The sequence below is a fragment of the Pontimonas sp. genome (assembly GCF_031581085.1).
Taxonomy (GTDB): domain Bacteria; phylum Actinomycetota; class Actinomycetes; order Actinomycetales; family Microbacteriaceae; genus Pontimonas.
The window spans coordinates 1-51,772 of record NZ_JAVLBO010000010.1 but is presented as its reverse complement, the minus strand read 5'-3'; the positions used below and the strand labels follow the sequence as shown (position 1 = coordinate 51,772).

Sequence of the window (51,772 nt, the reverse complement as noted above, 5' to 3'; positions counted from 1 at the left end):
AGAGCTCTCGAGGCGTCCCCTGCTCTGGACTCGGTAATCCGACAAGCACAAGGTGAAGACGTCAAGGGCCTCACAATCGACATGAAAAACGTCGAGTTCACCTACCCGGATGCCGAAGAACCGGTGGTGACCGACATCAACCTCACCGCCGAACCGGGGGGTTTCATCGCCTTTATTGGCCCCTCGGGTGCGGGAAAGACAACCCTGGCGGACTTGGTGTTGGGGCTGAACCTTCCCCAGAAAGGCACCGTGCTGGTCGATGGCCGCAACCCACTAGAAATTCGAGAAAAACACCCCGGCCTGATTAGTTACGTCCCCCAGAAACCGGGCATGGTCTCCGGCACGATCGCCCAAAACATTGCCCTGGGTATCCCGGACGAAAAAATCGACGAAGACTGGGTGTGGGAGTGTCTGCGCCTGGCCGCGCTGGACGAAGTCGTCCACGGCATGCCAGGCGGTATCCACTCCTCGCTTGGGAAACAATCCGATCAGCTAAGCGGTGGCCAGCTACAGCGCTTGGGCCTCGCCCGCGCGCTGTATCCGAAGCCACGCCTGGTGATTCTCGACGAAGCGACCAGTGCCTTAGACGCCGGATCCGAGGCGGCCGTGTCGAAAAACATCCGGGAGCTTGGCGACCGGGTCACCCTCGTGGTGATCGCCCACCGACTCTCCACCATTCAGCACGCCGACACCGTCTACGTGGTCGATGAGGGCAAAGTGATCGCCTCCGGTCCGTTTAAGAAGCTTCGCAAAACGGTGCCAATGATTGAGGAATACGTGCGCCTGATGTCCTTCGACGACACCGAATAACCCCGCACCGGAAAAGACAACGTCCCGTGTGGCCAGAACACCCCGCACCGTGTGACCTCACCGGCCTGGCCGACGAGGTCGTGTGGTTGGAGTCGACGGAGTCGACCAATAGCCACACGGCCCGACTTCCCGCATCCGCGGGCAGCAGGGTGGTAGCCAGCTGGAATCAAACAGCGGGTGTGGGGCGGATGGGCAGAACCTGGGTGAGCCCACCCGGGAGGTCCCTGGCGCTGAGCGTCGAGCTCGGTCCACAGCTCACCCCCGCGGATCTGAGCGCCGATGTGAGCGCCGGTGTGAGCGCTGGTCTGAGCAGTCAGTGGCGGGGTCTCTTGCCCCTTCTGGTGGGCACGCAGCTCGCTCACGCACTCGGAGGTGTGGTCCCTGGTGTGGGGGTGAAGTGGCCAAACGACGTCCAAATCGGCGGCGACAAAGTCGCCGGCATTCTGGGCGAAATTGTCCCTCCTGGCCGGGTGATTGTGGGGGTCGGAATCAATGTCGCGCTCACGCGCGATCAGCTTCCCACCGAGAGCGCCACCTCCCTGCTCCTGCACGGACTAGACGACCGGGGAAGTGCCGCCGAGGAGGCCTTTGCCGGAGCATTGCGGGAGTTCTTGGCCGGACTTACGGGCTCACTGGCCCAGGCGAGAGACGGTATTCCCGCCTCGCTCTGGTCGATGGTGCGAGGGGCGCTATCGACCATCGGAAAGCGGGTTCGGGTGAGTTTCCCGGATGGTCACGACATCACCGGTGTGGCAGAAGATCTCGACTCCCAGGGTCGCCTCATTGTCCGCACCGAGACCGGTGGCACAGAAGTCATCGCCGCTGCGGATATTGAACACCTGCGCCCAGCGTGAGCGGCATGTGGCGTGGAGGCCCGGGCACTGGTCCCGTGGGTTCCCCGGGTTCTCCTCAGGAGACCGCGGGGCTTACTAGGCTGTTGCTGTGACTATCCGGGTCGGTGTTGTCGGTGGCGGTCAGCTTGCCCGCATGATGATTCCGGCCGCCCAGGCACTCGGTGTCGAGATTCGAGTCTTGGCCGAATCGGATGAGGCCTCCGCGGGTTTGGCAGCCACCGTGGTCGGTGATTACACCGACTGGGAAACACTGAGCTTTTTTGCCCAAGAAGTCGATGTGCTCACCTTCGATCACGAACACGTGCCCACCCACCTCCTCGAGCGACTTGTCGCCGATGGCGTCGTTGTTCGACCAGGCCCCCACGCCCTGGTCTGCGCTCAAGACAAGTCACTGATGCGCGAGCGCCTGGCGGGCCTTGACGTTCCGCTTCCCGCCTGGGCGGTGGCAGAAGATCCCGGAGATGTTGAGCGGTTCCTCGCCCAGCATGACGGTGTGGCCGTCGCGAAAACCCCCCGCGGGGGTTACGACGGAAAAGGGGTCCGAGTCGTGTCCACGCCCAAGGATGTGGACGACTGGTTGGCTTCCGGTCCGATCTTGTTGGAGCAAAAAGTCGAGTTCGTGCGCGAGCTCGCCCAGCTGGTCGCCAGGCGACCACAGGGCGACTCGGTGAGTTTCCCGGTGGTCGAAACCCTGCAAAAGGACGGGGTGTGTGCCGAGGTGGTGGCTCCCGCGCCCGACCAGTCGAGCGAGATCATCGCTGAGGCCGCCCGGATTGGTCGGGTCATCGCCGAGGCTCTCGATGTGACCGGGGTGTTGGCCGTCGAAATGTTTGACACCCCCTCCGGGCAACTGCTGGTCAACGAATTGGCGATGCGGCCGCACAACTCCGGTCACGTGTTTACTGAAGCGGGGGTGACCAGCCAGTTTGAGGCCCACCTGCGGGCTGTGCTGGATTGGCCGCTGGGTGATACCTCCCTGCGCCAGCCGTGGGCGGTGATGGTGAACCTGTTCGGTGACGCCGGCAATGAGCGCATCCACGCGGCTCTGGACTATTCGCCACAGATCAGACCGCACGCCTACGGGAAACACCCACGCCCCGGGCGAAAAGCGGGGCACCTTGTGGCAACCGGCGATGATCTTGAACAGCTAAAAACCCTCGTGCGGGGCGCGAGCGAAGCGGGAAGGCAGCAGTAATGGACCAGACCACAGTGAGCATCATCATGGGTTCGGATTCGGATTGGCCGGTGATGAGAGAAGCCGGGGAGCTTCTCAAAGAGTTCAAAGTCGATGTGGAAGCCAAAGTGGTTTCCGCCCACCGCACACCCCACGACATGGTCGACTTCGCCGAAGGCGCCGCCGCCCGCGGGGTGAAAGTCATCATTGCGGGTGCGGGTGGCGCCGCCCACCTACCGGGCATGGTCGCGTCACTGACGACCCTGCCGGTGATCGGTGTCCCGATCGCGCTCAAATATTTCGACGGGATGGACTCCCTGCTGAGCATCGTCCAAATGCCCGCGGGGATTCCCGTTGCCACGGTCGCCGTGGGGGCGGCAAAAAATGCCGCCCTGTTGGCGGTGCGGATGCTGGCCGCCCACGACCACACCCTGCGTGATCGTCTGACGATCTACCAGGCGAGACTCCGCGACGACGTCCAAGCCAAAACCCTGGACTGGTTCTAAATAATCGAGGCCGTTTGTGACGCAGCCTCTTTCTCGCCCTCGCCTACTTCTCGCCCGAGCCTATTTCTCGGGTGTCGATAGTTGCAGTGCTCGCCCGCGCAGGAGTTTTTCCCGCAGGGTGAGGCCGAGTGCAATGATGGCCCGCACCGGGAAGTAGAAGGGGCCCGGGTAGCGCTTGGAGATAAACCGCAGCGCACTGTGGTGGTGGGCTTTTTGCATCAGCTCGACGTTACTTTTCGTGGAGTGGCCGCCCTGGTGGATTGCCGTCGCCGCAGGAACATACAGGTTGGTGTAGCCGGCGTCGGTAAGTCGCCAACCGAGGTCGACATCTTCAAAAAACATGAAGTAGCCCTCGTCGAAGCCGTCGATGTCTTGAAAGGCCACCCGTCGAATTAACAAAAATGACCCGGAGAGCCAGCCCGATTTCCTGGTGTCATCGCCGCGGTAATCGCCGCGGTAGGCCACCGTCCACGGGTTGTGCGGCCAGGCCACCCCGAGCAGGGCGTGGCCAATCCCCACACCGAGTGTGGGCAGGGCCCGGGCTGAGGGGTAGAGCGAACCGTCGTCATTGGAAATGGCGGGACCCAGCGCGCCAGCATCGGGGTGGTTGTGCGCGTTGTCGATCAGTGCCTCGATGGTGTGCGGGGTGACCACAATGTCCGGGTTACACACCACCACCCAGTCGCAGTCTTCGGGTAGGGCGGCCACACCGATATTTGCCCCACTTCCGTAGCCGGGGTTTTCTGGGCGGTGAATCACTTCGAGCGAGGACAACCACGGGGTCTTTGGTGGTGTGAGCGCCGTGGGCGAGTTATCGACCACGACCACCGCGTCGGGTAGGACAGTCGAGGCCCGAAGCGATTCCAGGAACGTGCCCAGGACATCGCTGGAGCGGTAGGTCACTACGACGAGACCGAGGCTCACGGCGCCACCCCCGTGGGGTCCGCACTGCCCGGCGCTCCCGGGCCGTCTGGGTGGGCGAAGTCGGGACACACTGTGGGAAATGCCTCCGCGAGGGCGTCCTGCCACGGCCTCGGTGTCTCGAGACCCGCCACACCCCAGGCGTCGTGGCCCAGCACCGACCAGGCGGGCCTGGGTGCGGGTCTCACAAAGGCGTCCGAGGTCGTGGGCTGGATACGCTCCGGGTCGAGCCCGGCCAGTCGAAACACTTCTTTGGCAAAATCGCACCAATTGGTGCGACCCGAGTTGGTTCCGTGGAAAACACCTGAGTGGATGTCGGAGTCGACCAGGCGCTTAATCATCCGGGCTAAATCCCGAGACCAGGTCGGCTGGCCGACCTGGTCGGTCACGACACTGAGCGTGTCGTGGGTTTTCGACAGCTCCAGCATGGTCCCCGGGAAATGTTTCCCGTGTGTGCCATACAACCAGGCGGTGCGAATGATGAGAGAGCCCTCGGGGTAAATCTCTTCTAGTGCTTCTTCACCGGCAGCTTTCGTCCTGCCATACACCGACTGGGGGTTGCGGGCAGTGTCTTCCGGGTAGGGGGTCGTGGCACTGCCGTCGAAGACGTAATCGGTGGAGACGTGAATGAGCCGCGCCTGGTGGGTGGCACAGGCGCGCGCGAGGGTCGCTGGGCCCTCAGCGTTGATGCGCAGGGCCTCTTCCGGTTCTGTTTCTGCCTGATCGACCCGGGTATACGCCGCGGCGTTGATCACCACGTCGCAGTCTGCAACCGCCCGGTCAACCGCGTCCTGATCGGTGATGTCGAGATCGGCTCGGGTCGTGGCGGTGAGGTCGTATTCGTGGAGGATGGAGTGCAGGTCGTGGCCCAACATGCCACCGGCTCCGGTGAGGAGGATGCGGGTCATCGACACTTCTTGTTTCCTGACGCCTTTAGAGGCCAGCACGGGCTTTTAAGGGCTCCCACCAGCCGCGATTGTCGCGGTACCACTGGACCACATCGGCTAAGCCCTGGCGAAACTCCACTTCGGGGCGGTAGCCAAGCTCCCGAGAAATCTTGTCAATGCTCACGCAGTAGCGGCGATCGTGGCCCAACCGATCCTCCACGTGTCGCACAAACGATTCGTCTCGTCCAGTGAGCTCCAAGAGCATCTGGGTGAGCTCGGTGTTCGTGAGCTCTGTTCCGCCACCGATGTTGTAGACCTCACCGCTGGTGCCCTTTTGCAACACCAGCGCGATACCGCGGCAGTGGTCGTCCACGTGTAACCAGTCGCGCTGGTTGCCCCCGTCGCCGTAGAGCGGAACCGGGTGGCCGTCGAGGAGGTTGGTGACAAACAGGGGAATGACTTTTTCCGGAAAGTGGTGTGGTCCGTAGTTGTTGCTACACCGGGTCATCACGGTGTCTAGCCCGTGGGTGCGGTGGTAGGCGCGGACCATCAAATCCGATGCGGCCTTACTGGCCGCATAGGGAGAATTGGGCAGGAGGGGTTCTTCTTCATCCCACTCGCCCTCGTCGATTGAGCCGTAGACCTCATCGGTCGAGACGTGCAAAAACCTGTCTGTCCCGAGCTGGCGGGCGGCTTCGAGGAGTTTCTGGGTGCCCGACACGTTGGTGTCGACGAAGATTCCCGCGTCCGACACACTTCGATCGACGTGGCTTTCGGCCGCAAAGTGCACGATCGCGTCGTGCTGTGGCACGTGCTCCAGCAGTGCCGGCATGTCACGAATATCCCCGCGAATAAAACGAAAACGCGGGTGATCGGCGACCGACTCGAGGTTGGTGAGCGTTCCCGAGTAGGTCAGTGCATCAAACACCGTGATTTCTGCCTGCTCGAGGCCTGGAAGCCTGCCATCCAGGGCCATTCGTACAAAGTTCGAGCCGATGAACCCGGCCCCACCGGTGACGAAAAGTTTCACGGTGGCACTCCTTGTTTTTCGATCGGGTGGTTGTGGTAACGGGTGGGTTCACTATGGGGCTGGCGGGGCACTGAGGCAGTGCGAAAACAGTCTAGTTGTCCCTTTTTTTCCCGCGGCCTTCGCCCCATTCTGGCCCATTGCCGGGTGTGGCTGGGCGAGTGCCCCACGCCGGGTGGGGCCTGGGCGTTGGTAGAGTTCGGGGGTGGAATTCGTTGCTCTGGGAATCGCCGGCGCGTTTGAGGTGCGAAACGTGGTCCACGCCGACGACCGCGGCGAATTTGCCGAATGGTTTCGCTTTGACCACATCGAAGCCAATACCGGCTACCGCTTTCCGGTGAGGCAAGCAAATGTCTCTCGCTCCTCGAAGGGTGTGGTGCGGGGTATTCACTTTGCCGAGGTGCCCCCGGGGCAAGCAAAACTGGTGACCTGCATGACCGGGCGCATTCGAGATGTCGTGGTCGATATCCGCGTCGAGTCGCCCACTTTTGGCCAGTGGGAGGCGATCGATGTCTCTGCCGCGGCGAGAAACGCCATGCTGTTGCCCTACGGCGTCGGTCACGCCTTTGTGGCCCTGGAGGATGACACCACCGTGTGTTACTTGGTCTCCGATGTCTACACCCCGGATAAGGAACACGGAATTTTCCCCCTCGATCCAGAAATCGGTATCGACTTTGGGATGCCGGCTGATCAACTCCTGCTCTCCCCGAAAGACCAGGATGCCCCTACGTTGAGTGACGCTCGCGCAGCGGGGCTGTTGCCCCACGTGAGCGCGAAGGAGCCGGTGAAATGAAAGGCATTATTCTCGCGGGGGGCTCTGGCACCAGACTGTGGCCGATCACCCGGGGCATTTCGAAACAGCTGATGCCCATTTACGACAAACCGATGGTCTACTACCCGCTGTCCACCCTGATGATGGCGGGAATTCGTGATGTCTTAGTCATCACCACCCCCGAATACAACCAGTCGTTTCAGGACCTCCTGGGCGATGGCAGCCAGTTGGGCATGGCCATTTCCTACGCCGTGCAGGATGAGCCGCGCGGCCTCGCCGATGCGTTCATCATCGGCGAGGATTTCATCGGCTCAGATTCGGTGGCGCTGGTCTTGGGCGACAACATTTTTCACGGCACCGGCCTTGGCTCCTCGCTTCGAGAAAACACGGAGATCGACGGTGGGCTCATTTTCGCCTCGCACGTGTCACACCCGGAGCGCTACGGTGTGGTCGATTTTGACGACCAGATGACGGCACTGTCGATCGAGGAAAAACCGGAGAAGCCGAAAAGTAATTTCGCCGTTCCCGGTCTGTATTTTTACGACAACGACGTGGTCGACATCGCCAAGGCCATCACCCCCAGCGCCCGGGGGGAGCTCGAAATCACCACCATCAACGAGCACTACCTACACGGCGGGCGACTGCGGGTTCAAGTACTCGACCGCGGTATCGCCTGGTTGGACACCGGCACGTTCGAATCGATGATGCAAGCCAGCGAATATGTGCGGGTGATTGAAGAGCGCCAAGGTCTAAAAATTGGCTGCATCGAAGAAATTGCCTGGCGGGCGGGTTGGATTACTACCGAGCAGCTTCGCGAACTGGCCGTCCCGCTTCGAAAGTCAGGTTACGGCCACTACCTCGAAGGCTTGGTGGATGGCTAAGTCAGACAGCCCGCAACCGGTCAGTTGGACCAGGACGTACTTTCGGGACGTGTTCAACTCGGGTGAGCTGTTGTGGAATCTCACCCAGCGCGAAGTGCGCGGAAAATATAAGCGCACCGCGCTGGGTCAACTCTGGAGCCTGGCGAACCCCATCGCCGCGATCATCGTCTACACGTTTATCTTCTCCGTGGTCTTCCAAGTGCCGGCCCAGGTGGGCGACCCCAGCGGGTTAGACAACTACGCCCTGTGGTTGGTCTGTGGGCTGTTGCCGTGGTTATTTTTCCAATCGACCATCACCCAAGGGGTGCGCTCCATTGTCGACAATTCGAGCCTCGTCCAAAAGGTGTATTTCCCCAGGCTCGTGCTCCCGCTGTCTCTCACCGGTGCGGGGGTTGTGAACTGGAGTTTTGAAATGGTGGTGCTGGTCATCGCACTGTCCCTGTTGGGGGCTTTCGTGTTGCCGTGGCTGCCGATGGTGGCGCTGTTTATGTTGGTCCTCGCCGTGTTCGCGGCCGGGCTCGCCATGATTTTGGCCATCGCGAACGTGTTCTTTCGAGACTTGGCCTACCTCCTCACCGTCATCCTGCAGTTTTGGTTCTACCTCACCCCGATCCTCTACCCCATTTCGCTGGTCGACACCCAGTCGGATCGCTGGGGCGGATTACTGGGTACGCCGGTGACCCTGGGCGATATTTACCGGCTAAACCCCATGGAGCCCTACGTGTCGATCTTTCGCGACCTGCTCTATCACAACACCTGGCCCGACCCCGCGGCGGTAATTGCCGCGTTGCTCTGGGCGCTGGGGACATTCGCACTGGGTCTGTTCTACTTCACGAAGACCGAAAAGAGATTGGCGGAGCTGATATGAGCGACCCCGCGGTCATCGTCGACGATGTCTCGAAGAAATTCCGGCTCTACCACGAGCGAAACCAGACGCTGAAGTCTGCGGTGATGCGGGGGAAAACCTCCCGCCACGACGAATTTTGGGCGCTGGAGAACGTGAGCTTCGACGTGGCCGCCGGCCAGACCTACGGCATTATCGGCAGTAACGGCTCCGGGAAATCCACCCTGTTGAAGTGTCTGGCGAAAATCTATTGGCCCACGTCAGGATCCATCACCTACAACGGCAAAATGGCGTCCCTGCTGGAGGTGGGCTCCGGTTTTCACCTCGAACTCTCCGGCCGGGAAAACATCTACCTGAACGGTTCCATCCTGGGGATGTCGAGAAAGGAAATCGACTCGAAAATCGAGTCGATTATCGACTTTTCCGGTGTGGAGCGGTTTATCGACCAACCGGTCAAAAACTACAGTTCGGGCATGTATGTGCGACTGGGGTTCTCGGTCGCCATCCACGTCCAACCCGACATTTTGGTCGTCGACGAAGTCCTCTCCGTGGGCGATGAAGAGTTTCAACAAAAAAGCTTCGCCAAGTTTCTCGACCTCAAAAAAGAGGGCAAGACCATCATTTTGGTCAGCCACGCCCTCGACGTGGTCGCCGATATTTGCGACCGGGTCTCCTGGATCGAAAAAGGCGTCTTGCAGACCTCCGGTGTTGGTGCCGACGTGGTCGCGGCTTACCGCGCCAACGGCGAAGGCTGAGCCGTCACCTGCTCGTCTGCCACTGGGCGGTCCTGACTGTGGAGGCGGAGGGCCTGGTCGGAGGCCTTCGTGGCGTAGACCACGACAATCCACGCCACCGCGGCAAACGCGATCGAGCCGATTAACCACACCGACATGGGGGTGATGGCGGATTCTCGAAGACCAAACCACCACCATTCGCGGCCCGCGTTGAGATCAAAGCCCCGCTCGTCGAGACCCGTCGTGTAGCGACGGATGTTGTGGTGGAGTGCCACCGAGTTGGCGATCGCCAAGGCTCCGGCAATCCAGGCACGCTGGGAGAACTTCTGAATAATGCCCGGTGTGCCCTCAGAGCGCAGCACAGCAACCCCTAAGAGGACTACTAGCAGCGGTAGTCCGTAGCGCGACTGGAATCCGGCACCGACCAAGAAGCCCGCCTGCTGGAGGATAAACAGCGGATAGACCCACATCATCGCGAGAATCACAAACGTCACGGCGCGCACCCGCCAGGTGGAGCCGGTAATACCCAGGCCCAACAGGGCGATGAAGACTCCGAAGGATAAAAACGCCACGAGTTGGGGCATCGGGGTGTCTAACCAGCCGAGCGAACCCCAGGGCCAAATCCCAAAAGACCCCATCCATAGCCCGGGGACTTCGATGAAGTTGTGCCAGAGCAGTTGCCAGTCGAAGGGTTCGCCGTCGCTACCGATTCCTTCGGTGAGGACACCAATGGCTCCGCCTTGAACAAACAACCACCCCACGGCGGCGAGAGCACCCACGGCCGGAATCCACAGCCGCTTCACCAACTGCCGAAAGGGAGCGTCGGTGACAAAGATCGCCAAACCGGCCGTGGCAATCGCAAAGAGGGTGGCGTCGGTGCGGGAGGCGACCGCCAGCAACACAAAGACGAGGAACATGCTGCCCAAAATCCATTTGCGATAGTTGGTGGATTCCAAATACCCCAACAGGGCTATCCAGGCGGAGCCCACCCCGATCAGCGACCACGAACTGGGGTTGGTCGAGGGGATGATGAACATCCCCAAGGGAATCAGCGTCGCCATCCACGCCCACGCGAGGGGGCTTTTCAACCGAATCGGAAGGAGCCACCACAACAGCACGTTTAGACCCACAAACAGTGTCGCGCCCACCATGCGCATGGTGAACACGCTGGTGTCGACGTTGCTATCGGCAAACTGGTTGTAGCTGAGGAAAAAACCGGTGGGGTAGTTCGCCTTCGACTCGACGATGTTCAAGCGGTTAGTCATCGTCTCGCGGTCATCAGCGGTGGTCATCAGAGGCTGACAGGCGGCACTCGCGTCTGGGTCTTGACTAAAACACCGCGCCTCGATCAGCGCGGTGGGCACCATTTTTCGATTACGGCGTTCTTCCAAATCACAGGGGCTCCCCGGCTCCGCCGTGGTGCACCAGATTGACGCTAAATGAAAATCAGAGTCTGGTTCCGAACCAGAGGGCGAACTCATCGCCCACGCCCCGAGGCTCACCACACCCAAGACGAACACGAGGATTGCTCCCGCGAGCCGGCTGTGTCGAACAGAGCTCCACAGGGACCCCAGAGTGACACCGGCGGGGAGGGCCCTGCGCCTGGGTCGTGTAGGCGCAGTCGACTCCGGCGCCTGGTTTCCGTCGGGAGTCCCGTTGCTCTCTGGCGGCCCGCTGCCCTCTGGAGGCGTCTGGCCATCAGGGTTCGACCCATCAGGATTCGACACGGAGTCGGCGTTTGGCTCGGTCACAGAGTGGCGTCCTTCCCACGTGGCTCCTGCCACACGATATTAAGAGCCTAGCTGGCCGAGCACCGCCACAATTCGGGGCGCCACGGTGGAGGCGACGTAGTGCTCAGCGACGTGGGCGAGCGCCCGGTCGGCGACGTGTGTTCTGCCGGGAGTATCGGCGAGGGCGCCGAGGAGTGTTTCTGGCCACTGGGCGGCATCGGCGAGGTAGCCGTTGTCGCCGTGGCTGATCGTCTCGGTAAATACCGGGGCCGGTGAGGCCACAGTGGGGACACCCACGGCAGCGGCCTCAAAATATTTGAGCTCAGATTTGGAGTGGGCGAAGACGTTGTGCTGGATGGGGGAGAGATTCAGCGTCACCTCAGCGATTGCGCGTTGCAGTCCGAGGAAATCCATAAACGCGAGGCGCTCAATGCGCGTGGAAAAATCTTCCAGGGAGGCGGGGATGTCCAGATACCCGGCGATGCGAAGCCTCGCCTGGGGGTAGTACTCCAACACGGCCCGAAGGCCGTCCGCGGCGATCTGGTAGTCGCGGTTATGGGACGCACTGCCGGAGAAGTAACCGATGATGGGCGCTTCGGTCTCTGGTGTGAGCTGCTGGCCTCGAAGGGTCGCGGAATAGTCCCACTGTTCGTGGTTTAAGAAGTTCGGCACCACCCAGACCGGGACATCGAATGTCTGCTGCAACTGGCCCTGGAGGAACGCGGTGGTGGTGATGATGCCGTCGACGAGCTCGAGGCTTTCTCGAATGCGCCCGACCACACCCACCCATTTTTCGATCCTGCCGTAACGGCTGAGGCCCTGCTGCAGGCTGGAGACCAACAGCGGGGTGGATTCGACGTCGAAAATGTTGTCATCGAGGTCATAGAGCACCGGGATGCCCTTAATTCGGGCGTGGCGAACCAACCGGTCGACGTGGGAGTCGTAGCGCACCCGCACCAGGATGAGAACGTCGAGGTGGTCGACCAGGTTGTCGATCGACTGCAGGTCGTAAAGAAAGAAATAGCCTGCGGAGAACTCTTCAGAGTGGCTATTGAGTGCCTGGACCATGTTGTAACAGCGGTAGCGAAACGTTCCAGGCTCCGCCCGCTCATATACATAGCCGACGCGGGTGGTCCCCGGCTGAAGCTCCTGGAGCCGCTGTGCGAGGGTCTTCTCCCACGGCATTGTGGCCAACACCCTGTAGTGGTGGGCCGCGTCGTCGGACGGACTCACGCACGGCCTCCCATGGAAGCCACCACAGAGGCAGTCACATCATCCCAACTCGCTGCCGGTGGCGAGGGGTGGGTGGTACCCGCCAGGAGGGCAGAAACAGCATCCACGACGCCGTCAATGTCGCCCGCACTGGGGCTGGTGTGTGGGGTGGCATCGACAGTCGAGATGCCCTGTGCGTCCAATTGTCCGCGAAGGAGTGAGCCTTCTGTTCCCGCTCTGAGGGCCACCGCGTTGTCCACGCTGCCAAGCGCTGTGGCCCACTGCTGTGGGGTGGAGAGCGCTTGTTGCACCACCCGTCTGGAGCCCAGCAGGCTGACGGGGGCGACATCGAGGCCGAGGAACACCACATCCACGGTGTCGTCTAGAACACCGCGGGCGAGACATTCGTCGATCACCTGGACGCTTCTGGCCACGAGGCTCTCCGGTGAGGCCTGATCGACAATGACTCCAAGTCTGGAGCCGGTCTTTGTCTGCGAAGAGTGCGGCATCAGGGCGGGAAGCGTGTCGATTCGTGTCTGCTCGCCCGCGATATCTGAGGCGTCTACTGCCCCACCGACCACGATGGTGCGGGTGTGGGGGCTGCTGAGGGCCTGTTCGGCGAGGAGTCGACGCTCTCCCGCTGCGAGGCGCTGTGGTTCGTGGGCGGTGAGCACCCAGTGCAGGTCGCGTGGGGGAACAAGGCGAGACAGGGAGTGGTAACTGCTGATGGAACTCGCCCACCAGTGTTCACCCTCCACCGTGTCGACATCGTCGGTGTGTCCTGGTTCTCGCCGGGCGATATCCAACAGCGGCCGCTTCTCGGGCATGACAGCTTGCAGCGCCGCAGAAATTTCTGTGGTCGGGATCTCGGTGCTTCGCAGTACCACGCGAAGGCTCCAGCCGGCAGCGGAAGCCGTCTGCGCGGCGAGGGCGAGTAGCGGGGTGTAGCCAAGGCCTAAGAGCGTGGGGGTGTAATCGTCGATGACGACACTGAGCCTGGAGCCCGGTGTGCCGGGCACGGCAAAGATGGGCAGGGGGGCGAGTTCGGGGTGGAGCGATTCGCGAAAGATTGCCCCAGATTGGGTAGCCAAACGGCCCTCCTCTTTTCCGTGTAAGACGTAGTGCATCAGTGGGTTGGCCTGTGATCCCCGGACATCCCGGTAGCGCTCCAGGTAGAAGCTGGTGTCAAAATCGGGGGACGGGTCTAAGCCTTGGCGCCAACCGCGCACCAGGTAGTGCAGGAGCGGTGACGGCCAGAGTCTGGCGGCTTTGCTGTGGCGGCGATACCACCGGGCATCGAAGAGTCCGGAGTCAGTAATGGCACCGCGCAGGCGGAGAAAGTTGCCCAGCCTGGAGCCTGCCTGGCTGTTATCCATAGCGGAATCCTCCCACGGTGGGCACGCCTGAGACCGTAGGGTAAGTATGGCAGGTCCCCCACCCACGGCTGGAATGCGAGTTTCTGATGACGAACCATCCACTGGTGAGCGTCGTCTTAGTCAACTACAAGGGTGCCCCAGACACCCTGGTCGCCATTGAGGGTCTTCGCGGGTTGGACTGGCCGAAAGACCGTCTCGAAATCGTCGTGGTCGATAACGCCTCCGGCGATGATTCGCTGGACACACTCCGCCCCCTCGCTCATTCGAGCGCCGATTCGAGCGCCGATTCGGTCACCGATTCGATCACACTGGTGGAATCGTCTGAAAACCTCGGGTTTGCGGGTGGCTGCAACCTGGGGGTGAGTCGGGCACACGGCGACGTCGTCGCCTTCTTAAACAACGACGCGAAGCCCGATGCCGGTTGGTTGACCCACGGCGTCGATGCCCTTTATCGCACACCACAAGTGGGTGCGGTGGCCAGTCGCGTGCTGGACTGGGAGGGCAAGACCATCGACTACGCCGGAGCGGGCCTCACCTGGTATGGCATGGGCTACCGGCCTCTGTCCGGCCACCCGGCGTCGAGGAAAAAAGAAGCCTCCGCGGGGCCGGTGCTCTTTGGCACCGGCTCGGCCATGCTGGTGCGAAAAGACGTCTTTGACACACTCGGCGGCTTCGACGAAGACTTCTTCATGTTTTTCGAAGACGTCGATTTTGGTTGGCGGTTAAACCTCGCAGGGTGGACCTACCAGTACGCACCAGACTCGCTGGTATTTCACAAACACCACCAGTCGATGAGCGATATCGGCAGCCACAAAGAAGAGTTCCTGCTCGAGCGAAACGCTCTCGCGTGCCTTTACAAAAACCTGGGCCACGAAAAACTGCGCACCGTGTTGCCGGCGGCAATGATGATGTCGGCCCGCAGGGCCGCCACCCGCACCGGGGTGGACACCACGGCGTTTGATATTCGCCGAAGCGACCCCGAACCAGAAGCCGTGGACCCTCTCGCCTTGGTGCCGCTCTATGCCACCGACCAGTTTCTGGAAATGTTGCCGGCCCTGAAAGCCAAACGCCAACAGATTCAAGCCTCCCGGGTGGTCTCCGATCACTGGATGTGGAAGCTCTTTGGCGAGCCGGAAGCGCCCATGTCGACAGAGCCCGGGTACCTTCGTGGGTATGACACCCTGCAGGAGGCCTTCGACGTGGTGAGTGATCCGCCGGCAACGAGTGTGCTGATCATCACCGGTGATCCACTGGGCCAAAAGCTCTCCGGTCCGGGCATTCGCGCCTGGCAGATGGCCAGAGCGCTCGCCCCCAGCCACGAAGTGACCCTGATGACGCTCACCGAACTGGGCGATGTCGAACACACCGGATTCGACGTTGTCCAGGTCGCCCCCGGAGACAATAAAGCGTTTGGTCCGTGGGAGGCCTGGGCCGATGTGATCATCTTCCAAGGCCACGCCCTGGATCTCTTCGATGCGCTCCAGCGGAGCACCAAACGACTCATCATCGACATTTACGACCCGATGCACATCGAACAGCTCGAACAGGCCAGGCACCTGCCAGAAGACCAGTGGTCGGCCCACGTCGCCGACGCCACACAATCCATTACTAACCAGTTGCGCCGTGGCGACTACTTCCTGTGTGCTTCAGAGCGACAGCGACATTTTTACCTGGGTCAACTGACCACGCTTGGGCGGGTGACCCCCCAGGGCTACCGCGATGACCCACACCTTGAGCGGCTGATCGGTGTCGTGCCCTTTGGAATCCCCGACGATGACCCCACACACGACACCGAGGTATTGCGCGGTGTGGTGCCGGGAATCGGCACCGATGACCTGGTGCTCATCTGGAGTGGCGGGCTCTACAACTGGTTTGACCCGCAGACACTGATTCGTGCTGTGGCGGAACTCGCGGGGAGGCAGCCGCGAGTGAAACTGTTCTTCCAGGGCACCAAGCACCCCCACCCGGGTGTTCCGGAAATGCCCATCGTCGACGAATCGAAAAGTCTCGCCACAGAGTTGGGCGTGTTGGACCGCCACGTGTTTTTCAACGACTCCTGGGTGGATTACACCACCCGGCACAACTACCTGCTGGAGGCAGACGCGGGGGTGTCCACCCACCGGGCCCACCTCGAAACGACGTTTTCGTTTCGCACCCGAGTGCTGGATTACCTGTGGGCAAAGCGCCCGATGGTCCTCACCGAGGGCGACCATTTTGCCGAGTTGGTCCAACGCGAAGCGTTGGGCGTGGTCGTTCCCGCCGGGGACGCCTCGGCGCTCGCCGACGCACTCGAGCGGGTCCTCACCGACGAGACTTTTCGCACCCAGGCCATCGACAACATCACCCGGGTCCGCGAGTCCTACCGCTGGCACCGGGTACTCGCCCCGCTGTTGCACTACGTCGCCGGGGTGGGCCACCCCGAAGAGCCCGCGTTGGCATCGCGGGAGGGCACGAAGCGTTTCTCGCCGCTTCGACCCCGAACGACGCGTTTTCGCCCCGGCGATATCGGCCGCGGGTTACAGCGTCTGGGCCGGGGTGAGTTTCGACTCATCGTCCGGGCCATCGCCCGTCGAATCGTGCCGCGATCGAGGTAACCGACGGTGTCTGACAGCCCGAATAGTGACAGCCCGAATAGTGACCGGCACGGTTCTGACCCGCGCAGCTCTCACGGGCTCGGTTCTGACGAGCACATTCCTGGCCCACACCGCCTCGCGGTGGCCATCGCCACCTACAACGGTGAGCGGTTTATCGGCCAGCAGTTAGAGAGCATCCTTGAACAAACCCGGTTGCCCGACGAAATAGTCGTCTCTGATGACCAGTCGAGCGATGACACGGTCGCGATCGCGGAGGCGATGTTGCGGGGGCCCTGCGAGGCGGCGGGCATCACGCTGAGAATCATCGAGCACGACACCCCCGCAGGGGCGGCTGCCAATTTCGCTCACGCGCTGGCTCACACCACCGCCGAGGTGGTGGCGCTGGCCGATCAGGACGACTGGTGGCTGCCGCACAAACTAGAGACCCTCGCCGCCCATTTCGACGCGCTCCCAGAATTGGTGATGGTGCACTCGGATGCGGACCTGGTCGACTCAGAGGGTGAAAAGACCGGTCTTCGCGTGCTCCAAAGCTTGCGGATGACCACCACCGAGCGGATCAACCTGGTGACCGGTCGGGGTATTCGGGCCCTGGTGCGTCGAAACCTGGTGACCGGTCAGACGGCGCTTATGCGTCGAGAGCTCATCGAAACGGCGGGGTCGATTCCCGCCGGTTTCGTCCACGACGAATGGTGGGCGTTGGTGGCGGCAAGCCAAGACGGGTTGCTGTTGGACCCCCGGGTCTTCCAGCACTACCGCCAACACGAGGGAAACGAAATCGGGGCTGACAAGTCTGGCCTTCAGCGCCTGCGGGAGCGCTTTAGTGAACCCCAGAGCGCGTTTCGCGCTCGCCACCGGATTCGACACGAGGGCCTTGGCGCCTACCTCAACTCCCCGCAGTGGTCCGGATCCGATGAAGCGGCGCGACTCTTGCGGGGTCGAATGTCCCACTACGACTGGCAGGCCACACTTCCTTCTGCCCGCCTGGCGCGGGTGGCCCCGGTGCTGTGGCGCTACCTCACCGGTGACTATCACCGGTTTCGACGGGGGTTGTTTGACGCACTGAGGGACCTGGTCCAACCCGGTCACTGACAGCGCTCAGGGGCGAAACACCCCCTCAATACCGGGTTTTTCTCCCCACCCCGCATAGCTTTACAGACGTGAAAGCTTTTGTGCTCTCTGCTGGCGCGCTCCTGCTCGGAGTGCTGGTCGCCATCGGCGGATACCCCCTCTCGGGTCTGATGACCCCTAGCGCGTATGCCTCCGAGCCGACACCCGATCTGGAACACGCCGCGACGAACGGCAGCACCGTGGTGGGTGCCGACTCGGCGGGTCGGCTGTGGTGGTCCGACGGCGACGGCGAAGACGGCACCTGGGTCGATTCCGGTGTGGCGCTCGGCAAAAATGGGGTCACCTCGCTGATCTGGACGGGCGAGCGGTTTATCGCGACGTCGTTTTTTTCGTTTGCCCGAAGCGATGACGGTAAAGACTGGACGGTGCGAGTCTTTCCCCTGGGTGAAGCCTTCGACCCGGGCGACATCATCTCCGATGACGAGTTTTTCCAACGCGGCTCGATGAGCGCGGAGGAAATCCAAGACTTTCTCGATAGCAAAATCAGCGACTGTCGAGACGACTATGTCTGCTTAAACGAATTCGAAGAGGACACCTTCGACCGCGACAAAACGCTGCTGTGTCAGGCCTACGACGGAAAAGACGACGAATCGGCCGCCGAGATCCTCTACAACGTCTCGGAAGCCTGCGGTGTCGCTGCGGAAGTCCTCATCGTGTTGCTGCAAAAAGAAATGGGCCTGGTCACCCACACCTGGCCGTCTAGTTGGCGCTTCGATAAAGCCACCGGGTATGCCTGCCCCGACACGGCACCCTGCGACGAGCGCTACTTCGGTTTTTACAACCAGGTCTATAACGCCGCGAAACAGTTCAAGCGCTACGCCAACCCGCCAGGAACCAGTCGCTTTTTCACCTGGTATCCGGTGGGCAAGCAGTCAAACGTGCGCTGGCACCCGCGCTCCTCCTGTGGCACGTCGCCGGTGACGATCAAAAACCAAGCGACCGCCGGGCTCTACTACTACACCCCCTACGCCCCCAACGAGCCGGCCATGGCGAACCTCACCGGCACCGGGGATTCCTGCTCCAGCTACGGAAACCGCAACTTCTGGCGCCTCTACAACTACTGGTTTAACCCCACCACAGAATTTGGCACCTACATCACCACCGACGACGAGGCACTGCTCGCCGTCGACGGCGACGGCTATCTCGCCCGTTCGACCAACGGGGTGAACTGGTTGCGGGTGGGGCGAATTCCGGATGTGGGCGGGTCCAACCGCATCGCCCAGTTTGGCTACACCGACGAAGGACGCCTCGCCGTGTTGACCGCCAAAGGCGACGCCTTTCACACCGAGGACATGGAGGACTGGGATGCCCTCGAGATTGAACAAACCTCCGTCCCGCAAACTTTTGTCACCAACCACACGGTGAAATCCGGTGACACGGTGTGGGCGATTGCCAGTAGAAACGGCGTCAGCGTCAGCACAGTGGTAAAAGAAAACGACCTTCCCGGTGACGGTTCGTTCATTCGAATCGGTCAAGAACTCACCATCACTAAAACCGGTGAAGTGCCACAGTTTGAGAGCCCGATCGAGGCGCACTCGTCACACGTGTCACTGGCGTCTCTGGGCATTGACGACCAGAGCGCCACGACGGTGAGCGACGACTCCAGCGACGACTCCAGCGGTGAAGACTCTGGCGATGATTCCGGCGGGGGCGATTCGGACTCGGAGGACTCCAGTGAGGAGAGTTCCTCGAACTCTTCTCGTGTGCTGCAGCCTCTCGTCACCCAACAGGGCGACGCGGACACGGTGTATGTCGTGAAGCGCGGCGACACCCTGATTCGCATTGCCTACCGATACGACACCACCGTGTCGGCGCTTCGAGACGCCAACACCATTCGAAACGTGAACTTCATCGTGATCGGTCAGCGCCTCATCGTGGGATCAGACTCCCAGGAGCAAAAATTCCACACCGTGGAATCCGGGGACACCGTGGAATTGATTGCCGAACTGCGAGAGGTGTCGACCACCACGATCTTGGCGTTGAACTCCAGCCTGGAGACGAACTCGGAGCTCGAGGTCGGCTCCCTGGTGCGCGTCGAATAACTCGACAGACGAATTAGCGGGTGGGCGTCTTGTCGTCGAGCTCGGCGCGCAGCAGCGCAATTTCTCGCGCCAGGTCGGTGTTGGTCTTATCGATCGAGAGCATTCGTCGGTATTGGTGGACGATGTAGAACATCATGGCGACGATGAACAAATACAGCAGCAGGTCGGAGCCTTCCTTCACACCCAGCAGTGACGCGGTGCTAAAGAGCAGGTCGGGGACGATAACCAAAATGACGCCACCCACCAGCGCCAAAATCAACACCAGGCGGCGCACCGCCTGGGTCTTTGCGCTCGGTTTGGATTTCAGCAGGTAAAAACTAATCAGAATCAGGGCGATCAGCAGGAGCCACTGTGAGGGCATGAGGGGTTCCTTTCCTAGCGGACGATCAAGTCAAAGAGGATGTTGATGGAGTTCAACAGCGACTGACCTTTGCGTTTCGAATACTCGGTGTAGAGGACCTCGACCGGGTATTCCTTCCACTTCAGTTTGGTTTTGGCCAGTTGGTGCACGATTTCAGTCGCGTGGCTCATCCGGTCCTGGATGAGGTTCACGTGCTCCAAGGCGTCGGCTCGGATCACCCGGATACCGTTGTGCGCATCGGTGAGTTGGAGGCCGGTCACCACGCGGGTAATTAACACCGCGACTTTCAAGACCACTTTCTTGGCAAAACCGGGTTTGGTGCGTTTGTCGAGAAAACGCGAACCGAACACGATGGCGAGGTCTTTTCGCCGGGCAAAGGCCAACATGTCCACCACGTCTTCCACGCGGTGTTGGCCGTCGCCGTCAAAAGTGATCAGGTAATCGACGTCGCCCGCTCGGCGCGCCCAACTAATCCCGGTCTGCAGGGCTGCACCCTGCCCCAAGTTCATCGGGTGGGTAATCACCTTCGCCCCGGCCCGCCGGGCGATGTCTGGTCCGCCATCGCGGGAGCCATCGTCCACGCACAGCACCCGGCTGAAGTGCTGCTGGAGCTGCGAGACGACACCCTCGATGACGGCCGCTTCGTTAAATAGCGGGACCACAACGACACAGCGCGGCTCGGCGAGCTCGCGCTGTGGTTGGGTTTTCCCGGTCGCCACGCGTCTATTCTCCCAGAAAGCGCAGCACGGCGGGGATCGGCCAGTGGAGACGGGGCGAGAGGAGACCGCGCTGTTCGGAACGGCGTGGCACTAAATGGCGCGGCACGAGACGGCGCAGCACTAGACGGCGCGACGGAGCTTTTGCCGCGGACCCTCTTCCGATTCGTAGACGCGTTTGACGCCATCACCGAGGGCCGATTCGATCACCCGGACGTCTCGGACTAACCGGGTGAGACCCGTCGGCTCCAGCGACGCCCCGTGGTCGGTTCCCCACATCGCACGATCCAGGGTGATGTGGCGCTCGAGCGCGTTTGCTCCAAGGCCGACGGCAGCCAGGGAGACCTGAAGCCCGGTTTCGTGCCCGGAGTAGCCCACGGGAACACCGAAGCGCTCGCGCAGGGTGTGGATCATTCGAAGGTTTGCCTCCGCCGGGTCCAGCGGGTAGGTGGAGGTGGCGTGCATCAACACCAGGTTGTCTCGACCCACGGTCTCCACGGCGGTGTCGATTTCTGCCATGGTCGACATTCCCGTCGAGAGGATCAGGGGTTTTCCGGTCTCGCGCAGTGCCTCCAGCAGCGCGATGTCGGTAATTGAGGCGCTGGCGACTTTGTGGGCGATGACGCCGTGTTTTTCCAGAAACTCCACCGAGGGGACATCCCAGGGCGAGGCGAACCAGTCGAGGCCTTTTTCTGCGCTGTAGCGGGCAATTTCGGTGTATTCGTCGTCACCGAATTCGATTCGGTGCTTGTACTCCAGGTAGGTCATCGTGCCCCACGGAGTTTCTCGTTGGAGGTGCTTTTGGGCCTCCGGGGTGGAAATATCGGGGGTGCGTTTTTGAAACTTCACCGCTTGGCAGCCCGCGACGGCGGCGACGTCGATCAGCGCTTTGGCGTGTTCGAGCTCACCGTTGTGGTTGATGCCGATTTCGGCGATGACGTAGTTGGGGTGGCCGGGGCCCACCATGTGGTTCCCAATAGCTACCGGTTTTTCGCTCATGTCCACCCTTACGCTCTCTTCAGAATCAAATCGGCCAATTCTCGCACTGCCCCGCGCCCCCCGTGTGATTCGAGAATCACACGGGCTAACAGTTTGACATCGGGGTGGGCATCCCCGGTCACGACCGGCCAGCCGACAAGACCCATCGCGGCCGCGTCGTTGACGTCGTTGCCCAAATACGCCACCCGCTGCAAATCGATCTGGTGTGTCTCGGCCCAGGTCGACAACGCTTTCGCTTTATCGTCTTGACCTTGAATCACCTCGACTCCCAGTTTTTCCGCCCGGGTCGTGACAATCGGGTTTTTCTCCGTGGAGAGGATCAACAGCGGCAGCTCGGCCTTTTTCAACAGGGTGATGGCGTAGCCATCTCGGCGACTCACCCGCACACTCTCGACGCCGTCCTGGTTGACAAAGACGTGGTCGTCGGTGTGCACACCGTCAAAGTCGAACACGACCGCGTCGATGGGCCCCATCCGGGTGGTCGATTCCCCCGACATGGCCAACTCGCGGGCGAGTTGTAAATCGTCGGGGGTGTCGATCTCGAGCGATTCCCGCCGTCCCACCTCGACGGCGCCGATTCGACCGTGAAAACGTGAGCCCGACTTTTTGATGCCGGCCGCCCGGAAGAGATAGAACGCTCCGGTTTCCATCACGCGGTGGGGCAAGTCTTGGCGTCTGGGTCTCGACCCCAGGTCGTGGCCGAGGGGGATGAGTTCATCGCCGCGGGCTTCCCATCGAAACCCGTGGTCTTCGGTGGCCGAAAACACCGCGTCATATGCCCCCGAGTTCATCATTCCGACGGCCTGATCTAAGTCGCTGGGGTCGATAAACGGGCTGGTGGCTTGAATGAACACCACAAGGTCGGCGTCGGGGACCACGTCGAGTGCGTGCAGGATGGCCGATTCGCTACTGGCTTCGTCGCCGGCGAGTTCGGGAGGGCGGTTGATCACGGTGGCGCCATTGGACTGTGCCACCGAGGCGATTCTCTCCTGGTCGGTCGAGACGTAGACCCGGTCGATGCTGCGTGTCGCGAGCGCACTGCGCACCGCCCGGGCGACCAGGGAGACCCCGTGGACGGGTTGGAGGTTTTTATCCGCAATGCTTTTTGAGCCTCCGCGGGCGGGAATGATGGCGACCGTACTCACCCGGCAAGACTATCGGCCAGGCCGTGCCCGGGGGCGAAAATTGCCCGCACGGGCCTGCCCGACCCGCTGTGCCAGGCGGACTAGGCTGAACCATCATGAGCCTGACCGGTGTGGCTCCCTGGCTATCTGCCAATCTGGGGCCCGTTCTCCAGACCCGACTCCCCTTGGGTGCGCTGTTACAGGCCCAGTGGAAAGGCGGTGTGTTTGGTCGCTACGACGTCTTACTCAGAAGCGTGGTCGCCCAGCAGCTCCTGCGCGATAAACCACCCAGCCGGGCAACCACAGAAATCTCCTGGTACAACACCATGCAGTCGCTTCGGGCGAATAAGGACACCCTCGCCACGTTTACCGATTTGGCGCGGGCGGTGCGCGATGTGGGCCTCGACCCGGATTTTCCGATCGGTATTTCCCCGCGCGGCAGCCTGCTCGATGGTGCGCACCGCTTCGCCATCGCGCTCGCGCGAAACGAAGCCACCATCGCCGTGGATGTGCGCCTGTCGAAGCGTCTTCGACCCTTCGAGCGGCGCTGGTTTGTCGAGGCGGGCCTGCCCGAGGCGGCGCTGGTGGCGATGGATGCGGAGCTCGATCGCACGATGGCTCACACCGGGGTGGACACGATTCTCATCACCCCCCGCACCTCTGAGCCCGTCCGGACCTGGTTGGCACCGCTCCTTCCCGCGGGGATGAAGGTGGTGCGCGAATGGTCGGTGTCACTGTCTGAGGGCGACGCCAGCGAATTGGAGCGCATCATGCGCGAGATTCCCTGGCACGAAAAAGCGAGCAAACGCCTCCCCGCCAGCAGGGAATTGCCGGGCGGTGCGCTGGAGGTGGTCCGCCTGCGACTGGCCCACCACCAACTCGAGCGGATCAAAAAGACCGCCACAGCCAGAGACCTGGTCGCGGCCGAGTTTGAGGGCTCCCTTCGGGAGGCGATCGGCCGGGTCGCGCTCGTGGGCCAGACCTACCAGCACAACCGCGGCGGCCTGAACTTTCTCGCCGGACACGGCTGGCACCACCAGGCGGGCACGACGTGGCAATAGCGAAACTGAGCAAAACCCTGGCCCACTACCCGTGGGGGGGCAGGGGCGCCATTTCTGAACTCTTTGGCTGGAGTGAGTCGAATCAGCCAGAAGCCGAATGGTGGTTGGGTGTCCACCCGGTCCGCCCCAGCACACTCGCCGCAGATGGTGGGCCACTTTCGGAGTGGTTGCAGCGCCATGACGCGCGCTCCGACCTGCCCTACCTGTTGAAAGTCTTAGCCCCCACCATGCCGCTGTCACTGCAGGTCCACCCCAGTACCGAGCAGGCGCACGAGGGTTATGACCGGGAAGTCCAGCAGGGCGTGGCGCTTGATTCTGGTCACCGACTGTTTAAAGACCGCAGCGCCAAACCGGAACTCGTTGTCGCCCTCCAGGGTGGCTTCCACGCCCTGGCGGGGGTGCGACCACTCGAGCAGACCGTGGCGGCACTGACCGGACTCCAGCGCGGAGGCGACGCGAGCGAGGTGCAGGCGTTGATGACTCGCCTGCAACGAGACGGCATCGCCCAAACGGCCTCGTGGTTAGTGGGCGGTGATCAATCCGTCGCGACACTGGTGTCGCAACTGAGCCAACTGGCGGATGCAGCAGCTGTGATCGCCAGCGCGGGAGAGGGTGGGCGAGAAGAGCTCGCTACCGACCCCGGGGTTGTCGCGGCGGACACCATCATTCGACTGCGCGAGCACTTCCCGGGTGATCCGGGAATCGCGGTCGCCATGCTGCTCCACCGCGTCGATCTGGCACCAGGTGAAGCCCTGTTTGTCGATGCGGGAGTCCCCCACGCCTACCTCGAGGGCTACGCCGTGGAGTTAATGGCCCCGAGCGACAATGTCCTGCGCGGGGGCCTCACCACCAAACACGTCGACGCCGATGCTTTTGTCGACATGGTGGTGTGGCAAGAAGGCCCCATTCCCCGCCTGGAGCCCACCGGTGGCGACTCTTCGGTGGAGGTCTACCGACCCGCCGGGCACGATTTTCAGTTATCCAGGCTGCGCGGAGAGCGCACCCAGGAGCGGGTGGGCCTGGTGGGCCCCAGCATTGTGCTGTGCACGGAGGGGACCTGGCAGGTGCGCGGACCCCGCGGGTCCATCACCGCCAGCCGCGGCGAAGCCTGGGCGGTCAGCCAATCAGAATCACCGCTCACCCTGGAAGGCTCGGGGGAGCTGTGGTGGGCAAGCCCCAGTGAAGGCTCCGGCCAGTAGCGGCCAGTAGGGCTGAGTCGCGAGTGCTGATGCGCACTGTTTCGCTGATGCGCACTGGTGTGCTCTGGTCGCTAGGCTCCAGACTATGAAATTTCTCGTCACTGGAGGCGCCGGTTATATCGGGGGCCACACCGTCCATTCGCTGGTGGCCGCGGGCCACGACGTGGTCGTCATCGACGACCTCTCCTCGGGCCGGGCGGAGGTCCTGCCCGACGGGGTGTTGCTGGTGGAGGGGTCTGTGACCGACCCCGCGGCCTTGGATCAGGCGTTTGGCCACGCGGTGGACGGGGTCATCCACTTCGCCGGGTTTAAACACGCCGGTGTCAGCGTGGACAAGCCGTTGGTGACTTACGACCAGAACGTGGTGGGAATGCTTCGACTGCTGGAGGCGATGGAGCGTGCGGGGGTGGGACACATCGTGTTTTCGTCGACCTCAGCCGTCTACGGCGATGTCGATGCACCGGTAATCGAAGAAGACGCCCCCAAAAACCCCGCATCGCCTTACGGCGAATCCAAACTGGTGGGCGAGTGGATATTGCGCGATCAGGGCGTTGCCACGGGGCTGAGGCACTGTTCGCTTCGCTATTTCAACGTCGTCGGCTCTGGAGTGCCGGGTATTTACGACACCAGCCCCTATTCGCTGCTCTCCATGGTGTTTGCCGCACTGAGGAGGGGAGAGACCCCGCAGGTGTTTGGTACCGATTACGACACCCCCGATGGCACCTGCATCCGCGACTACATCCACGTCCAAGCCCTCGCGGATGCGCACGTGCAGGTGGCCGAAAAGCTGGTCGCCGGTGAGTCCCTGCACAGTGCCTACAACCTCGGTAGTGGCACCGGCTCGAGTGTGGCGCAGATGATGGCCGAGGTGGCGAAGGTCACCGGCGTTGACTTTGAACCCGAAGCGCGCCCCCGCCGGGCCGGCGATCCGATGAAAGTCGTCGCCTCCGGTGAGGCTGCCGCCCGCGATGTGGGCTGGGCGATGCACCAGTCGGTCGCCGAGATGGTGGGCTCCGCGTGGCGGGAATATTCTGCGGCCCACGGCGTGTCGCTCAACTAATTGGCGAATAGGGTTTTCCTCACAGTGAGCGCCCCAGCCCCCTATTTACCGGACTTTAATAACGAGGGTCGGGACTGACCTTCTAGTAAAGCGTGAAAAAACCGGGTTTCTGGACTTGACGCGGGGGTAATTACACCGATGTAATACTGGCAGTACCGTGGCCTGTGGCGGTACCAGCAAAGGAGTAGAGAGTGGCGGAGTTTCGCAACTCAGTACCAGACAACTGGTTTGTCGACCCGGTTCAACTGGGCATCCCGGGTGTTCGCGACGACGACGATGGCGCGTTGGCGTGGCAGGCAGACGCACTGTGCTCGCAGACAGACCCCGAAGCATTCTTCCCCGAAAAAGGTGGCTCCACCCGGGAAGCAAAAAAGATCTGCCAGCAGTGCGAAGTGAGCTCCGAGTGTTTGGAATACGCTCTGTCCAACGACGAGCGTTTCGGAATTTGGGGTGGGCTCTCCGAGCGCGAGCGTCGTCGCCTGCGCCGGCGCGCCTAGCGGGGAGATGCGCCGCCGGGTCCACGCCGTCGTCATCGCCCGCAGGCGCGGCGATCGGCTCATTCAGACCCTCGAAGCCCTCCGGGGACAACAACTAGCTCCCGAGGGCACCGTTGTGGTCGACCTCACCGGGGACGCCTCGGCCGAGGAGATGTTTCGCGAGCAACTAGGCCGCGACCACTCGGTGACCATCCTCTCCGGCCGCCAGGCCATGGGCTGGTCGGAGGCGCTCAACCTGGCTCGAAGCACACTGCCCGACGAAGGCTGGATGTGGGTGCTGCGAGACGACACCACCCCGCATAAAGAGGCTCTCGCCCACCTGCACTCCGCCGTCGACGGTGCGCCGAGCGTCGTGATGGCGGGGCCCAAGCAGCGCATGTCCGAACACGGCGGATGGTTGCGCGAATTCGGTGAGACCATCACCACCTGGGGTGAGCGCCAAGCGATCGTGGACCGCGAACTCGATCAGGGTCAATACGACCGGATGAGTGACGTCATGGCCGTCGGGGATGCCGGCCTGCTCATCCAACTGGGGGTATTCGACGCCCTCGGTGGCGCCGATCCCGCCCTGGACCCACTCGATGCACCCCTCGATTTGGGTATTCGCGCCCGACTCGCCGGACATCGGGTACTGGCGGTGCCGGCCGCCGTGGTCTACGTCGAGCGGGGTCCCGCCGACTGGCGAGCCGGAAAAGACCTGGGTGCCGCCACGATGTTTCGCCTGGATCGCGCCGCCTGGTTGTATCGACGCTTTGCCTACAGCGCGTGGTGGGCGCTGATCCCCCTGGTGCTGCTCTCGCTTCCCGGTGCGCTGCTGCGCTCTGGGTGGCAGTTTGCCGCCAAACGCCCCGACCTCGCCGTGTCCGAAGTGGTCGCCACGCTGGCCGCCCTCTGGCGCCTGCCCCAGGCGATTGTCGCGAAGGCGCGCCTCAGCCAGTCCAAAACGGTGGCCTGGGCTGCCCTTGCCCCGCTTCGCATGTCGCCAGGCGATCACCGCCGCCGTCGACAACTGCGCGCGGAAGCGCGCTTCGCCTCGGCCGAAGAGTCCGCCAGGTCCCGCACCAGACCGGCTTTCTGGCCGGCGGGAGCCTGGCTCATTGTGGGCCTGGCAGCACTTGGCACCCTGATTTCTGGCCCCCTGGTGGGCGCGCGTGCCTTGGTCGGCGGGGGTATGTTGCCCCTGGCGACCAGCATCGAATCCCTGTGGGCGCAAGTGCGCTGGTTGCAGCCGTATACGGTCGGCAACGTCTGGGGTGAGCAGCTGATCCCGGCTGATCCGGCTGCGCTCGTACTCGCACTGATTGGCTCGATCACCTGGTGGCAGCCGTCGCTCGCCCTCGTGGGCTTGTGGTTTGCCGCCCCGCTGCTCTCCGGGCTGATCGCCTGGTGGGCGGGTTCGCAGTTTTTACAGCGGCAATTGGCGACGACAGTCTTCGCCCTGCTCTGGGTCTTACAACCCTCTTTCCTCCTCGCCCTGACCGAGGGACGCTGGCAGGCCGTGCTGTTGCACATGGCCCTGCCGTGGTTATTGGCCACCATGCTGAGTGCCCACACCTCTTGGCAGCGGGCCGCAGCGGGCGGTTTTGCCACTGCCCTGGTGACCGCGCTCGCGCCCGTGTTGTGGCCGGCGGTCGTCTTCGGCTGGTTGGTTGTTGTCCTCATCGCCGGGTGGAAGCAGCCGGCGCGTGCCCTGCTGGGCACGCTGCCCCTCGCCCTCATTCCCGCCCTGGTCTGGTGGATACCCCGCTGGGGCGCCCCGGGAGACATCGCCCTGTTGGAGGGACTGGGGCGGTTTTTTGCCGACCCGGGCATCGCCCAGAGCGCTGCCGGGACCAACTGGTGGTGGTATCTCTTGGGTTGGCCCCTCACGCCACCAAGCGCCGACCTCGCGGGTGTGAGCCTGGCCCTCGCGCCGCTGGCCCTCTGGTTCGCCATTCCCCTCATCGCCTTAGCCCTCGCCGTGTTTTCGACCAGGCGCGCAGACATCCAGGTCGCACTGGGCGCGCTCGTCTTCACCGGTGTGATCACTGCCGCCGTGGCGCCGGGGATCGCCCAGGGTTACCTGGGCACTGAACCGGTTTTCGTGTGGCCCGGGAGCGCCGTGATGCTCATCGTGTTGGGGCTCGGCGCGGCCGCCGCGGCCACCCTCGATGAACTACAGCCCGAATCCTTCGCCTGGGGCTCCGGGGTGGTGGCCCGCCGGGTGTCTGCCGGGCTTCTCGCCGCCGCCACGGTCGGCGCCGCGCTGGCCGCCATTGCGCCACTTGGCGGGGGCCTCTGGAGTGAGTCGGCCACACTCCAGGCACGCAGTGAAGCGAGGACTGTGCCGGCACTTGTCGCCGCCGAAGCGCGTTCACACCCGCAACAGGGAACCCTGGTGATCACCGAGGGTGTGGAACCGGGAGTCTTTGAGGCTGTAGTGGTTCGAGGCGTGGGCGACACTCTGGAGCGGAGCAGTTCGCTCTATCGCCAGCGCCCCGCCCAAGCCGATTCGGCTTCCGTGACCCGCGCATCGCTGGTGGCGGCCATCGTGCAACCCACCAGCACGGATCCTCGTCAGGGTCTTCTCGACGAGCAGATTCGCTTCATCTGGTTTCAGGGCAACCCCGAGAGCGATGCGGCGCGCACAATGGGACAGCGTCCCTATTTCATCCAGTCGGGCACCACCGAGGACTCGGTGCTCTTCCAGGTCGACCTCGACTCCCAGGAGACACCGCAAGAACTCTCCCCCACACCCGCCCAGGCACAGGCCGATGGCCTGTGGCTGGCGAGCTGGCTGCTCTGGGGCGTCTTGGCATTGCCGACCGAGCGCAGACCCAGACGCCGGTCCGAAGAGGGCGATGACGCCTCATCGCTACAGCGCGTGTTAGACGAGGACACCGATGACTGACCCCCAGAATCCAGACCCCCAGAATCCGGACACGCAGGTGCCGGACACCCAGAATCAAGACGCGCAGAATCAAGAGACCCAGGTGCCCATGACACCGCGCGTGCCCGCGGGCACGGCGTCACTGGCGCGCATCGGCTCGGGTGCCCTCGGACTGTTGTTTCTTGCCGCCTCGCTCGTTTTGGTCAGCCAGAATGTTCCCCAGTCTTTTGTGGCGGGACTGCCCGGTCCAGCCCCGTCACTCGAGCCCCTACCGGCCAGTGCCGACGCACCCAACCAGCAGGTGGTGTGTGCCGGGCCGTTTTTGACCTACGTCGCGCAGGAGACCACCCCCCGGGGTTTTTCTGACCCCGAGCTCACCCGGTTGGGTGCAGCGGCCACCGAGGTGGAGTTGGAATCAGAAGATTTCCTCCAAGAATTTGCCGGCACCGAGGGTGAGCTTGCTCCACCACCGGTGTTTATCGAACAACCCGCCGAGGCCGGTTTTCTCGGTGGGGCGAGTAGCGCCCGCATCGAGAGTGTCTTCGCGTGGGGTCTGGCGGCACAGACCTGTCAGGCCCCCGTCTCCGAAGGGTGGCTGGTCGCGGGCTCCACTTCTGTGGGCCGCCAAGGAGTGATTTCGCTATCAAACCCCGGTTCTGTCTCGGCGAGTGTTGACCTCACCCTCTACGGCGAATCCGGGCCGATTACGGCGCCCTCCGGGCGGGGTATTTTGCTCCAGCCCGGTGAGCGGCGGGTCTTCAGCTTGGCCGGGTTAGCCCCCGCCGAGGCCTCACCGGTGATCGCGGTGGCCAGTGCGGGCACACCCGTGAGTGTGATGCTGCACGCGGCGCTGATTCGCGGGCTCGACCCGGACGGTGTTGACCTGGTGGGGCTCCAAGGACCGCCGTCGACCCTGCGGGTTCTGCCCGGGGTGTGGCTGGAATCTGAGGACGCGCTCGCGCGCGTCAGCGGTGAAGAGGGCTACAGCGACATCGGTCCCGTGCTGCGGTTGCTCTCCCCGGAGACCGACGCCAATGCGACGGTGCGAGTGATCCGCCCCGTCGCCGGGGACGTCGTCAGTGACGTCTCACTGGAAGCGGGCCGCGTGTTCGACGTGGCGTTGGACACTCTGGGTCAGGGTCACGCGGCGGTGGTGGTCGAATCTGACCAGCCCGTCGTCTCCGGTATTCGACACTCCAGTGTGGGGGAGTCGCGCACCGATTTGGCGTGGTTACCCACCGCACCCCTGATCGACGGGCCGGGCAGTGTGGTCATCCCCGGCGGGCCAGAGGCCACCCTGCACGTGGTGAACAACTCCGACCAGCCGGGAACACTCAAATACGCCCGGGTCGCAGAGGACGGCGAAGAGGTACTCGCCGGTGGTGAGATTGACCTGCCCGCCCAGGGCCTCAGCGTGCGAAGCCTGGGTGGCGCAGGCGGTGCATACCTTTTCGAATCGGATACTCCGGTGGCCATCGGTGTGGTCCTGCGCGAAGACGGCGAGTTGTCGAACCTCGTGGCGACCCCGCCACCGCTAACCTCCCCCGAAATCCTCGTCTACGCACGCTAGCGCCAGGAATGCTGGCAGGAGTGCTGGCAGGGGTCTGGCAGGGGTGTGGGCCCGCGTGTGGGCAGTGCGCCTCGCCCGGTTAGCTCCCCCTGCCGGGGGCAAGTTGCCAGGGGTCCATCCCGGTGAGTTCGGCGACCGCTCTGATGACGACCGATTCGACCACCATGCGCTCAAACCAACGGTCTTCGGGGTGGTGGTGGCCGAGGCGCTCGATCGGCAGTCGAAACAGGTGCACGGTGTTCGCCGCTTTATCGACGCGCCAGCGGGCGACACCCGGCAGGGTGGAGGGTTGGTCGGGCATCGCGTGGATGACGAGAATGGTCTCCTGAAGCTGCTCGGGTGCCACTTTTTTCAGGTGGTCCATCATCGCTTCGACGATGTCGATAAAGGCATCCGAGCGGCGTCTTCTGGGAGCGAGCAGGGGTCCCACCGCCAGGGAGCGACCCGGACGGCGAGCGCGGCCGCGGGGGGACCGAGCCAGTGCGGGCTTCTTGCGCGTCATCCCTCCACGGTAGTGGCCTCGCCGTTAGCCTGGGGCATTATGCGTGAGCGACGACCCCCCGAGCGCCGTTGCAGCAAAGTCAGTTGCGAACTCACCGCCCAACACACCCTGACCTATGTTTACGCGGACCAGGAAGTGGTGATTGGTCCGCTCGCTCAGCAGGCAGAGCCCCACTCTTACGACCTGTGTGCACCTCACGCGCAGTCTCTCACGGCGCCGCAGGGTTGGCAGGTGGTGCGCTACCGGCCCGAGTTACACGTCGACTGACGAGCCTCACCGTGACGAGGCCGATCGTGTGAGGAGGCCGATTGCGTGACGAGGCCGATTGCGTGAAGAGGCTGATTGCGTGACTAGGCTGGCCGGGTGAGCTCCCCCGACGATTCCCTCGACTCTGTCGCCGCAGCCGCTCTCGACGACATCGTCAAAAGCTACGACATTCGGGGGTTGGTGGAAAACCAGCTCACCCCCCGCGTGGCCTACGCCCTGGGGGTTGGAGTGGTCGAAGAACTCGGTCTTCTGGATGCCGGCTTCATCGTCGGCCACGACATGCGCCCCAGTTCGCCCGAGCTCGCCCGAGCATTGGAAGCGGGCGCGAGGGATGCCGGCGCGAGGGTGCGCTCGATCGGTTTGGCCTCCACCGACATGGTCTATTTCGCCTCCGGGCGCTTCGATGAGGCGGCGGCGATGATCACCGCGAGTCACAACCCTGCCGAATACAACGGCATCAAGTTTGCCAAGGCGGGCGCCAAAGGCGTCAGTTTCGATCACGGCCTCTCGGCTATTCGAGACCGCGCCAAAGAGTGGTTGGCCAAGGGTCTGGACCCGATGATCCCGGCGGAGCCCTCCGGGGTATCTGACGTGTTGGCCGATTACGCGCAGTTTCTGCGCAGTCTGGTCGATATTTCTGCCGGGCGAGAACTGAAAGTCGTCGTCGACGCCGCCAACGGGATGGCCGGCTACACCGTGCCAGCGGTGCTGGAGGCCGGGGCCGGACTCGAGAGACTCCCGCTGGAGATTATCCCGCTGTATTTCGAACTGGATGGCACCTTCCCGAACCACGAGGCAAACCCCCTGGAGCCGAAAAACCTGGTGGATCTCCAGGCGGCGGTCGTCGCCCACGGCGCGGATGTCGGCCTGGCCTTCGACGGTGACGCGGATCGGTGTTTCGTGGTCGATGAACACGGCGATCCGGTGAGCCCGAGTGTGGTCGGCTCGATTGTGGCCAAACGAGAAATCAGGCGGGTGCGAGCGGACCTGGGGGAAGATCACCCCACCGTGTTACACAACCTGATTTGCTCGCGCGTGGTGGCAGAAACCATTGACGCGGAGGGCGCCCAGGCGATGCGCACCGCGGTCGGCCATTCGCTCATTAAAGACGACATGGCGAGGACGGGTGCGGTGTTTGGTGCCGAACACAGCGCGCACTACTACTTCCGGGACTTTTTCGGCGCCGATTCGGGCATGTTGGCCGCCCTGCACGTCCTAGCAGAGCGCGGGGCGTCCGATGCTCCGCTCAGCGCCCTCGCCCAGGACTACATGCCCTACCTGCAGTCGGGAGAAATCAACACCCGGGTGGGTGATGTCTCGGCCGTGGTGGCACGCATCGAACAGGTCTTTTCTGAGCGTGCGCGCATCGACCGGCTCGACGGGTTGAGTGTGATCGGACCCGCCGAGGGCGAGGCCATGTGGTGGTTTAACGTCCGCGCGTCGAATACGGAGCCGCTTCTTCGACTCAATGTCGAGGCGGGCTCACCGGAGACCCTCCAGGCCATCACCGACGAAGTCCAGGCGCTGATCGCCGGAGCGTGAGGCCGCGGGGTCCGATGTGACCGGGTCGGAGCGGCTGTGGGGTAAGTGTTTACCCGCAATGACGACTCTGTCAGCTTTCTGGTGACACAATATGAAGCATGTTGACTACTACTCCACTCCAGTACCGTGTGGCCGATTTGTCTCTCGCTGAGTCGGGCCGCCACCAGATTCGACTCGCCGAGCACGAAATGCCGGGCTTAATGGCCCTTCGTGACGAGTTCGGCCCGCATCAGCCCCTGAAGGGCGCCCGGATCACCGGTTCACTGCACATGACCGTGCAGACCGCGGTCCTCATCGAAACCCTCGTCGCCCTCGGTGCTGAAGTGCGCTGGGCATCGTGCAATATTTTCTCCACCCAAGACGAGGCCGCTGCCGCGGTCGTTGTCGGAAATGGCACCCCCGAGGACCCCCAGGGAAGCCCCGTATTCGCCTGGAAGGGTGAAACCCTCGACGAATACTGGTGGTGCACCGAACAGATTTTTGACTGGTCGGCTCACGGCCACAACGGCCCCAACATGATCCTGGACGACGGTGGCGACGCCACCATGCTCGTGCACAAGGGTGTCGAGTTCGAAGCAGCCGGTGCTGTTCCAGAACCCCAAGCCTCCGACCCCGCCGAGTGGCGCGTCGTGTTGGGTGTGTTGGCGAAGAACCTCGCCGAGTCACCCGGCAAGTGGACCGAAATTTCCGGCGACATCATCGGTGTCTCCGAGGAGACGACTACCGGTGTGCACCGCCTGTACGAGTTCTTCAACGCCGGCGCGCTGCTCTTTCCGGCGATTAACGTCAACGACTCGGTCACCAAGACGAAGTTTGACAACAAGTACGGTATCCGGCACTCGCTGGTCGACGGTCTCAACCGCGCGACCGACACCCTCATCGGCGGCAAGGTCGCTCTCGTCGCCGGTTACGGCGATGTCGGCAAGGGCTCAGCGGAGTCGCTTCGCGGTCAGGGCGCTCGGGTGATCATCACCGAGATCGACCCGATTTGCGCCCTGCAGGCCGCCATGGACGGCTACCAGGTCGCCAAGCTGGAGAGTGTCATCGACCAGGTGGATATTTTTGTGACCTCGACGGGAAACAAAGACGTCTTCACCCTCGAGCACCTCATGGCGATGAAACACCAGGCGATTATCGCCAACGTCGGACACTTCGACAACGAAATCGACATCGCCGGGTTGGAATCACTCGAAGGGGCGACCAGCATTGAAATCAAGCCCCAGGTGCACGAATGGCAGTTGCCCACTGGCCGAAGCATCCTGATGCTGAGCGAGGGTCGCCTGATGAACCTCGGCAACGCGACCGGACACCCGAGCTTTGTGATGAGTACCTCGTTTGCCAACCAGGTTCTCGCCCAAATCGAGCTCTACCAGTTCCCCGACGCCTACCCCATTGGGGTGCACATGCTGCCGAAGAAACTCGACGAGAAGGTCGCCAGACTCCACCTCGACGCCCTCGGTGTGGAACTGACGGAACTCTCCGACGAGCAGGCGTCCTACATCGGTGTCGCCAAAGAAGGCCCCTACAAGGTCGAGCACTACCGCTACTAACCGTTATCCCCCGGGAAACCGGGGGATAACCGGTGTAGGCTCATGCTCCATTAGATCGAGTCCCAGTGGCGGGAGGTGAGTGACGTGGCGAACATTTTGGTCGTCGACGACGATCTCGCCCTGTCGGAGATGATTTCGATCATGCTCCGCGGCGAAGGCTTCGACACGGTACTCGCCTCGGACGGCCCCGCGGCCCTCGATCATTTGGCCGCTGGCACCCCCGATTTGGTGCTGCTCGATGTGATGTTGCCCGGGATGAACGGCGTCGACGTGTGTCAGAAAATCCGGGAAATGAGTGGCATCCCGATCATCATGCTGACCGCGAAATCGGATTCGGCTGACGTGGTGCGGGGGTTGGAATCGGGAGCGGACGACTACGTCGTGAAACCGTTTAACCCCAAAGAGTTGGTGGCTCGGATCCGCACCAGGCTCCGCCCCACGCAGGAGACCCACCACACCGAAATTCGCATCGCCGATGTCCTCATCGACGTGCCCGCCCACGAAGTGCGCCGCGACGGCCAACGGGTGAACCTCACCCCGCTGGAGTTTCAGCTGCTACTGACCCTGGCGCTCAAACCCCAACAGGTGTTCACCCGCGAAGCCCTGCTGGAAGAAGTGTGGGGGTATCGCTATAAGGCGGATACCCGGTTGGTGAACGTCCACGTCCAGAGGCTTCGCTCCAAAATAGAGTCTGATCCGGACCACCCGGTTGTCATCGAGACCGTGCGCGGTGTGGGCTACCGTTCGGGAGAGCTCCAGAGCGCTGAAGGGTTGAGCCAGGCCGAATGATGTGGGCCAGCCTTCGTTGGCTACGCCGAGTGTTGGCCAGTCCCTTTCGGCTCTGGCGGGTATCGCTACTGACTCGCACGGTGGTCGTCGCCGGCCTACTCTCCGGTGGTGCGGTCACCGTCATCGGCGGCTACATGTCATTGACCATTCAAGACAGCCTGTTCGAGTCACGCCGCGATCAAATCGTGGTGGAAAGTGTGCGCACCGGCGCTCAAGTCCAATCGCTTTTTGATAATTCGGTCACCCAGGCGGGAACGATCGACGTGGAAACCGCGAACTCCTCGGCGCAAACGGCGATTCGCACCACACAGTCTTCGCCCGGAGCGGGCGGCTTCGCCATTTTGCGCACACCGGGGCAAATTACCGACCAAACGATGACCTCCACGTCGACCGCGGGGCTCGATATTTCGGTGGTCTCCAGTCAAATTCGCCAAGCCGTGGTGCAAAACCCCGGCCAGGTGCACTACCAATCGGGCTCGCTCCAGGGGGATACGGGGCTGATTCCGGCGCTGGTCACCGGTTCGGTGATTCAGGTGCCAAGCGCCGGGCAATACGAGCTCTACATGGTCTACGACCTCTCCGGGGTGCAGTCGACGCTCACCCTGGTCCAGCAAACCCTGATCGCCGGTTCCATCCTGCTCGTCGTGATCATCACCGCGGTGACCTGGTTGGTGGTGCGCTTGGCGATCGGGCCGGTTCGATTGGCCGCGAGAACGGCAGAGCGCCTCGCGGAAGGGTATTTGGAGGATCGTATTCACGAGCGCGGTGAAGACGTCATCGCCACCCTCGCCCGGTCGTTTAACAAAATGGCCGACAGTATGCAGTCCCAAATTGTTCGACTGGCGAAGCTCTCCCAGCTCCAACAGCACTTTGTCTCCGACGTGTCCCACGAGCTGCGCACACCGCTGACCACCATTCGGTTGGCCGCCGATGTCCTCCACGACAAAAGGAACGACTGGGAGCCCGAGTCCCAGCGCAGTATCGAACTACTGGTCGCCCAAATCGAACGCTTTGAACTGATGCTCACCGACCTGTTAGAAATCAGTCGATACGACGCCGGAGCGGTCACACTCGATCGCGACCGAGTGAACCTGGTCGAACTGCTAGAGGACTGCCTCGAACAGTTGGCGCCGATCGCCACTCAGCGCGGGTCGTCGCTCGTGCTGGAAGTCCTCGGTGGCTACGGCGAAGTCGAAGCAGACTCGAGGCGGTTGCGTCGCGTTCTCCTGAATTTTGTCGGCAACGCGATCGATCACGGTGAAGGCAAGCCCATTGTCGCGTTTGTCGACTCCGATCAGGACTCCGTGGCGGTCGCGGTGCGCGACTGGGGTGTGGGAATGGACCAGGAGGAGGCTGCGCGCGTCTTCGATCGTTTTTGGCGCGCCGATCCCTCGAGGCAGCGAAGCACAGGGGGGACCGGCTTGGGTCTGGCGATCGCGCAGGAAGACGCGATTGCCCACGGCGGCTTCATCGATGTCTGGTCGGTGCCGGGCGAGGGCAGCTGTTTTCGGGTCACCCTGCCGCGCCGGGTGGGCCAGGTGGTCGAGCGCTCGCCCTTGCCACTGCCCCCGGAGAGTGACCACCTCGATGTGAGTCCAGACCACGACGAGTCCACCAGGGCTGCGGAGGTGACGCCGTGAGGGCGCGCGGTGGTCTGTGGCGGATCCAGGCGATGCTGCTCGGGCTGGTCTTTGTGATTTCCGGGTGCACGCAAATACCCTCGTCGGGCGATGTCCAGGCGGTCGATCCGCAGAGCGTGGTGAGCGAAGACGATGTCGATTTTCTCCCTCCGGGTCCCTCCACGGGCGCAAGCCCCGAGGACATTCTGGAGGGCTTCGTGGCGGCCGGCGCCGCCGCGCAGAATAACTACCGGGTGGCCAGGAGCTTCCTCACCGAGGATTTCGCGGATCGCTGGAACCCCAATCAGTCGGCTCTGATTCGCGAGGGCGAATCGCGCATCATCGACCAGGGTGGGGCGAGCCTGGTTTATGAAGCGCAAATCATTGCCAGCGTTGACGACTCTGGTCGTTACGAAGCGGCCGCGTCACCGACCACTCAGACTTTGGAGTTCGAGCTCGAGGAGCAGGCGGGTCAGTGGCGCATCTCCCAAGCCCCCGACGGGATCATCCTCACCGATACGTCGTTTGGCGAAGCGTTCGAGAGCTACCCGCTCTATTACTACTCGGCGGACTACCGCGAGTTGGTTCCCGATCTGCGCTGGTTTGCCTCGAGAGGCGATGTCCTGAGCAAAGTCGTGCGTGGGCTCTTTCAGGAGCCCTCCTACTGGTTGGCGGGCGGGGTGACGGCCTCCGCGTTTCCCTCGGGGACCCAGTTGGTCCTCTCCCCGGTTCCGGTCGTGGACGGTCAAGCCCAAGTCGACGTCAACGAGGCGGTCGTGGACGCCAACGCCACCCAGCGCGAGCGCATGCTCTTTCAGCTGAGCACAACGCTGTCACAAATTTCGGGCGTCTCCGACGCGATCATCACCTACAACCAGACACCGGTGCGCATCATCACCACCGATGAGAACCAGCCTGTCCTCACCTCCGGTCGCGACCCGAGAAGCCTCGTCGTGCGGGGCCTCGACTTTGGCTACCTGCAAGCGGGTCGAATCGACAGCATCGAAGGGCTGGAGCGGACCATTGTGACGCTTCGACCCGAAGAGGTGTTTTTCAATCAATCCCTCCAGCACGCCGCGGTGTTGGGTGAGGCGGGGGTGTGGCGGGTCACCGAAAGCGGGGTGGCTGATGACCCGTGGGATGTGCGCGAGGAGCTCATCCGCCCCTTCATCGACTCCTGCGGGTATACCTGGTCGATGACGAGCACCCCCGGTGAGGACGCCCTGCGGGTCTTTCCTCGGGTAGTGGTCGACCCGGAGAGTAACGCCATCGCCCTTCCGGTGGACCTGCCGGTGGAATCTTCCGTGGTCACGATGGAAATCGCCCGCGACAACACCCGCGTATTGTTCCTGGTCCAAACCGACCAGGGGGTTCGCGTCCTCCTGGCGGGAATTCAGCGCGGGCCAGACTGCGAACCCTTGGGCCTCGGTGAATTTGTCGAACTGACCCCGCTCGCCAATACCGCGGTCGACGCCGCCTTTGTCGATGACACCACGGTGGCGATTGTGACCCGCGAGGGCGAAGCCGGCGAAGTGGTCATCCAAGACGTCAACGGCCAGGTGAGCCTGGCCGGTCGCCCCAGTGCACCACAGACCCTGGTCGCCGGAGTGGGCGGGGTATCGGGTCTTCGTCTACTGACCGACCAGGGCACCATTTTGCAGCCCCGCGGTAATGGCTGGCAGTCCACCGGCGAGCGAGCCAACGTGTTGGCCACGCAGCGCTAACGAACCCACACACCCGCACTGTCCACAGCCGCGCTCGCCAGACGGCTTCGCGCAGAAGAAGGACTCGGGCAGAAAGCCCGCAGGGCCTTATCGATACTGCACCGATGGACTCACGAGCAATTATTCGAGCGGTCATCAACCTGTTACTGCCCGTGTCCTGTGTGGGCTGTGGTGAGCCCGACACGCAGTGGTGCCCGCACTGCCAGGCGACCCCCACCCGCCACCACCAACCCACGTTGGCGTGGCGAGAAGCACTCTGGGGTATCCCGGTGTGGGCGGCGGTCGACCATTCCGGTATCTGGCAGCGCAGCATCGTCTCCTTCAAAGACCGCGGTGCGCACCGGATGTCTGGACCCTTTGGAGTCCTGATGGCTGGGTTACTGGAGAGACTCGCTCTGCCCGCCAAACAGGTCGTCCTGCTCGTTCCCGTTCCCTCGTCCCTCGGCGGATGGATTGCCCGGGGCACGAAGCCGACGCTGGCGCTCGCCGAAGCCACCCTCCGGGCGGTGTTGACCACACCGTCGACCACACCCCAGTACTCGATGGCGCAGAGCGCACTGCCCCGCGGTCGCCTTGCTCACTTCGGGGGAGGGTTTGCGGTGCGGCAGGGGCTTCGCCGGGCCAGAGGCGGAGTGCCCCTCGGTCAGTGGCTGTCCCCACCGCACCGACGGAGGCGTCGAACCAGGAGTGCGCGTTTAGCACAACCGTCACGTTTTGTCGCACGCTCGTGGCTTCGCGGCCACCCCGTCATCCTGATCGACGATGTCCTCACCACGGGAGTCACGCTGGAGCACGCCGCGGCGGCGGTGCAGCGGGCGGGGGGAGTGGTGGTGGGTGCCCTGGTGCTCTCGGCGCGTTCTGGCTAACACTCTTCGGTGCCGGGCAAAAAAGTTGAGGACTACGCTGTGGGACTACGGCATCTGCGGGATACCGCACATGAGAAAAATCTGGAGGTCGCTATGGACATCACTCTTCTCGCCCACGACATTGCTATTCCCGATCGTTTCCGCGACTACGTCAACGAAAAATCTGACCGGGTGCTGGCTCTTGCGGAAAATGCCATGACGTTTCAGGTGAAACTCAACCGCGAAAACTCCAGCCGGCAGGGCCCCTCAGAAGACATCGTCGAATTGACCGTGATCGGAAAAGGTCCCGTCATTCGCGCCGAGGCGCGAAATGCCGACAAATACGCCGCCTTCGACGAAGCCGTCGACCATTTGGTGCGCCGGCTGCGCCGGGCCAAAGAACGCCGCGAGCCCCAACACGGTAAACACCGCTCGAAGTCGATGGGTGAAGTCAGTGCCGAGTCGTTTGCCGATATCGACATCACTCCGGCGAGTGTGGAAGTCATTCGCCGCGTCGAGACGGGGACCATTCCCACCCTCAGCGAAGAGGATTTGGCCGCAGCGGAGGATTCCGACAGCCCGGTGATGATTCGCAAGAAGCTGTTCCCGGCGGAGGCGATGAGCGCCGAAGAAGCCGTGGACAAGATGGAACTGGTCGGCCACGACTTCTTTCTCTTCATCGATACCGACACGAAGCGACCGAGTGTCGTCTATCGACGCAAAGGCTGGCAGTACGGCGTGATTGCTCTGGAAGAGAGTTAAGCGCTGGTTGGTAGCATGAGGCAGTAATCTTCACAACCTCGGTAAGGGGCGAGATAGTTCGTGGCTAATCCATTTGAGCGCGTATTGCGCATCGGCGAGGGTCGAATCCTCCGCCATCTCCACCAGGCAGTAAAAGCCGTCAACCACCTTGAGGACGACTTCCAGTCCTTGAGCGATGAGGAATTGAAGGACGAGACCAACGACCTGCGTGAGCGCTACGCCGCGGGGGAAACGCTCGACGACCTGCTTCCGGAGGCTTTCGCGGCCGTTCGGGAGGCCGCCAAGCGCACGATCGGTCTTCGACACTTTGACGTGCAAATTATGGGCGCCACCGCCCTCCACCGCGGCAATATCGCCGAGATGAAAACCGGTGAGGGAAAAACCTTGGTGGCCACGCTGGCCGCGTATTTGAATGCTCTGCCCGCCCGCGGTGTGCACGTGGTGACGGTCAATGACTATCTGGCGAAATACCAGTCTGAACTGATGGGCCGGGTGTTCCGGGCGCTGGGAATGTCGACCGGCTGTGTGCTCTCCGGTCAAACCCCGGAAGAGCGTCGACTCCAGTACCAGTCGGACATTACCTACGGCACGAACAACGAGTTTGGTTTCGACTACCTGCGCGACAACATGGCCCTGGCGAAAGCTGACCGCGTCCAACGCGGTCACTTCTTCGCCATTGTCGATGAAGTCGACTCCATTTTGATCGATGAGGCGAGGACGCCGCTGATCATTTCGGGTCCCGCCTCGGGGGAGGCAAACCGCTGGTTTGCGGAGTTTGCGAAAATCGCTGAGCGATTAGTCCCCGAAGAGGACTTCGAAATCGACGAGAAGAAGCGCACCGTCGGTGTGTTGGAGTCGGGAATCGAAAAAGTCGAAGACTACCTGGGTATCGACAACCTCTACGAGTCGGCCAATACCCCGCTGATTTCGTTTTTGAATAACGCCATTAAAGCGCGCGCCCTGTTCAAGCGCGATAAGGACTATGTCGTCATTAACGGTGAAGTGCTCATCGTCGATGAGCACACCGGGCGTATTCTGGCCGGCCGCCGCTACAACGAGGGCATCCACCAGGCCATTGAGGCGAAAGAGGGTGTGGCCATTAAGGCCGAAAACCAGACCCTGGCGACGATTACCCTGCAGAACTACTTCCGGTTGTATAAGAAAATTTCCGGTATGACCGGTACCGCGCAGACCGAAGCGGGCGAGTTTATGAGCACCTACTCGCTGGGTGTGGTCCCCATCCCGACCAATAAGCCCATGATTCGAATGGACCAGTCGGATCTGATCTACCGCGACGAAGACGCCAAGTTCCGTCAGGTCGCCCGCGACATCACCGAGCGCCACCAGAAGGGCCAGCCCGTGTTGGTGGGAACGACCAGCGTGGAAAAGTCGGAGCGCATTTCCCAAATGCTCGCGAAAGCGGGTGTGAAACACGAAGTGTTGAACGCGAAAAACCACGCCCGTGAGGCGTCGATTATCGCCCAAGCGGGGCGCTTCGGTGCCGTCACCGTGGCGACCAATATGGCCGGTCGTGGAACCGACGTCATGTTGGGCGGAAACGCGGAATTCTTGGCCGTCCAGCAGATGACGGAAAAAGGTCTGAGCCCGGTCGAGACCCCTGAAGAGTATGAGGCGGCCTGGGACGAGGTGTTTGCCAGCGTGCAGGCTGGCTGCGAGGCAGAGGGCGAAAAAGTTCGCGCCGTGGGCGGTTTGTACGTCTTGGGCACAGAGCGCCACGAGTCGCGCCGGATCGATAACCAGTTACGTGGTCGCTCGGGTCGACAGGGCGACCCGGGTGAGTCCCGCTTCTACCTGTCACTCCAAGACGACCTGATGCGCCTGTTCAATGCCGGTGCCGCCCAGTCGTTGATGGCGAGGACGAGCGATAACGACGAGGACCTCGCCATCGAATCCAAAGTCGTCTCTCGTGCCATCCAGTCCGCTCAGTCGCAGGTGGAAGCCAGGAACGCTGACGTACGCAAAAACGTCCTCAAATATGACGACGTGCTGAACCGCCAGCGCCAAGCGATTTATGAGGACCGGCGACAAATTCTCGAAGGCGATGACATTTCCGACCAGGTCAACACATTCGTCGAAAAGACGGTTACCACGGTCATCGCGGAGAAGCTCGGCAGCGTCGCCCCGGAAGACTGGGACCTTGAGGCGCTGTGGACCGAGCTGAAGACCCTCTATCCGGTGGGCATCACCATCGATGAACTCGTCGAAGAGCTCGGTAGTCGAGCAACCGTTGAGGACGTCACCAAAGAAATCCTCTCCGACTGCCAGATTGCCTACCGCAACCGCGAGGAAGCCCTGGGCTCCACGGTGATGCGGGAGCTGGAGCGTCGAGTGGTGTTGAGTGTGGTGGATCGTCGTTGGCGTGACCACCTCTACGAGATGGATTATCTAAAAGACGGCATCGGCCTTCGGGCGATGGCCCAGCGTGACCCGCTGGTGGAATACCAGCGCGAAGGCTTCTCACTGTTCCAGTCGATGATGGGCCAGATCCGCGAAGACACCACCGGTTACGTGTTCAACCTGGAGGTGCAAATCCAGCAACCCACCGCCCAGGTGGGCCCCATCGTCTCCGCTAAGGGACTGATGGACCAGGCGCCGCAACAAAACCTCAGCTACACGGCCCCCACCGCCGACGGTGATGTCGAGGTGAGAAACCAGTCCGGTCAAGTGGTCCAAACCCCTCAAGCGGCCCAAGCTCCGGCGGTGAGTCAGACCTTCCAGGGGCAACCGGGCGTTCAAGTGGGCGCCCCAGCGGCTCGCCAGACGGCCCCGGCCCCACCGCCGGGCACCGCGACTCGTGGCACCTTCGGCCAGCAATCGGGTGGCCAACAGGGCCAGCAGTCCTCAGCGAATAGAGCCCAGCGCCGCGCCGCGAAGCGGCGCAAGAAGTAGTCGCCACTTCCCGTTCAGAGCATGCTGAACGAGGTCGCTCGCCAGCGGTAGTCGATCCCTTCTAGTCGGAGGGCGACAGCGCGGACTCGGGCGGGGCCGCGCACGATCACGGAGGCTTCGACCACGCCGTCTCGAGGGGTGCTGACGATGGCGTTGCCGATACTGAACTGGGGTCTGTTGGGGTGTGAGCGCTGGGGGTTGTGGCCCACGGACACCCGCTGTGCTCTGCTGGCGACGGCCCGGTAGACGTCTTCGGTGACCCACCGGGAAAACTGTGCGGGCTCGCGCAGCCCGTAGACGCATTCGATAATTCCCGCGACAAGACGCAGAGCGAAATCTCTGGGGTCGGGCAGGTCGAGTGAGGATGTGGGCTGGGGGCCAAATGCTTCCGAGTTTTCTACCTGTCGGTAGCGGCGAAAGTCGAGTGTGTCGGCTGGGTCCCAGGCGACGTATCCCTGCGGTGTGCTGGTGTTGTGTGGCATTGCGTCGTCCTTACTGGGGCGCCTGCCCCGGGTTGGAGGATTGGCTGGGTGAGGGTCACCGTAGCCAGGTGGGGGGACGTATCAGGGAGCGTGGCGCAAAAATGTGGATAAGTCGAGAAAAAAATCGTGTCAACTTTTTATCTTTTTCTTGTGAGCCCCGACAACATCAGTTCTGAACCCGAGAAATATTCCTACGATGACTCGGCCCTGTGGTCGTTGGACGCGACGCTGGCCCCGGCGCAGCGAGGTACCACCAGGCCCCACACTCTGGCGCAGAGATTGGCGGCTCATCGAGTACGCGGTGAATCTGTGGAAATCGAGCTGGTCGGTGCGCTGCGGTGGAGAGTCTCGCTGCGCGCGGTCGGGACCACGTGGTGTTCCGGGGAGACCAGCGGCGCTGATCCGCGAGGGGTCATGGTGAGCTACCGAGCGCTCACGGCCGTGCGGGGTCTGTGGTCGCCAGAGTTGGTCGACGCCCCGGTGGCCGACACCCGCGTGGTTGGGGTGTCGATGTTCCAGGCCGCCGCCCAGAGCATTCGGCAAAATCCTCGGGTCGCTCTGGGTGCAGGCGGTAGCCAACACGTCGGCGTCGTGGAACACCTCGGCGAGGACTACCTCGAGTTAGTTCCCCGGCGCGGACTGGGACCAGCCACGGGGAGACCTCCGGGGTTCACTGTTTCTGGCCAGGGGTATTCCTCGCCGCAGAGTCTCGTGATTCCCCTCGCGAGTGTGGATTACCTGCGCTGGTTAGAGCCTGGGGATAGTTTCTGATGCCACCCGGCGCAGCTCGGCACCCTGGAGCCTGGAGCAAAGACAACAACCACGCAGTCGTGAGGGCAGAGGAGGGTAGCGAGCGGTGAGTACACACGTGCGGCGCGGGCGAGTAATCCGATTGGTCGTCGGCCTGGGTATCGTCGGAATTTCTGTGGGTGGGGTCTGGTGGGTGGTCGGTAGCGTCAATACCTTGGAGCCCTACCTGATCACCACCCAAGAGGTCAGCCCAGGCCAGCCACTGACTGACGTGGTCACCCAGACGGTCTATTTGGCCACACCTTCAGGCAACCCGGGCCTTCTCACGCCCGAGGCCATCGAGCAGGATGGCGGCCTGGTCGCCGGCATGAGCCTCTCCGGGGGAAGCCTGCTGCTCGAGAGTTACTTTCTGGAACCAGAGCCGACCGACCAGAGTGCCTTTAGTGTGCAGGTGAACGGTGGGGGTGCCGGTTGGCTCACTGCCGGCCATTACGTCGATGTCTGGATTAGCGCCCCCCGAGAAAACCAGCAATACGCCATCCCGGCGGTCGCGGCCCCAGCGGCCCGGATTGTGGCCATCCGAGCAGAAGAAGGGTTTGCGGCAAACCCCGAACTGGTGCGAGTGGACTTGGCGGTAGGCAGCCGGGACCTACCCGCACTCATACACGCACAGGCGAACGATTTCGACATACAACTCAGTCCCACTGTGGACCCTCGCTTTGTCCCACCCGGAGCGAACTAGTGCGTACCGGTTTTGTACTCGACGATGCCCACTGGCTGGTCGTCCAGCAGGGACTCCCGGCGGGTGTGGTCGACACCCAATGGGTGAGCTCCGATGCGAGGGAAGCGAGCGAGTTTGTCGCCGTGGGCGGACTCGACCTTGTGGTGGCAGAAGCCAGTGACACCCTGCTGACCCAGGAGCTGGTTCAAGTAGCCGATCAGCAGGGCATCATGCTGGCGGCCCTCATCACTCGCCCCGGCGCAGAGCAGTGGGCCGACCAGCGCGGGGTGGGCCACCGGCTCTACCAACCAGAAGACCTCGTGGCTTTGGTGACCGGTCAGAGTCCCACACCAGAAAGCGGGGCGAACGGCTCACCGCTTCCACCCGATGCGCTTCCACCCGATGCGCTTTCACCCAATGCGCTTGCCGAGGCCTCTGGTCCGTCCCGGCTCGGTACGCTCAGGGTTTTTTGGGGCCCACACGGTGCACCCGGGGTGAGCACCCTGTGTGTGAGTACGGCCAGTGTGTTGGCCAGGCAGGGACTTCGCGTCTGCGTCGTTGACGCCGATGCTCGCGGGGGAGTGATTTCCACAGCCCTCGGAGTCCTCGACCCGATACCCGGTTTTCTCGCGGCGATTCGGTTGGCCGGAAAAGGCGAGCTGAACCAGCGACACGTGGAGCGACTCGTCTCCCGCTACCTGTCCCCTCCCACCGAATTTGCCATTCTGACCGGCGCCCCCCGAGCGCTATTACCCGGCGAGGTGCCCCGAGATTCACTGGATGCCCTTCTCGCACTCTTGCGGGAGCTCTTCGACGTGGTCCTGGTCGATACCGGAAGCGATGTCCCCCTGCGCGGCGAAGATCGCCCCAGCGCCGGGGCGGAAATTACTGCTCACCTGTTACAGCGAGCAGACGACATCGTCGCCGTGTGTGGGGTGAGTCCCGCGGGAGTAGCTCGCTGTGCCCGCGCCATGCCGGAATTGGAGGCACAGGCGTCTGGCACACCCGTTCGGGTGTGGCTAAACGGTGTCGATACTTCCCGGCGCGCGGCAGGGGATGAGGCGATGTTGCGCGAGGCGCTCTGGCGCTTTGCGGGCCTCGATGATTACGCCTCGCTACCGCGAGACACGCCACTGTGTGTCGATTCTGAGCGCCGGGCGCTAAGCCCCATCGACGTTAACCCCCAGTCGGGCTTTGCCCACGCCCTGCGTCACGAGTTGGCGGGTTTTGTCGAGGCTCTTGATTCCGGGCATCCCGATTCTGGGCATCTCGATTCCGCGCATCCCACCCGCCCGCTGGAGACGAAGCCGGTTGGCTCGAGAGTAAATAGTGGCCGTCCGATGCCTCCAGTGGGCGCTTCCGACACCCCACGGCGCACCGCCGCCCAGGGTCACTCCGCCCCCGCCCCCACAGGATTTTTTTCCTCGCGGGTGGCCAGGCTTCGTCGGCGTTGGCTGGAGCTCACCGCGTTACGCTAAGAGATATGGCCCTTGCTCGCGATAAGCGCTTCGCCCAGTCGACCCTGGGTGAAGCAGACTACGCCTGGCTTCACCAGGTCGTCAGCGAAGGCCAGCTCCTCGCCGATCTCGCTTTCGCCGACATCGTCTTCTGGGTTCCCAATGCCGAGGGCGATTTCGAAGCGGTCGCCCACCAGCGTCCCTCCTCCTCGGCGACCCTGTTTTACCGAGATGTCGTGGGGAGTGCGCCGAGGGCTGAGTGGAAAGAACTCATCGACAAGGCGCACCAGACGGCGACAATCGTCGACTCGAGTGCACCCGACTGGTATGAAAATACTCCCGCTCGCCTCCGCGCTGTGCCGGTGGGCAGGCGGGGCGCTCCCGGACGAGGCGTATTGCCGCGGGATGCCGGTGAACACGCAGGCCAACCGGTGGCGGTGCTCACCCGGCACTCCAATTTGAGCGAATCGCGAATGCCTTCACGGCTCGAGCTCACCTTCAACGAGTGCGCCAACGACCTCTTTCGGATGTTGGCAGAGGGTCAGTTTCCGGACCCGGATGGCCCCTCGCCGCCCGCGCGGGGAGCTCCGCGGGCCTCCGATGGGCTCATTCGCCTGGATATGACCGGTCGAGTGACCTTTGCCAGCCCCAATGCGCTCTCCGCCTTTAGCCGCTTGGGCTACGACAAGGAGCTCGAGGGGGGAGTACTGGCTGAAGCGACGACGTCGCTTCTCACCGGGACGCTCATCGTCGACGAGTCTCTGCCGTTGGTGGTCAGCGGCCGCGCGCCCTGGCGAAGTGAAATCGAATCCAGCGGGGTGACCGTCAGCCTCCGCGCTATTCCGCTGAAGTCCTCGGGTGAGCGCATCGGGGCGGTGGTGCTGTGTCGGGACGTCACAACCCTTCGTCGTCAAGAGCGTGAACTGATCACGAAGGATGCGACCATTCGAGAAATTCACCACCGGGTGAAGAACAACTTGCAAACGGTCGCCTCACTGCTTCGCATCCAGTCGCGTCGCGCGGTCGACGATAAAGCCAAAGACGCGCTGAACCAGGCGATGCGGCGAGTGGCCGCAATCGCCGTCGTCCACGACACCCTCTCCGAAGGGCTCAGCCAGAATGTCGACTTCGACACCGTATTCGACCGGGTGTCGAGCCTGGCCGCCGAGGTGGCCTCGGGGACAAACCCGGTGGTCAAACCCGCCTTTTCGGGCAGTTTTGGCATTTTGCCGAGTGAATATGCCACCCCGTTAGCCCTCGCGCTCACCGAATTGGTCACTAACGCCGTCGAACACGGCGTCAAAGGTCAGGTCGGTGGTGTGGTGCACATCACCGCAGAACGCGGATCTGAACGACTGCGGGTGGTCGTGCGCGATAACGGCAGTGGCCTACCAGACGGTGTGGTCGGCGAGGGCCTCGGAACCCAAATCGTGCGCACGCTCGTCGAGGGTGAACTAAGCGGCACTATTTCCTGGCACACCACTCAGGGCGAGGCCACCGAAGTGGTCATCGATGTGCCCCTGCAGTATCTGCAAGAAAAGCCCGTCACCCAAGCCGTTCCCACGGTGTAGGACTACTCGCTCGCGAGTAGTCCTTTATGGAGGGTATGTAGCGACGGGCGCTGTTAGGACGCGCGGCGTGCGCGTGCAGCGCGACGCTTCAGGGCGCGGCGCTCATCTTCGCTGAGTCCGCCCCAGACGCCAGAATCCTGATTGGTATCCAGTGCGTACTGCAGGCAGTATTCGGTGACGGGACACGTCGAGCACACCGCTTTGGCGCGATCGATCTGCTCAACGGCAGGTCCGGTGTTGCCAACGGGGAAAAACAGTTCCGGGTCGACGGTCAGGCAGGCAGCTCGGTCACGCCAGTCCATGGGGTTGCTCCTTGTGTTGTCTGGGATTCGCCGTTCGAATCCGGGGTGTCTCGCGGCTTCGGAGTGGGTGCCAGATTTGTTCGCGTTCAGACCCACAGTCCGCCCACTCCGGTGTGAACGTCGCGAAGACTAGGGTTTAGACTGACACACTCCGGGGCTTCAATCAAGAGTTGAAGGATAAAAGATTTGGCGAAATCAGAAAATTCCCAGACTCCATTAAGGGTCTTGGTGGGAATTTCCGGCCTCGAAACCGTGGCCCTCGCGGTGGCTGCCGGTGTTCTCATACTGGGGCTGATCAGTGGTGGTCCCGATTCTTACGCCTCCGCCATATTCCTCACGCTCATCGTGGTCGGATTTGCTGTGGGCTTGGCCGCGGTGACCATTGGCCTGTGGCGAGGCTCCACGGCGGCGAGAAGTGCGTCACTGGTGTGGCAGGTACTCCAAATGGGCGTCGGGCTCGCCAGCGACAGCGGGGAATTTGGTATTCCCCTGGTGGCGCTCGGCTTCGCCGTCCCCGCGGTCACCGTCATTGTGCTGATTCTGTTCAATCCCACCGTGCGAGAACACTTCAGCCACGGCGACGCGGTTTAGGACACCGCCGTAAGCGCAACGGCCGCTAGGCGTCGATACCGAGCTTCTTACGCAAACTCGCGACGTGCCCGGTCGCCTTCACGTTGTAGAGGGCGTGTTCGAGCGTGCCCTGTTCGTCGATGACAAACGTCGAGCGGAGCACCCCGGTGACCTTTTTGCCATACATCGACTTTTCGCCGTAGGCGCCATAGGCGTTGTGAACTGCGAGCTCGGGGTCGCTCAGAAGCGGGAAGCCCAAGTGCTCTTCATCAGCAAACTTCTGCAGCTTGGGGAGGTCATCTTTCGAGACCCCCAGCACGTGGTAGCCCTCTGCTTGGAGCGAAGCCATATTGTCGCGGAAGTCACACGCCTGAGTGGTGCAACCCGGCGTCGATGCGGCCGGGTAGAAGTAGAGGATTACCTTTTTGCCCGAAAAGTCTGAGAGGGAAACGGTGTTGCCGTCCTTATCGGGTGCCGAGAAGGCGGGGGCGGAATCGCCGGCGGCAAGTTGTGTCGACATGGGACCTCCAGGAAAAGAGTGGGTGGGGTTCAAAAACAGCGTGTGACTTCACTTTACGGTAGGTCGCGCACCTGGAGGTCTGCCGAAACTGAGCCTCGGCGCTCGCTGCCCGCACCACCGAGTGACGGTGCGAATGGGTGTGCCCGCGGTTGTGTCACCACATCCTCCAGTGCCCGTTGGAACCAGTGGGAGTGGGGTGCGAGGTGAAGCCTAGGCTCGCCCATGCCCTCTCTGCGGCGGGATGTGGGGGTGCTAGGCTTATCAACCGGTTCGGGTGACGGGCCAGAGCACCTCTAGCTCAATTGGCAGAGCAACTGACTCTTAATCAGTGGGTTCCGGGTTCGAGTCCCGGGGGGTGTACAACACGGGTTCTGTCTGTTCAGTCGCCCGCGGTGGCTTCGTCCGAATGACCGGGCCATCCACGCTAAGGCCCAATCGTGTCCGGCGAGGCGTGTTAGTTCTTGGCGGCTCGTTTCTGGATCGGTGCGCCCTCGTAGGGACTTGTACGAATCAAGGACGTGTGGTCAAAGCCGGCGGGGCAGCCCGTCGTGACGACTTCAAAGAACATCGAGCGCCCCGGGTATCCACCGTCTGGTTCGAAGTACTCGGCGTAGCATTCGCGACTGCAGGAAAAGATTGACGCGGGGCCGGAGTAAGAAGATATCGACCCATCAGAGTCGATGAGATCGGTGCGGGCCAACTCTCCCTCCATCACGTAGCAGACGGTCTCGCCGTAGACCGGGGACGAGTACGAGCGCACGTCTAGGGCCAGCTTGGCGCCCACGATGTCGTTGCCGGCCGAATCTACTCGCATCTCGAAGCTGTCCCTCGAGGTCTTGTGAACCTGATCGGTGAAGCAATTGAGAATGTCGTGAAGACCATCGCGCTGAACGTTATAAAAGTATGTGCCGTTGTCATCAGACATCCCCCGACAGTCATCTAGCTCAGCCTCTACGCTGTTGCTCTGCGCAAACCAACCGAGGGCCAAAATGGGGTTTGCATCGTTGGCAATACCGATCGGGCGTTTTTCTCGTTCGATATGCTCTTCGCCGAGCTCCTCAATGAGACAGTTCGGCGCTACGTGGTAGTGGTAATCGTCACCCCGGCCAGCATGCCCACCGCACACGTCTAGTTCCCCCATCTCCTGCGTATGGGTCCGCGCTTCAGCTTGCGTCCATGGGCTAAACAGCGGTACGCCATCCACCGCAACACCAATCGGGCCTGGTATGGGGGTGGTGGGTTCCGGCGCCGGTGTCGTGGTGAGCGGAATAGTCAGCGTGTAGTCGTGTGGCCTCGCGTACTGCTGGTTGGTCGCGGTAATGCCCACCATCAGAGTGGCCGAAGGGCTCGGCAATCCGGTAGACCGAAACGTGGCGACGCCACCAGAACAGTTGAGATTAGTGACCTGCTCGGTGAAGTTTTTCTCGTCACAGAAGTCAGCATTGATGCCTCCCGACGACTGCCCTTGTGCCGCTGGAGATTCCTCAGCTGAGCGGGCGGTGTCATCGACCTCGGGTTGCTCCGGCGCGGTCGCACACCCGGCAATTACAAGGCCTGCGGCACTGAGAAGGAGGCTCAGACGCACGAAAGTGGACGGGAGAGACATTATGAGGAGCCCTTTCGTGGAGGTGGAGTTGCGCTCAACGTACTACCCATTCACCGGCCGCGGCGGGCGGTGAACTTTTTCTTTTTCCTTGGCCGACTTCACCACGCATCGCGTGCCGGGATTAAGACGCTTGGGGGAAATTCGATACGACCCGGAGTCAAACGAGCGGCAGGGCAATCTGTACGACTAAATCTCGGGTCATAGCAAAGCGCCGGTTTTGTTATTAAATGGGCTTTATGTAAAACTTAAATAGTGAATAACTTCCGTGTAATGGCTCTCGTCTTGATTGGCCTTTTCGTCGGGGCCCTGTCGGTTGTCGCGCCAGAGTCTCCGGA

At 62.5% G+C, this 51,772-nt stretch carries 45 protein-coding genes, 1 tRNA gene and 1 pseudogene; 32 read left to right on the top strand and 15 right to left on the bottom strand.

The window, feature by feature from the left end:
* The 4 genes from RI518_RS04400 to purE form a co-directional block, all read left to right on the top strand.
* On the top strand, window positions 1-810 hold an 810-nt coding region (locus RI518_RS04400), incomplete at its 5' end, for an ATP-binding cassette domain-containing protein (RefSeq protein WP_310689465.1).
* Between the two features lie 26 nt (window positions 811-836).
* Window positions 837-1,664 (top strand): biotin--[acetyl-CoA-carboxylase] ligase, encoded by an 828-nt coding sequence (locus tag RI518_RS04395; RefSeq protein ID WP_310689464.1) that lies wholly within the window; start codon window positions 837-839, stop codon window positions 1,662-1,664.
* Window positions 1,665-1,752: 88 nt separating this feature from the next.
* Window positions 1,753-2,859, top strand: coding sequence for a 5-(carboxyamino)imidazole ribonucleotide synthase (locus tag RI518_RS04390; protein ID WP_310672326.1), 1,107 nt, complete (start codon window positions 1,753-1,755; stop codon window positions 2,857-2,859).
* Entirely contained in the window at window positions 2,859-3,344 is a 486-nt protein-coding gene (gene purE, locus RI518_RS04385; RefSeq protein ID WP_310672327.1) for a 5-(carboxyamino)imidazole ribonucleotide mutase, read from the top strand. Before RI518_RS04390 ends, purE begins: the two co-directional genes overlap by 1 nt.
* Before the next feature lie 60 nt (window positions 3,345-3,404).
* Here the strand turns inward: purE and RI518_RS04380 are convergent, their stop codons facing one another.
* Genes RI518_RS04380 through rfbB form a run of 3 tightly spaced genes read right to left on the bottom strand, consistent with a single transcriptional unit; the run spans window position 3,405 to window position 6,182 of the window.
* A complete protein-coding gene (locus RI518_RS04380; protein WP_310672328.1) occupies window positions 3,405-4,268 on the bottom strand; it encodes a glycosyltransferase family 2 protein in 864 nt (287 codons plus the stop codon).
* Window positions 4,265-5,173 (bottom strand): dTDP-4-dehydrorhamnose reductase, encoded by a 909-nt coding sequence (rfbD, locus tag RI518_RS04375; RefSeq protein WP_310672329.1) that lies wholly within the window; start codon window positions 5,171-5,173, stop codon window positions 4,265-4,267. Before rfbD ends, RI518_RS04380 begins: the two co-directional genes overlap by 4 nt.
* Window positions 5,174-5,198: 25 nt before the next feature.
* Window positions 5,199-6,182 (bottom strand): dTDP-glucose 4,6-dehydratase, encoded by a 984-nt coding sequence (gene rfbB / locus RI518_RS04370; protein ID WP_310689462.1) that lies wholly within the window; start codon window positions 6,180-6,182, stop codon window positions 5,199-5,201.
* A gap of 202 nt (window positions 6,183-6,384) precedes the next feature.
* Here rfbB and RI518_RS04365 point away from each other — a divergent pair, with 202 nt between their 5' ends.
* From RI518_RS04365 to RI518_RS04350, 4 genes are read left to right on the top strand one after another with little or no spacing between them, the layout of a single operon-like run.
* Window positions 6,385-6,972, top strand: a complete 588-nt coding sequence (locus RI518_RS04365; protein ID WP_310672331.1) for a dTDP-4-dehydrorhamnose 3,5-epimerase family protein — start codon at window positions 6,385-6,387, stop codon at window positions 6,970-6,972.
* The gene (gene rfbA / locus RI518_RS04360; protein WP_310672332.1) at window positions 6,969-7,832 is read left to right on the top strand and encodes a glucose-1-phosphate thymidylyltransferase RfbA; all 864 of its coding nucleotides are present in this window, start codon (window positions 6,969-6,971) and stop codon (window positions 7,830-7,832) included. Before RI518_RS04365 ends, rfbA begins: the two co-directional genes overlap by 4 nt.
* The gene (locus RI518_RS04355; protein WP_310672333.1) at window positions 7,825-8,700 is read left to right on the top strand and encodes an ABC transporter permease; all 876 of its coding nucleotides are present in this window, start codon (window positions 7,825-7,827) and stop codon (window positions 8,698-8,700) included. Before rfbA ends, RI518_RS04355 begins: the two co-directional genes overlap by 8 nt.
* Window positions 8,697-9,431: an ABC transporter ATP-binding protein gene (locus RI518_RS04350; protein WP_310672334.1), complete on the top strand. Its 735-nt coding sequence runs from the start codon at window positions 8,697-8,699 to the stop codon at window positions 9,429-9,431. The genes RI518_RS04355 and RI518_RS04350 overlap by 4 nt, the downstream gene beginning before the upstream one ends.
* On the opposite strand, the gene RI518_RS04345 is transcribed toward RI518_RS04350, so the two are convergent.
* From RI518_RS04345 to RI518_RS04335, 3 genes are read right to left on the bottom strand one after another with little or no spacing between them, the layout of a single operon-like run.
* Window positions 9,407-11,161 (bottom strand): DUF2142 domain-containing protein, encoded by a 1,755-nt coding sequence (locus RI518_RS04345; protein WP_310672335.1) that lies wholly within the window; start codon window positions 11,159-11,161, stop codon window positions 9,407-9,409. The genes RI518_RS04350 and RI518_RS04345 overlap by 25 nt on opposite strands.
* Window positions 11,162-11,200: 39 nt before the next feature.
* On the bottom strand, window positions 11,201-12,373 hold the full coding sequence (locus RI518_RS04340) for a glycosyltransferase (RefSeq protein WP_310689461.1): 1,173 nt from the start codon (window positions 12,371-12,373) through the stop codon (window positions 11,201-11,203).
* Window positions 12,370-13,728, bottom strand: a complete 1,359-nt coding sequence (locus RI518_RS04335; protein ID WP_310689459.1) for a hypothetical protein — start codon at window positions 13,726-13,728, stop codon at window positions 12,370-12,372. The genes RI518_RS04340 and RI518_RS04335 overlap by 4 nt, the downstream gene beginning before the upstream one ends.
* A 104-nt stretch (window positions 13,729-13,832) precedes the next feature.
* On the opposite strand from RI518_RS04335, the gene RI518_RS04330 reads away from it, so the two are divergent.
* From RI518_RS04330 to RI518_RS04320, 3 genes are all read left to right on the top strand, one after another.
* Complete coding sequence (locus tag RI518_RS04330; RefSeq protein WP_310689457.1) at window positions 13,833-16,322, top strand: glycosyltransferase; 2,490 nt, start codon at window positions 13,833-13,835, stop codon at window positions 16,320-16,322.
* 6 nt (window positions 16,323-16,328) lie between these two features.
* Complete coding sequence (locus RI518_RS04325; RefSeq protein WP_310689456.1) at window positions 16,329-17,411, top strand: glycosyltransferase; 1,083 nt, start codon at window positions 16,329-16,331, stop codon at window positions 17,409-17,411.
* A 68-nt stretch (window positions 17,412-17,479) separates the two neighbouring features.
* Window positions 17,480-19,492 (top strand): LysM peptidoglycan-binding domain-containing protein, encoded by a 2,013-nt coding sequence (locus RI518_RS04320; RefSeq protein ID WP_310672163.1) that lies wholly within the window; start codon window positions 17,480-17,482, stop codon window positions 19,490-19,492.
* A 13-nt stretch (window positions 19,493-19,505) separates the two neighbouring features.
* Here the strand turns inward: RI518_RS04320 and RI518_RS04315 are convergent, their stop codons facing one another.
* The 4 genes from RI518_RS04315 to RI518_RS04300 form a co-directional block, all read right to left on the bottom strand.
* Complete coding sequence (locus RI518_RS04315) at window positions 19,506-19,853, bottom strand: DUF2304 domain-containing protein (protein WP_310672162.1); 348 nt, start codon at window positions 19,851-19,853, stop codon at window positions 19,506-19,508.
* 14 nt (window positions 19,854-19,867) lie between these two features.
* Window positions 19,868-20,572 (bottom strand): glycosyltransferase family 2 protein, encoded by a 705-nt coding sequence (locus RI518_RS04310; RefSeq protein WP_310672161.1) that lies wholly within the window; start codon window positions 20,570-20,572, stop codon window positions 19,868-19,870.
* 120 nt (window positions 20,573-20,692) lie between these two features.
* Complete coding sequence (locus RI518_RS04305; RefSeq protein ID WP_310672160.1) at window positions 20,693-21,568, bottom strand: N-acetylneuraminate synthase family protein; 876 nt, start codon at window positions 21,566-21,568, stop codon at window positions 20,693-20,695.
* Window positions 21,569-21,576: 8 nt separating this feature from the next.
* Window positions 21,577-22,713: an acylneuraminate cytidylyltransferase gene (locus RI518_RS04300; protein WP_310672159.1), complete on the bottom strand. Its 1,137-nt coding sequence runs from the start codon at window positions 22,711-22,713 to the stop codon at window positions 21,577-21,579.
* A 95-nt stretch (window positions 22,714-22,808) separates the two neighbouring features.
* On the opposite strand from RI518_RS04300, the gene RI518_RS04295 reads away from it, so the two are divergent.
* The 6 genes from RI518_RS04295 (at window position 22,809) to RI518_RS04270 (ending at window position 30,948) form a co-directional block, all read left to right on the top strand.
* A complete protein-coding gene (locus RI518_RS04295) occupies window positions 22,809-23,753 on the top strand; it encodes a hypothetical protein (RefSeq protein ID WP_310672158.1) in 945 nt (314 codons plus the stop codon).
* A complete protein-coding gene (manA, locus tag RI518_RS04290; RefSeq protein WP_310672157.1) occupies window positions 23,744-24,952 on the top strand; it encodes a mannose-6-phosphate isomerase, class I in 1,209 nt (402 codons plus the stop codon). Before RI518_RS04295 ends, manA begins: the two co-directional genes overlap by 10 nt.
* 85 nt (window positions 24,953-25,037) lie before the next feature.
* Window positions 25,038-26,012, top strand: coding sequence for a UDP-glucose 4-epimerase GalE (galE, locus tag RI518_RS04285; RefSeq protein WP_310672156.1), 975 nt, complete (start codon window positions 25,038-25,040; stop codon window positions 26,010-26,012).
* A gap of 245 nt (window positions 26,013-26,257) precedes the next feature.
* Entirely contained in the window at window positions 26,258-26,509 is a 252-nt protein-coding gene (locus RI518_RS04280) for a WhiB family transcriptional regulator (RefSeq protein ID WP_310672167.1), read from the top strand.
* A 7-nt stretch (window positions 26,510-26,516) separates the two neighbouring features.
* Window positions 26,517-29,399, top strand: coding sequence for a glycosyltransferase (locus RI518_RS04275; RefSeq protein WP_310689455.1), 2,883 nt, complete (start codon window positions 26,517-26,519; stop codon window positions 29,397-29,399).
* Window positions 29,392-30,948 (top strand): DUF5719 family protein, encoded by a 1,557-nt coding sequence (locus RI518_RS04270; RefSeq protein ID WP_310672154.1) that lies wholly within the window; start codon window positions 29,392-29,394, stop codon window positions 30,946-30,948. Before RI518_RS04275 ends, RI518_RS04270 begins: the two co-directional genes overlap by 8 nt.
* Window positions 30,949-31,027: 79 nt before the next feature.
* Here RI518_RS04270 and RI518_RS04265 read toward each other — a convergent pair whose 3' ends face one another.
* The gene (locus RI518_RS04265; protein ID WP_310672153.1) at window positions 31,028-31,450 is read right to left on the bottom strand and encodes a hypothetical protein; all 423 of its coding nucleotides are present in this window, start codon (window positions 31,448-31,450) and stop codon (window positions 31,028-31,030) included.
* A 39-nt stretch (window positions 31,451-31,489) separates the two neighbouring features.
* Between RI518_RS04265 and RI518_RS04260 the strand changes: the two are divergent.
* The 9 genes and pseudogenes from RI518_RS04260 to secA form a co-directional block, all read left to right on the top strand.
* A pseudogene (locus RI518_RS04260) lies at window positions 31,490-31,702 on the top strand (DUF3499 family protein); the annotation flags it as partial.
* A gap of 111 nt (window positions 31,703-31,813) precedes the next feature.
* Window positions 31,814-33,259 carry a phosphomannomutase/phosphoglucomutase gene (locus tag RI518_RS04255; RefSeq protein ID WP_310689454.1) on the top strand — a complete coding sequence of 482 codons (1,446 nt, stop codon included), beginning with the start codon at window positions 31,814-31,816 and terminating at the stop codon, window positions 33,257-33,259.
* A gap of 98 nt (window positions 33,260-33,357) precedes the next feature.
* On the top strand, window positions 33,358-34,809 hold the full coding sequence (gene ahcY / locus RI518_RS04250) for an adenosylhomocysteinase (RefSeq protein ID WP_310672150.1): 1,452 nt from the start codon (window positions 33,358-33,360) through the stop codon (window positions 34,807-34,809).
* Window positions 34,810-34,893: 84 nt separating this feature from the next.
* A complete protein-coding gene (mtrA, locus tag RI518_RS04245; protein WP_310672149.1) occupies window positions 34,894-35,598 on the top strand; it encodes an MtrAB system response regulator MtrA in 705 nt (234 codons plus the stop codon).
* Window positions 35,595-37,238, top strand: a complete 1,644-nt coding sequence (gene mtrB / locus RI518_RS04240; RefSeq protein WP_310672147.1) for an MtrAB system histidine kinase MtrB — start codon at window positions 35,595-35,597, stop codon at window positions 37,236-37,238. Before mtrA ends, mtrB begins: the two co-directional genes overlap by 4 nt.
* Window positions 37,235-38,941 carry a GerMN domain-containing protein gene (locus RI518_RS04235; RefSeq protein WP_310672146.1) on the top strand — a complete coding sequence of 569 codons (1,707 nt, stop codon included), beginning with the start codon at window positions 37,235-37,237 and terminating at the stop codon, window positions 38,939-38,941. The genes mtrB and RI518_RS04235 overlap by 4 nt, the downstream gene beginning before the upstream one ends.
* A 104-nt stretch (window positions 38,942-39,045) precedes the next feature.
* Window positions 39,046-39,807: a phosphoribosyltransferase family protein gene (locus RI518_RS04230; RefSeq protein ID WP_310689450.1), complete on the top strand. Its 762-nt coding sequence runs from the start codon at window positions 39,046-39,048 to the stop codon at window positions 39,805-39,807.
* A gap of 93 nt (window positions 39,808-39,900) precedes the next feature.
* Window positions 39,901-40,548 carry a ribosome hibernation-promoting factor, HPF/YfiA family gene (gene hpf / locus RI518_RS04225; RefSeq protein WP_310672282.1) on the top strand — a complete coding sequence of 216 codons (648 nt, stop codon included), beginning with the start codon at window positions 39,901-39,903 and terminating at the stop codon, window positions 40,546-40,548.
* A gap of 60 nt (window positions 40,549-40,608) precedes the next feature.
* Window positions 40,609-43,458 (top strand): preprotein translocase subunit SecA, encoded by a 2,850-nt coding sequence (gene secA / locus RI518_RS04220; protein ID WP_310672283.1) that lies wholly within the window; start codon window positions 40,609-40,611, stop codon window positions 43,456-43,458.
* A 14-nt stretch (window positions 43,459-43,472) separates the two neighbouring features.
* Here secA and RI518_RS04215 read toward each other — a convergent pair whose 3' ends face one another.
* Complete coding sequence (locus RI518_RS04215; RefSeq protein WP_310672284.1) at window positions 43,473-43,940, bottom strand: Rv3235 family protein; 468 nt, start codon at window positions 43,938-43,940, stop codon at window positions 43,473-43,475.
* A gap of 126 nt (window positions 43,941-44,066) precedes the next feature.
* Between RI518_RS04215 and RI518_RS04210 the strand changes: the two genes are divergently transcribed.
* The 4 genes from RI518_RS04210 to RI518_RS04195 all read left to right on the top strand — a co-directional run bounded on the left by RI518_RS04210 (window position 44,067) and on the right by RI518_RS04195 (window position 48,439).
* Window positions 44,067-44,711: a hypothetical protein gene (locus RI518_RS04210; RefSeq protein ID WP_310689449.1), complete on the top strand. Its 645-nt coding sequence runs from the start codon at window positions 44,067-44,069 to the stop codon at window positions 44,709-44,711.
* Between the two features lie 85 nt (window positions 44,712-44,796).
* Window positions 44,797-45,432: a hypothetical protein gene (locus tag RI518_RS04205; RefSeq protein WP_310672286.1), complete on the top strand. Its 636-nt coding sequence runs from the start codon at window positions 44,797-44,799 to the stop codon at window positions 45,430-45,432.
* A complete protein-coding gene (locus RI518_RS04200) occupies window positions 45,432-46,889 on the top strand; it encodes a hypothetical protein (protein WP_310689447.1) in 1,458 nt (485 codons plus the stop codon). The genes RI518_RS04205 and RI518_RS04200 overlap by 1 nt, the downstream gene beginning before the upstream one ends.
* 5 nt (window positions 46,890-46,894) lie before the next feature.
* Window positions 46,895-48,439, top strand: a complete 1,545-nt coding sequence (locus RI518_RS04195; protein WP_310672288.1) for a histidine kinase N-terminal domain-containing protein — start codon at window positions 46,895-46,897, stop codon at window positions 48,437-48,439.
* 53 nt (window positions 48,440-48,492) lie between these two features.
* Here the strand turns inward: RI518_RS04195 and RI518_RS04190 are convergent, their stop codons facing one another.
* A complete protein-coding gene (locus tag RI518_RS04190; RefSeq protein WP_104914001.1) occupies window positions 48,493-48,741 on the bottom strand; it encodes a WhiB family transcriptional regulator in 249 nt (82 codons plus the stop codon).
* 225 nt (window positions 48,742-48,966) lie between these two features.
* On the opposite strand from RI518_RS04190, the gene RI518_RS04185 reads away from it, so the two are divergent.
* Complete coding sequence (locus RI518_RS04185) at window positions 48,967-49,332, top strand: hypothetical protein (protein ID WP_310689446.1); 366 nt, start codon at window positions 48,967-48,969, stop codon at window positions 49,330-49,332.
* A gap of 25 nt (window positions 49,333-49,357) precedes the next feature.
* On the opposite strand, the gene bcp is transcribed toward RI518_RS04185, so the two are convergent.
* On the bottom strand, window positions 49,358-49,831 hold the full coding sequence (gene bcp, locus RI518_RS04180; protein WP_310672292.1) for a thioredoxin-dependent thiol peroxidase: 474 nt from the start codon (window positions 49,829-49,831) through the stop codon (window positions 49,358-49,360).
* Between the two features lie 287 nt (window positions 49,832-50,118).
* Here bcp and RI518_RS04175 point away from each other — a divergent pair.
* A tRNA-Lys gene (locus RI518_RS04175) sits at window positions 50,119-50,191 on the top strand.
* Between the two features lie 94 nt (window positions 50,192-50,285).
* Here RI518_RS04175 and RI518_RS04170 read toward each other — a convergent pair.
* Window positions 50,286-51,437, bottom strand: coding sequence for a YHYH protein (locus tag RI518_RS04170; RefSeq protein WP_310689445.1), 1,152 nt, complete (start codon window positions 51,435-51,437; stop codon window positions 50,286-50,288).
* Between the last annotated feature and the right edge of the window lie 335 nt (window positions 51,438-51,772).

Excerpts from the sequence above, each read along its gene's own strand:
- RI518_RS04170 (WP_310689445.1), bottom strand. The coding sequence starts at position 51,437 with ATGTCTCTCCCGTCCACTTTCGTGCGTCTGAGCCTCCTTCTCAGTGCC.
- RI518_RS04230 (WP_310689450.1), top strand. The coding sequence starts at position 39,046 with ATGGACTCACGAGCAATTATTCGAGCGGTCATCAACCTGTTACTGCCC.
- ahcY (WP_310672150.1), top strand. The coding sequence starts at position 33,358 with ATGTTGACTACTACTCCACTCCAGTACCGTGTGGCCGATTTGTCTCTC.
- RI518_RS04195 (WP_310672288.1), top strand. The coding sequence starts at position 46,895 with ATGGCCCTTGCTCGCGATAAGCGCTTCGCCCAGTCGACCCTGGGTGAA.
- hpf (WP_310672282.1), top strand. The coding sequence starts at position 39,901 with ATGGACATCACTCTTCTCGCCCACGACATTGCTATTCCCGATCGTTTC.
- RI518_RS04275 (WP_310689455.1), top strand. The coding sequence starts at position 26,517 with ATGCGCCGCCGGGTCCACGCCGTCGTCATCGCCCGCAGGCGCGGCGAT.
- rfbD (WP_310672329.1), bottom strand. The coding sequence starts at position 5,173 with ATGACCCGCATCCTCCTCACCGGAGCCGGTGGCATGTTGGGCCACGAC.
- RI518_RS04270 (WP_310672154.1), top strand. The coding sequence starts at position 29,392 with ATGACTGACCCCCAGAATCCAGACCCCCAGAATCCGGACACGCAGGTG.
- RI518_RS04315 (WP_310672162.1), bottom strand. The coding sequence starts at position 19,853 with ATGCCCTCACAGTGGCTCCTGCTGATCGCCCTGATTCTGATTAGTTTT.
- RI518_RS04350 (WP_310672334.1), top strand. The coding sequence starts at position 8,697 with ATGAGCGACCCCGCGGTCATCGTCGACGATGTCTCGAAGAAATTCCGG.
- mtrB (WP_310672147.1), top strand. The coding sequence starts at position 35,595 with ATGATGTGGGCCAGCCTTCGTTGGCTACGCCGAGTGTTGGCCAGTCCC.
- RI518_RS04335 (WP_310689459.1), bottom strand. The coding sequence starts at position 13,728 with ATGGATAACAGCCAGGCAGGCTCCAGGCTGGGCAACTTTCTCCGCCTG.
- rfbA (WP_310672332.1), top strand. The coding sequence starts at position 6,969 with ATGAAAGGCATTATTCTCGCGGGGGGCTCTGGCACCAGACTGTGGCCG.
- bcp (WP_310672292.1), bottom strand. The coding sequence starts at position 49,831 with ATGTCGACACAACTTGCCGCCGGCGATTCCGCCCCCGCCTTCTCGGCA.
- RI518_RS04295 (WP_310672158.1), top strand. The coding sequence starts at position 22,809 with ATGAGCCTGACCGGTGTGGCTCCCTGGCTATCTGCCAATCTGGGGCCC.
- RI518_RS04215 (WP_310672284.1), bottom strand. The coding sequence starts at position 43,940 with ATGCCACACAACACCAGCACACCGCAGGGATACGTCGCCTGGGACCCA.
- RI518_RS04265 (WP_310672153.1), bottom strand. The coding sequence starts at position 31,450 with ATGACGCGCAAGAAGCCCGCACTGGCTCGGTCCCCCCGCGGCCGCGCT.
- purE (WP_310672327.1), top strand. The coding sequence starts at position 2,859 with ATGGACCAGACCACAGTGAGCATCATCATGGGTTCGGATTCGGATTGG.
- RI518_RS04190 (WP_104914001.1), bottom strand. The coding sequence starts at position 48,741 with ATGGACTGGCGTGACCGAGCTGCCTGCCTGACCGTCGACCCGGAACTG.
- RI518_RS04305 (WP_310672160.1), bottom strand. The coding sequence starts at position 21,568 with ATGAGCGAAAAACCGGTAGCTATTGGGAACCACATGGTGGGCCCCGGC.
- RI518_RS04355 (WP_310672333.1), top strand. The coding sequence starts at position 7,825 with ATGGCTAAGTCAGACAGCCCGCAACCGGTCAGTTGGACCAGGACGTAC.
- galE (WP_310672156.1), top strand. The coding sequence starts at position 25,038 with ATGAAATTTCTCGTCACTGGAGGCGCCGGTTATATCGGGGGCCACACC.